The 57671-nt window shown below is 58.4% G+C and carries 41 protein-coding genes and 1 pseudogene (1 of these 42 running past the window's edge); 10 read left to right on the top strand and 32 right to left on the bottom strand.

The genetic code is table 11. The features are described 5' to 3' along the window. Positions 1-589, bottom strand: partial view of an RsmB/NOP family class I SAM-dependent RNA methyltransferase gene (locus GTO91_RS13300; RefSeq protein WP_161259220.1) — the 5' end (the start) only. 869 nt of this gene lie to the left of the window's left edge; only the first 589 of its 1458 coding nucleotides appear in the window; the start codon lies at positions 587-589; its stop codon lies beyond the left edge, outside the window. A gap of 305 nt (positions 590-894) precedes the next feature. On the opposite strand from GTO91_RS13300, the gene GTO91_RS13295 reads away from it, so the two are divergent. After that, positions 895-2289, top strand: a complete 1395-nt coding sequence (locus GTO91_RS13295) for a hypothetical protein (RefSeq protein ID WP_161259219.1) — start codon at positions 895-897, stop codon at positions 2287-2289. Between the two features lie 60 nt (positions 2290-2349). Here the strand turns inward: GTO91_RS13295 and GTO91_RS13290 are convergent, their stop codons facing one another. From GTO91_RS13290 to GTO91_RS13260, 8 genes and pseudogenes are all read right to left on the bottom strand, one after another. After that, positions 2350-3468 carry a polysaccharide deacetylase family protein gene (locus GTO91_RS13290; RefSeq protein ID WP_161259218.1) on the bottom strand — a complete coding sequence of 373 codons (1119 nt, stop codon included), beginning with the start codon at positions 3466-3468 and terminating at the stop codon, positions 2350-2352. A 246-nt stretch (positions 3469-3714) separates the two neighbouring features. Further along, the gene (locus GTO91_RS13285; protein ID WP_161259217.1) at positions 3715-4722 is read right to left on the bottom strand and encodes a methyl-accepting chemotaxis protein; all 1008 of its coding nucleotides are present in this window, start codon (positions 4720-4722) and stop codon (positions 3715-3717) included. A 209-nt stretch (positions 4723-4931) separates the two neighbouring features. Continuing rightward, a complete protein-coding gene (locus tag GTO91_RS13280; RefSeq protein WP_161259216.1) occupies positions 4932-6866 on the bottom strand; it encodes an NADH-dependent [FeFe] hydrogenase, group A6 in 1935 nt (644 codons plus the stop codon). Next, on the bottom strand, positions 6863-8698 hold the full coding sequence (nuoF, locus tag GTO91_RS13275; protein WP_235919596.1) for an NADH-quinone oxidoreductase subunit NuoF: 1836 nt from the start codon (positions 8696-8698) through the stop codon (positions 6863-6865). The genes GTO91_RS13280 and nuoF overlap by 4 nt, the downstream gene beginning before the upstream one ends. 363 nt (positions 8699-9061) lie before the next feature. Continuing rightward, positions 9062-9484 (bottom strand): annotated as a pseudogene (locus tag GTO91_RS18190) (NADH-quinone oxidoreductase subunit NuoE family protein); the annotation flags it as partial. Between the two features lie 246 nt (positions 9485-9730). Continuing rightward, on the bottom strand, positions 9731-11128 hold the full coding sequence (locus GTO91_RS13270; RefSeq protein ID WP_161259214.1) for a DUF2087 domain-containing protein: 1398 nt from the start codon (positions 11126-11128) through the stop codon (positions 9731-9733). Positions 11129-11285: 157 nt separating this feature from the next. Further along, entirely contained in the window at positions 11286-12149 is an 864-nt protein-coding gene (locus tag GTO91_RS13265) for an ion transporter (RefSeq protein WP_161259213.1), read from the bottom strand. 135 nt (positions 12150-12284) lie between these two features. Beyond that, positions 12285-13418: an iron-containing alcohol dehydrogenase gene (locus tag GTO91_RS13260; protein ID WP_161259212.1), complete on the bottom strand. Its 1134-nt coding sequence runs from the start codon at positions 13416-13418 to the stop codon at positions 12285-12287. Between the two features lie 54 nt (positions 13419-13472). Here GTO91_RS13260 and GTO91_RS13255 point away from each other — a divergent pair, with 54 nt between their 5' ends. After that, on the top strand, positions 13473-13844 hold the full coding sequence (locus GTO91_RS13255; RefSeq protein ID WP_161259211.1) for a nitrous oxide-stimulated promoter family protein: 372 nt from the start codon (positions 13473-13475) through the stop codon (positions 13842-13844). Positions 13845-13880: 36 nt separating this feature from the next. Here GTO91_RS13255 and GTO91_RS13250 read toward each other — a convergent pair whose 3' ends face one another. The 6 genes from GTO91_RS13250 to GTO91_RS13225 all read right to left on the bottom strand — a co-directional run bounded on the left by GTO91_RS13250 (position 13881) and on the right by GTO91_RS13225 (position 21085). Then, a complete protein-coding gene (locus GTO91_RS13250) occupies positions 13881-15041 on the bottom strand; it encodes an acyltransferase family protein (protein WP_161259210.1) in 1161 nt (386 codons plus the stop codon). Positions 15042-15319: 278 nt separating this feature from the next. Then, positions 15320-16651: an FAD-dependent thymidylate synthase gene (locus tag GTO91_RS13245; RefSeq protein ID WP_161259209.1), complete on the bottom strand. Its 1332-nt coding sequence runs from the start codon at positions 16649-16651 to the stop codon at positions 15320-15322. A 199-nt stretch (positions 16652-16850) separates the two neighbouring features. Continuing rightward, positions 16851-17693 carry a hypothetical protein gene (locus tag GTO91_RS13240; protein ID WP_161259208.1) on the bottom strand — a complete coding sequence of 281 codons (843 nt, stop codon included), beginning with the start codon at positions 17691-17693 and terminating at the stop codon, positions 16851-16853. A 3-nt stretch (positions 17694-17696) separates the two neighbouring features. Continuing rightward, positions 17697-18791, bottom strand: a complete 1095-nt coding sequence (gene msrB / locus GTO91_RS13235; RefSeq protein WP_161259207.1) for a peptide-methionine (R)-S-oxide reductase MsrB — start codon at positions 18789-18791, stop codon at positions 17697-17699. Between the two features lie 20 nt (positions 18792-18811). Then, positions 18812-19312 (bottom strand): GNAT family N-acetyltransferase, encoded by a 501-nt coding sequence (locus GTO91_RS13230; RefSeq protein WP_161259206.1) that lies wholly within the window; start codon positions 19310-19312, stop codon positions 18812-18814. A gap of 114 nt (positions 19313-19426) precedes the next feature. Beyond that, on the bottom strand, positions 19427-21085 hold the full coding sequence (locus GTO91_RS13225) for a glutamine--tRNA ligase/YqeY domain fusion protein (protein ID WP_161259231.1): 1659 nt from the start codon (positions 21083-21085) through the stop codon (positions 19427-19429). 423 nt (positions 21086-21508) lie between these two features. On the opposite strand from GTO91_RS13225, the gene pdxK reads away from it, so the two are divergent. Continuing rightward, positions 21509-22321: a pyridoxine/pyridoxal/pyridoxamine kinase gene (gene pdxK, locus GTO91_RS13220; protein ID WP_161259205.1), complete on the top strand. Its 813-nt coding sequence runs from the start codon at positions 21509-21511 to the stop codon at positions 22319-22321. Between the two features lie 78 nt (positions 22322-22399). Here the strand turns inward: pdxK and GTO91_RS13215 are convergent, their stop codons facing one another. Then, positions 22400-23581: a MalY/PatB family protein gene (locus GTO91_RS13215; RefSeq protein ID WP_161259204.1), complete on the bottom strand. Its 1182-nt coding sequence runs from the start codon at positions 23579-23581 to the stop codon at positions 22400-22402. Between the two features lie 58 nt (positions 23582-23639). Beyond that, entirely contained in the window at positions 23640-26195 is a 2556-nt protein-coding gene (locus tag GTO91_RS13210; protein ID WP_161259203.1) for a glycoside hydrolase, read from the bottom strand. 239 nt (positions 26196-26434) lie between these two features. On the opposite strand from GTO91_RS13210, the gene GTO91_RS13205 reads away from it, so the two are divergent. Genes GTO91_RS13205 through GTO91_RS13195 form a run of 3 tightly spaced genes read left to right on the top strand, consistent with a single transcriptional unit; the run spans position 26435 to position 29785 of the window. After that, positions 26435-27235 (top strand): response regulator transcription factor, encoded by an 801-nt coding sequence (locus tag GTO91_RS13205; protein ID WP_161259202.1) that lies wholly within the window; start codon positions 26435-26437, stop codon positions 27233-27235. Next, the gene (locus tag GTO91_RS13200) at positions 27232-28908 is read left to right on the top strand and encodes a sensor histidine kinase (RefSeq protein ID WP_161259201.1); all 1677 of its coding nucleotides are present in this window, start codon (positions 27232-27234) and stop codon (positions 28906-28908) included. Before GTO91_RS13205 ends, GTO91_RS13200 begins: the two co-directional genes overlap by 4 nt. Positions 28909-28942: 34 nt before the next feature. Then, positions 28943-29785, top strand: coding sequence for a hypothetical protein (locus tag GTO91_RS13195; protein ID WP_161259200.1), 843 nt, complete (start codon positions 28943-28945; stop codon positions 29783-29785). Positions 29786-29982: 197 nt separating this feature from the next. Here GTO91_RS13195 and GTO91_RS13190 read toward each other — a convergent pair whose 3' ends face one another. Then, positions 29983-30162 (bottom strand): H-type small acid-soluble spore protein, encoded by a 180-nt coding sequence (locus GTO91_RS13190; protein ID WP_161259199.1) that lies wholly within the window; start codon positions 30160-30162, stop codon positions 29983-29985. A 211-nt stretch (positions 30163-30373) separates the two neighbouring features. Here GTO91_RS13190 and GTO91_RS13185 point away from each other — a divergent pair, with 211 nt between their 5' ends. Next, positions 30374-32782 carry a hybrid sensor histidine kinase/response regulator gene (locus GTO91_RS13185; protein WP_161259198.1) on the top strand — a complete coding sequence of 803 codons (2409 nt, stop codon included), beginning with the start codon at positions 30374-30376 and terminating at the stop codon, positions 32780-32782. 31 nt (positions 32783-32813) lie between these two features. Here the strand turns inward: GTO91_RS13185 and GTO91_RS13180 are convergent, their stop codons facing one another. Both GTO91_RS13180 and GTO91_RS13175 read right to left on the bottom strand, forming a co-directional pair. Beyond that, a complete protein-coding gene (locus GTO91_RS13180; RefSeq protein WP_161259197.1) occupies positions 32814-34961 on the bottom strand; it encodes an HD domain-containing phosphohydrolase in 2148 nt (715 codons plus the stop codon). Between the two features lie 161 nt (positions 34962-35122). Then, on the bottom strand, positions 35123-36703 hold the full coding sequence (locus tag GTO91_RS13175) for a glycosyltransferase family protein (protein WP_161259196.1): 1581 nt from the start codon (positions 36701-36703) through the stop codon (positions 35123-35125). Positions 36704-37246: 543 nt separating this feature from the next. Between GTO91_RS13175 and GTO91_RS13170 the strand changes: the two genes are divergently transcribed. After that, positions 37247-37615 carry a DsrE family protein gene (locus tag GTO91_RS13170; protein ID WP_161259195.1) on the top strand — a complete coding sequence of 123 codons (369 nt, stop codon included), beginning with the start codon at positions 37247-37249 and terminating at the stop codon, positions 37613-37615. Positions 37616-37825: 210 nt separating this feature from the next. On the opposite strand, the gene GTO91_RS13165 is transcribed toward GTO91_RS13170, so the two are convergent. Then, positions 37826-38770, bottom strand: coding sequence for a DMT family transporter (locus tag GTO91_RS13165; RefSeq protein ID WP_161259194.1), 945 nt, complete (start codon positions 38768-38770; stop codon positions 37826-37828). A gap of 147 nt (positions 38771-38917) precedes the next feature. On the opposite strand from GTO91_RS13165, the gene GTO91_RS13160 reads away from it, so the two are divergent. Then, positions 38918-39319, top strand: coding sequence for a VOC family protein (locus tag GTO91_RS13160; protein ID WP_161259193.1), 402 nt, complete (start codon positions 38918-38920; stop codon positions 39317-39319). An 82-nt stretch (positions 39320-39401) separates the two neighbouring features. Here the strand turns inward: GTO91_RS13160 and GTO91_RS13155 are convergent, their stop codons facing one another. From GTO91_RS13155 to GTO91_RS13110, 10 genes are all read right to left on the bottom strand, one after another. Beyond that, positions 39402-40307, bottom strand: a complete 906-nt coding sequence (locus GTO91_RS13155; protein ID WP_161259192.1) for a damage-control phosphatase ARMT1 family protein — start codon at positions 40305-40307, stop codon at positions 39402-39404. A 196-nt stretch (positions 40308-40503) separates the two neighbouring features. Then, on the bottom strand, positions 40504-41157 hold the full coding sequence (locus tag GTO91_RS13150; RefSeq protein ID WP_161259191.1) for a GyrI-like domain-containing protein: 654 nt from the start codon (positions 41155-41157) through the stop codon (positions 40504-40506). Positions 41158-41241: 84 nt separating this feature from the next. Beyond that, positions 41242-43221, bottom strand: coding sequence for a methyl-accepting chemotaxis protein (locus GTO91_RS13145; protein WP_161259190.1), 1980 nt, complete (start codon positions 43219-43221; stop codon positions 41242-41244). 251 nt (positions 43222-43472) lie between these two features. Continuing rightward, the gene (locus GTO91_RS13140) at positions 43473-44735 is read right to left on the bottom strand and encodes an McrC family protein (RefSeq protein ID WP_161259189.1); all 1263 of its coding nucleotides are present in this window, start codon (positions 44733-44735) and stop codon (positions 43473-43475) included. Between the two features lie 30 nt (positions 44736-44765). Continuing rightward, a complete protein-coding gene (locus GTO91_RS13135; RefSeq protein WP_161259188.1) occupies positions 44766-47384 on the bottom strand; it encodes an AAA family ATPase in 2619 nt (872 codons plus the stop codon). A gap of 85 nt (positions 47385-47469) precedes the next feature. Next, positions 47470-48711: a Wadjet anti-phage system protein JetD domain-containing protein gene (locus tag GTO91_RS13130; RefSeq protein WP_207709029.1), complete on the bottom strand. Its 1242-nt coding sequence runs from the start codon at positions 48709-48711 to the stop codon at positions 47470-47472. Next, positions 48698-52174: an ATP-binding protein gene (locus GTO91_RS13125; RefSeq protein WP_161259186.1), complete on the bottom strand. Its 3477-nt coding sequence runs from the start codon at positions 52172-52174 to the stop codon at positions 48698-48700. The genes GTO91_RS13130 and GTO91_RS13125 overlap by 14 nt, the downstream gene beginning before the upstream one ends. Continuing rightward, complete coding sequence (locus GTO91_RS13120; protein WP_170294242.1) at positions 52143-52754, bottom strand: DUF4194 domain-containing protein; 612 nt, start codon at positions 52752-52754, stop codon at positions 52143-52145. The genes GTO91_RS13125 and GTO91_RS13120 overlap by 32 nt, the downstream gene beginning before the upstream one ends. Positions 52755-52759: 5 nt before the next feature. Continuing rightward, entirely contained in the window at positions 52760-54172 is a 1413-nt protein-coding gene (locus GTO91_RS13115; RefSeq protein WP_161259184.1) for a Wadjet anti-phage system protein JetA family protein, read from the bottom strand. Positions 54173-54393: 221 nt separating this feature from the next. Then, entirely contained in the window at positions 54394-55161 is a 768-nt protein-coding gene (locus tag GTO91_RS13110) for an ADP-ribosylglycohydrolase family protein (RefSeq protein WP_161259183.1), read from the bottom strand. A 243-nt stretch (positions 55162-55404) separates the two neighbouring features. Between GTO91_RS13110 and GTO91_RS13105 the strand changes: the two genes are divergently transcribed. Beyond that, positions 55405-55866, top strand: a complete 462-nt coding sequence (locus tag GTO91_RS13105) for a GyrI-like domain-containing protein (RefSeq protein WP_161259182.1) — start codon at positions 55405-55407, stop codon at positions 55864-55866. Positions 55867-56045: 179 nt separating this feature from the next. Here the strand turns inward: GTO91_RS13105 and GTO91_RS13100 are convergent, their stop codons facing one another. Next, positions 56046-57314, bottom strand: coding sequence for an NAD(P)/FAD-dependent oxidoreductase (locus GTO91_RS13100; protein ID WP_161259181.1), 1269 nt, complete (start codon positions 57312-57314; stop codon positions 56046-56048). Positions 57315-57671 lie beyond the last annotated feature (357 nt).

The raw sequence follows: 57671 nt of genomic DNA, 5'->3' as shown, positions 1-57671 counted from the left end.
CGATCGCCTCCGGCAATTTGCGGAACATCCCCTCGCCGGAGCAAGGGGCGTCCACCACGATCCGGTCAAAATAAGAGGGGAATCGTCCGGCTAGTCGGTCCGGGCTCTCCTGGGTGACAAGGATGTTCCGGGCGCCCCAGCGTTCCAGATTCTCTGACAGGACTTTCACCCGTTTCGGATGGATCTCATTTGCCACCAACAGCCCGCGCCCCTTCAGACGCCCGGCGATCTGGGTCGCCTTGCCGCCCGGCGCGGCGCAGAGATCAAGCACCCGTTCGCCCGGTTGCGGGTCGAGGGCCTCCACGACCGCCATGGCGCTCGGCTCCTGGATGTAGTAGAGCCCAGCCGCATGAAAGGGATGTTTGCCCGGCCGGTCTTCCCCGTCTATATAAAACCCTTCGGGACACCAGCCCACAGGGTCGAGGCGAAAGGGCATGCTCGCCAAAAAGTCTTCCCGGCAGAGCTTCAGTGGGTTGAAGCGAAGGCCCTGGGCAGGTCCCTGCCCATAGCTTTTTAAAAAGGCCTCACGTTCCGGCGGCGGAAGCAGCGCGGTCATACGCTCGATAAAGGGTGGAGGCAGCGGGGTCACGGTAAATGTTCCTCCTTCTGTTGGCGTTGTCTTTCTATTTTCCATTTCTTCACAAAAAAGCAGTACTTCGTTACCCTATTTTCGAACAGGAATGTTCCATTGACAGGAACGATATAATGACCTTTACATAGGCTTGTCCTTGACAGCGGGCGATGGGTCCTGTAGCCTTTTTACGTGGCCTTTTCACGGGGCCTTTGATGTATCCTTCATTTTGTATTCGAAATATGTACGCTCGATGCCCGGGCCTCAGAAGGCCCCAAGATACAGTATGAAACGGACTGGATAACTTCATCAAGGGGACAACAATGTTTGATTGGCAAGAAAATCTGAATCGCCGGGCCTTCCTGGCCGCAGGCGCCACCGGGGCGGCGGGATTGGCTGCCTTGGCGCTCTGGAAAAGCCAGGGGGACGATGGCCTCTTCTCTTCCGGCAGGCCTGCTTTGCCGTGGACGATGCGTTCGGTGGAAGGCGCAGAAGAGATCGTCCTCCGCCGCCATCCCTATCCGTACCGGGCCAGCCTCTCGATTACGTCAGACATTGACGGCACATCGCCGAAGGAGTTCAACCGGATCCATCAGTTTTTGAACTCCGATCTGGAGACGGAGACGGGACAAGCCCTGTCTCTCGACATCGCCGACTCCTGCTGGATGGTCGTCGACTCCGACTGGGAAGGAACCATCGACCGTTTCGGCAGTCCCGTCCGCGACCAGATGAGCTTTTGGCGCGACATGCACTTGCGGGAAGAGTATGCCGCCGATTGGATCACCAAGTATGTCCGCTGCGGTTGGATCGACAGCGTGCACACCTACGGCGATTTTAACCGGCAGAACACCGGCGAGACCACCTTTCACCGCCGGGTGGCCGCAGAGAGCGTCTCCAAGTGGTACAACCTGGGCTTCAAGTTTACCGTCTGGATCAATCACGGCAACAGTTCCAACGTGCAGAACCTCTCCGACGGCCGCAAGCGGACCTATGAACGGGGCGACGACCCCGCTTCCCCCTACTACCACACAGACCTGCTGATCCCCTATGGCATCCGCTTCGTCTGGCATTCGGCCTCTTCCTCCCGGGAGTATGTCTTCAGCCGTCCCGACCTGCTCTACCCGATCACCTTGGGCGACGGGCAGCGTGTCTGGGGTTTTCACCGGTTCTCCTGCGCCCGCCGCCTCTTTCGCGCCACGCCGGAGTACCTCTGGAGCCCCTACGGCCTCCCACGCCAGTTGACGGAAGATCATCTGAAAACGCTGATCGACGAGGGGGGCTTCAGTTCCGTCTCCCAGCATCTCGGCGGTCCGACAGACCTCTATAACGCCTTCCCCGATGAGTCGCTGGCGCCGCTCCGCCGCATCGCCAATCTTCACCATGACGGCGTGGTCCTGGTGGCGCGCACCTCCCGGCTGCTGCGCTACAACCAGGTCAACAATTTTCTCCGCTTCCGTGTCCATAAAGACAGCGAAAGCACATCCATCATCATCGATCACGTCAATGATCCCCATATGGGCGCTTTCAAACCGGAACTGGACGATCTGCGAGGCATCACCTTCTACTGCGCCGATCCGTTCAAAACGAAGCTCTTCCTGGGGGAACGGCAGTTTCCCGACGACCTGCTCACCCGCAACCCGGCCGACCATACGGGAAAACCGAGCCTGTCCATCGCCTGGTTCAAGGCGGACACGCTGGACTACAGTCAATGGGGCTGACCGCTGCAAGCGGCCAGCCCCATTTTCATGCCATCGTTTCCATGCTTCCTCTTCCGGCCTTCATTTCCCCTTCGGCGTCCATGACCACCGCTTCAGGTTCCGCGCAAAACCCTCCACGCCGTCGCCTTGAATGACGCCCAGGCGGATGACGGCTTTCATGCTGTCTCTGTGCTGCGAGCGGCCCATGCAGAGGCCCAAGCCGTGACCCAGTTCGTCCATGATCTCCATGACCTGGGCGTCATACACGCCATAAGGGTAAGCCAGCGCGTAAACAGGGCGGCCATAGCGGTTTTCGATGGTCTCCTTTGCCATCCGCAGATCGCTGGCGATGCGCGCCCGCATCTCCTCCGGCGTCTCTTGCAGGCCCGTATCAGGGTTGATCCGCGGCGCCACCAGCAAAGAGCGGCCGTCCACCTTGTCGTGGAGGTCGAAGGTATGGGATTGGACGTCACAGAGCCCGCTGGCCACCATCTCGTCGATCTGGCGCCAGTCAAGCAGGTCTCCCTTGGCAGGGTCATAGGCGTGGGGGGGATTTTGCTCCAGCAGCCAACCGGCGACGGGGAACAAGGTAAAGGGGTAGCCGTATTTTTTCAAGATGGGATAGGCGAGGGTGTAGTTCGATTCATAACCGTCATCAAAGGTGATCGCCACCGGCCGGTAGGGCAGGGGCGCACCCTTCTGGGCATAGTCCCAGACGCGCTGCAGGGGGACGACATTGTAACCTTCCCGGTGCAGATACGCCATCTGCGCCGCAAAGTCATCGATGTAAACGACGGCGTCATTGTTGCGCCAGAGTCCCCGCTCGGTGAAGTGATGATACATGAGGATGACGATGGGCTCCCCGGCCTGGTGAACGCGCCCTGAAGGTTGCGCGCCTTGGGAAGCGCCCGATAAGGAATCCGGCGATGCCCCAGGCGCCGTGGCGGCGCTGTCGACGCCGGCGCCGTTTGCGGCTGCGCCGGGGAGGTTCGCGCCGGAAACAGTGGAATCCGGTTGGGGTCGAGCCGAGGCTTCCGCCTGTGCGGACGAGGTGCCGGCGCCGGCCGTCGATGCTTGTACAGAAGCGGTTGACGTTGAGCCCGAAGGGCTGCAACCGGCGACAAAGACCGCCAGGAGAATGAGGGAGATGAAAATAAGAAGCGCCCCGATCGGTTTTTTGCTGTGAAATGGATCCCCCATCAGATGTACACCGCTTTCATCAATAAAAATGTATCCATAATGGCGCAGTTGCGACCCTGCTTACAAAGCGACGAGAACTGCGTCAGCACAAGGATAGCATAGAAGCGATTTCTGGTTCAATCTTTCCGCCTTTGGAGCGCATTTTTAGGATTGACGCGAAGAAGGCCCGAATTCGCTCTACGGGAGCCCTTCGGACCTTCTATTATCGTTAGGATGTTTTTTCTATTTCACTATTCATGATCTCGTTTAGCCCTGGGCCGCCTCGGTGACGATAACCGACCAGCCTTTCCCGGCATAGGCGTTGTACCCCTGGGTGCGGGCGTAGCCGGAGATCCGCGACTTCCCCTGCGCACCATCGATCACATACCCGTACGTTTCCCCAGCCAGCGCCTTTCTCGCGGCCGGCATGTCGCTGAGGTCCCTTTCCAGGATCCCGTTGCGATCAAGGGAAGCAATGACAAGGCCCTCCTTGTTGATCACATAGAGGCTGCCCCCCTGGCTGACTTTGGCCTTGTCGATGATGTCATAGATGAAACGCCAGTTGAACCGCGTTGACAAGACGCCGACGATGGCGCCCTGATCGTCCCGAACCGGGCAGGAGTACGCCACCGTATATCCGCCTGCCGATTGGCAGAAATACATGTCCGTCACATAGACGTTTTTCCTGCCCATCGTCTCCCGGAACCATTCTTTACCGGACATGTCTGCGCCGACCAAGTCCTGGCGAAGGCCTGTCGCGATAATCCGTCCCTGCTGATCAGTGAGGTACAGGTCATAATAGACCTCGTAGATGTCGACGATCTTTTTCATCAGGGCGGTCGCCTCTGCCCGGTATCTCTCCGGATCGCCCAGGCAGTCACGGATCGCCTGAAAGGTTGCCCATGCCTGAACATCACAGTTGCGCTCAAAGAGGTTTCGGTCGATCTTGTCAATGGTGTCATAGGCCAGGTCGGCTGTCCGGACGGCGATCACCTCGTTGGCCGTCAGATGGATGTCCTGGATAATGACCACACTGTCCCGGGTCGCCTGAAAGCTGTTATCGGCCAGTTTTTTGATCTCGTCGGCTACGACGCGAAAACCCCGCCCCGCCTCTCCCGCTCTAGACGCTTCGATGGCAGAGTTTAACGCCAACAGATTGGTCTGCTTGCTGATCCGGTCAATGGTTTGGATGGTCTTGACCATCCGGCTCGTTCTCTCTGTCAATCTCTTTAACAACGCAGACATGCTGGTTTCCTGCGGTGTGTCAACCGCCATGGAAAAATCTCCTCCTTAGTATGCCTTCCGAACTGCGGGAGCCATTGACGCTTTTTATGAACATAAAGACAAAAAAGCCCCCTGCGGCCCCTAGAAAGGAGCCGCAAAGGACTTCATTGTCACAGAAGCGCGGTCATAGATGCACGGTCACAGATGCGCTATACCAGTATAGCAAAAATCGCCAAGCATCTATAGCCATTTTCGTGATTTTAATCAATCTTCATCTTCTTGCCGGCAATACACCCGGATGATTCCAAAGGCGAATATCCAGGGTACTTTCCTTTCGATTGATACCCATGCGTGTGCAGCAACTTCTTGGCCAGTTCGCTCCCCGGCTGGCCCAGGATCTCCCGGTAGAGGCGGCGCACCGTCGGGTTTTCGTGGCTATAGCGCAGACTCTTGTGGCTGTCGATGTCATAGAGGGCGTCGGCCCGGTTATGGCGGTAATCGAGGGAGGTCTTTTTATGGTCCCTACCGCCCAGGATGGGCTGGCCGCCGCCGCCGACACAGCCGCCAGGGCAGGCCATGACCTCGATGAAGTCGATCTTCTCGCCCGCCTCCAGGGCCTCGATGACACGGCGGGCGTTGCCGGTCCCGTGGGCGACGGCCACGTGGATGTCATGGTCGCCGAGCTTGACATGGTGCAGCTTCAATCCCGTCTCGCCGCGGATCTCGCGGAACTCGACGGGCGGCGGCGGCGCGTCGACGAAGCTGAGTGGGTTGGCGGCCCGGGACAGGACCCAACTGGTCGTCCGCAGCGTCGCCTCCATCACGCCGCCGGTGGCGCCGAAGATGGCGCCGGCGCCGGTCGCCTCGCCGAAGGCGGAATCAAAGGACTCATCGGGCAGGCGGCTGAAGTCGATGCCGGCCTCGCGGATCATGCGGACCAGTTCGCGCGTCGTCAGCACGTAGTCTACATCGGGCCGTGTTCCGTCGCCATGCTCGGGCCGGGCGGCCTCGTACTTCTTGGCCGTGCAGGGCATGACAGCCACAGAAACGACTTTTTCTGGCGGCAGGCCGCGCTCCTTGTGGTAGTGGGCCCGGGTCAACGCGCCGAACATGGCCATGGGCGACTTGCAGGTGGACAGGTTGGGGATGTATTTGGGGTAGTAGTGTTCGACGAGCTTGATCCAGGCGGGGCAGCAGGAGGTGAAAAAGGGCGTCCTTCCCTCCTCGTAGCGCCCCAGGAACTCGTAGGCCTCCTCGACGATGGTCAGGTCGGCGGCGAAATCGGTCGCCAGGACCTGGTCAAAACCGAGGCGGCGCAACGCGGCCACCAACTTCCCTGTCACCTTGGCCCCGACGGGCATGCCAAAGGCCTCGCCCAGGGTGACTTGAATCGACGGCGCCGTCTGAACGACCACATGGGTCGTCGGGTCGGCCAAGGCCTTCCACACATCGTCGATGGTCTCTTTTTCCGTCAGCGCCCCCACTGGGCAAGAGAGGACGCACTGGCCGCACATGATGCAGGCCGTGTCGCCCATGTCGGCGTTGAAGGCAGGGGCGATGATGGTGTCGAAGCCGCGCTCCTGGGCGGCGATGACATGATTCTCCTGCACCTTCGCGCAGATGCTCTCGCAGCGGCGGCAGTGGACGCATTTGTTCGGGTCGTGCCGGATGGAGGGGTTGTTGTCCTGCACCGGCTGGCGGCGGACCTCCCCCTGGGACTCGATGCGGCGGATGCCGAGATCCTCGGCGATGTTCTGCAGTTCGCAGTTCAAGTTGCGGATGCAGGTGGTGCACTCGCGCTGGTGGTCAGATAGAATCAGTTCCACCACCCGGCGGCGGGCCTTGCGGACCCGAGGGCTGTGGGTGCGCACCTTGAGCCCTTCGGCGACGGGGTAGACGCAGGAGGCTTGCAATGCCCGCTGGCCCTCCACCTCGACGAGGCAGACGCGGCAGGCGCCGATCTCGTTGATCTCGCGCAGGTAGCAGAGGCTGGGGATGTGAATGCCGGCCTCGCGGGCGGCGTCCAGGACAGTCGTGCCCACATCGGCCTCGACAGGCTGGCCATCGATCTCCAGCCTCACCTTTTTGGGGCCGAAAAAGGCCGACGGTTTGGTATGCTCCTCCGGGTGCTCCTCGCCAGGGTCCCAGCCCAGCATGTGGGGGAGCAGGGCTTCTTCCAGATGGCGTTTCATCATTCTCCCTCCCGCGCGATGCATTTGGCCGGGCATTTCTGGGCGCAGGCGCCGCAGGCGATGCAGCGTCCGGCGTCAATCACAAAGGGCGTCTTGCGGAGCTCGCCGCTAATCGCCTCGACGGGACAGAAGCGGACGCAGAGGCCGCAGCGGCGGCATTTTTCTCCGTCGACGCGGAATTTGCCCTTCGGCTTCAAGGCGGCGCAGACGCCGGCGGGACAGCGTTTGTCGTTGATATGGGCCTCGTACTCATGGCGGAAGTAGCGCAGGGTGCTGAGGACGGGGTTGGGGGCCGTCTGGCCAAGGCCGCAGAGGGAGGCCTCGCGGATGTCGCGGCCCAGGTCTTCGAGCCTCTCCAGGTCTTCCGGCTCGCCCTTGCCCTCGGTGATGCGGGTGATGATCTCCAGGAGGCGGCGTGTGCCGATGCGGCAAGGGGTGCACTTGCCGCAGGATTCGTCCTGGGTGAATTCGAGGTAAAAGCGGGCGATATCGACCATGCAGTCCGACTCGTCCATGACGATCAGGCCGCCCGAGCCCATCATGGAGCCGACGGCGATCAGGCTGTCGTAGTCGATGGGGGTGTCCAGGTACTGCGCCGGCAGGCAGCCGCCGGACGGGCCGCCGGTCTGGACGGCCTTGAAAGCCTTGCCGCCGGGGATGCCGCCGCCGATGTCATAGATGATCGTCCGCAGCGTCGTGCCCATGGGCACCTCGATGAGGCCCGTGTTGTTGATCTTGCCGGCCAGGGAGAAGATCTTCGTCCCCTTGCTCCGCTCGGTGCCCAGGTTGGCGTACCAGGCGGCGCCGTTGACGATGATCTGGGGGATGTTGGCATAGGTCTCCACATTGTTAAGCAGCGTCGGTTTGCCCCAGAGGCCGCTCAAGGCTGGGTAGGGCGGCCGGGAGCGCGGCTCGCCCCGTTTGCCGCTGACTGAGTTTAAGAGGGCCGTCTCCTCGCCACAGACAAAGGCGCCGGCGCCGAGGCGCAGTTCGATGTCAAAGGCGAAACCTGTGCCCAGGATGTCTTCGCCGAGCAGCCCTGCCTGCCGGGCTTGCTCGATGGCCACCTCCAGCCGGTGGACGGCGATGGGGTACTCGGCCCGGACGTAGACATAGCCCTGGCGGGCGCCGATGGCGTAGCCGGCGATGGCCATCGCTTCGAGCACGGCATGGGGATCACCCTCTAAGATGGAGCGGTCCATGAAGGCGCCGGGGTCGCCTTCGTCAGCGTTGCAGACAACGTACTTGGGCGTATCAGGCGCTGCGGCGGTAAAGGCCCACTTGCGGCCCGCTAAAAAGCCGGCGCCGCCCCGGCCGCGCAACCCTGACCGGGTCACCTCGTCAACGACCTGGGCCGGCGTCATCACCGTCAAGGCCTTGGCCAGGCCGGCATAGCCGCCGCTGGCCAGGTAGTCGTCGATGTCCTCGGGGTTGATGACGCCGCAGTTGCGCAGGGCGACGCGGTGCTGGGGATGGAAAAACTCGTTCTCGTCGATGGTGTTGCGGGTCGCGCCTTCCGGCGGGTGCTTGTAGAGCAGGCGCTCGATGATTTCACCCTTGGCGATGTGGCGTTCCACGATCTCCTTGGCGTCATCGGGAGCCACCTGGCAGTAAAAGACCCGTTCCGGGTGGATGACGACGACGGGACCGAGTTCGCAAAAGCCGAAGCAGCCGGTGGGTACGACGTCTGCCTCCTTGTCGAGGCCGCAGCGGGTCAGTTCGTTATGTAGGGATTGGCGGAGTTCGGCGCTGCGCGAGGAGGTGCAGCCGGTGCCGGCGCAGACGAGGATCTGGTGATGTATGTATGGCTTATCCGCAGAAGCTCCGGGAATCAGCGCTTCAGGGGTTTGCGCTTTAGGTGCTTGTACTTCGGGAGTTTGCGCTTCGGGAGACTGTGCCTCGGGAGACAGCGCTTCAGGAATATGCGCTTCATGGATCCGCTGGCGGTAACGGGCGGCATGGCGCTGGCGGGCAGCCGTTAAGTCTTCGACGGAGCGGATGCGCGTGGCAATGACGGGTGCTTCGAGGGAACTTTCAGCAGATGTATCGGTAAGCTCCCCACACGCCTCACGGTCTCCGCACTCCCCCACGTTGTTGCACTCCGTTCGCTGACCGCATGCACAACTCGATTCTTTACTTGCGTTCTCTGCCGCCGGATGTACGTTCTGTTCGTCCTTTCGATTCCGGTAGCCGGCGAGCAGGGCAGGCACGTCGGCGGCCTTCATGCGGCCGTGAACCTCCCCGTCGATGACGATGGCCGGCGCGAGACCGCAGGCGCCGACGCATCGCGTATCGGTCAGGGTAAACATCCCGTCAGCTGTTGTCTGATCCAGGTCGATGCCCAGTTCCTTCTTGATTGCGGCCAGCACCTCCGGCGCGCCCTTGACGTAGCAGGCCGTGCCCATACAGACGCTGATCGTGTGCTTCCCTTTCGGCTGCCGGCTAAAGAGGCTGTAAAAGCTGACAACGCCCGCCACCTCACTGACAGGCAGGTTCATTCGTTCGGCTACATGGCACTGCACCGCCTCCGGGAGATACCCGAAGATCTCCTGTGCTTGCTGCAAAAGGCGGATCAACTGGCCGGGACTGTCTTTATACCGGTCGATGACCTCATCCAGCATTTGCATCTTTTCGTGGAATGAGTCATCCCCCTGATCCATTGGTGATCGGATCATCGGCGCGCGCTCCTTTCTGTTCCGAGTTGAACACAAAAAGGGAAAAGAATATTCCGCACACGTGAATTATATCACTTTTCACAAGATTTTTTCATTGTCTTTTCTAGCGAATTGGGACGCGCGCTGTGGCAAAAAAGCAAAACCGCCGCCCCCGAGACTGGGGAACAGCGGTTTTTCGCCTATCGGATCTTGTCATTCATGATAACCCTTTTCACCATAAGGCTGCAGCTTTTCCTTCCAGTGCTCCTCCAATCCTTGGAGCACCTCATTGACGGCCCGCATGTTCTGGCGTTCCTCCGCTTCTAACTCCAAGGTTTCCAGCACTTCAAAAGCGAAGTTCTCCGCGCCATGCTCGTTCCAATCCTTCTGCAGTTCCGGGCTCTCGTGGGCGCCATGGGAGAGCGAAAAGCGGTGGCGGTTGAAGGCAGCCTCGATGTTTCTTGAACTGCCGATGAGGCCTTTGCCGTTGATCTTGTTGCGTATCTGAAACACGCCGACGGACGGCGCCGTTTCCTTGTAGGCGAGCTTTTTCTGTCTCCTGCTTTCCTTATCCACCGGAGCAACACCTTCCTTCCTGCCTTCTACAGCGTTTTCCCCATCCCCTTCTTGGAGAGAATCACTTTGTACATCGGCCTTTGTCTTCCTTGCTTTTGCAGGTGTCGTTGTCTTTGCCTCTGTCCCTGCCTCTGCCTCTTTCTTCGCCGCCGTCTTTGCTTCTAGGCTCCCGGCCATTTTGGAAGAAGCGGTCTCCGGCTTGCCGCCGTCACCTGCGTCGCCAGTGACACCGGGTTCACCGAATTCACGGGATTCACCGGCTTGGCTCAGAGAAATCCCCGGCTTCAACCAATAAGCGCGGCCGTCCGCCGTCCGCTCGAGGAAACCGTATTCCACCAGGTACCGGCGCAGCGTGGCATAGTCGAGGCCGGCAGATTCGAGAATCCCGTTGACCTCTTTTTCCGAATAGGTCCGTCCGGACGCAAAGCGGCCGCTGATGTGTTTCACGATGATCAGCCGCTTTTTCTCCTGTTCGGGAAAATGGGTGATAGGGCCGTCAAGTCCGTCGGCGAGGCACTTGCGCAGCACCTCGGCGTATTCCGCTTCGGTGACGGCGTAGCGATCATCGAGCGGATGGCCCCCCTGCGGGAATTGGACGAGCCGCGTCGGCTCCGGCGCGCCCTCCCGGAGCAGTTCCAGGATGGCCAGGGTAATCTTGGCCTGTTTCTCCTTTTCCCGGAACTGGAAGCGGTGGTTGCGGACGGTCGAAGCGCTTCCGCCCAGTCGGGCGACGATGTCCTTGTCATCATGCCCGTGGTAGAAGAGCGTGATCAGCATCTGCTGGTGCTCCGTCAGGCCCGTGTACTTTTTGTCCATGCGGATAAGATGCTCGAACATCGACCCGTGTTCCTGCCGGATGTGCAGTTCCGCCGCCTTGCGGGCATCATAAAGCAGGCCGTCGACCGGGTAGATCTGACCCCGCTGAAAGGCTCGCCCGCAAACCAGGCAGATGTGGCTGTCCTGGCCTTCGTCGAGAACGTATCCTCGCTTCAGTTCTTCAAGGGACGCATCCCAAAAGCGCTTGATCAAGTCCACGGCGTCCACTCCAGTCGTTTATTGATTACATAAACATAATATCATTACGTCTATGCATTGTCAACGCGGGGATTTTTCTTTTCCGTAGGAGACGCGTAAAAAAACCCTGAACGCGACCATCTCATCACGTTCAGGGTTTTTTTGGTTCTAGCCCCGCTCATCGCTCCAGCGTTCGTTCCGGTGAATCGAGCGGAGCTTCTGCGGGTGTAACGGCTTTGACTTCATAATACAGGCCCAACGCCTCATCCCGTTTTTTCCTCCAGGCCCGGTGTAGCATCGATTGCAGGTTTTCGAAGTCCTGTTCATCGAGGGTTTCCAATTGATTCAACTGTTCGCTGATCATTTGAATCGTTTCGTCGCTGAAGGATCCCTCCCGCTCTTTCGGTCTGCGGATGAACAGCGCTGACAATGACGCCGTGACGGTGCCAATGACACCGATGCCCGTAATCATCAGCAAGCCCGCCAGCATGCGCCCCTCTGTCGTCACCGGCGAGATATCGCCGTATCCGACAGTGGTAATGGTGACGAGAGACCACCAGAGGGCGTCGCCAAATTCACGGATGTTGGGGTTATGTCCCTTTTCAAACATCAATACCCCGCCGGCGCCGGAACAGACGAGGGCGATGAAAATCAGCAAGCCGTAGGTGACGCCGTTCTCCACCCGGTGCCGGTCAAAACGGCGGGCCACATACTGAAAGAGCACGAAAAGCCGGACCAGGCGAAGGATCCGCAGCGACTGGAAGACGGTCGAAAAGGGAATGATGGCGATCAGTTCGATGATGTTCGACTTGAAAAAGGACCACTTGTTCTCGGCCACAAAGAAGCGGGCAAAATAGTCGAAGGTGAAGATGACAAGGACGGTGTCATCCACCCATTGCAGCGCGACAGCGTGGTCCTTCCCCAATTCGGAGTGCTGGAGAATGAGGGCGGCTGAGGCGATCAGGGCCAACAAGCCCATCAGGTACTCCCAGGCTGGCGTACTCGTGACTTGCTCGACTCTCCGCACAATCCCTTTTCGCATGCCCCGTCCACCGCCCTTCCCCATTTGCCGGATTTGGCAATGATGCCGGCGTCGTTGCTACACGGTCAGGGCTCTCTGGCAACCCGTTCCTCTTCGCCATTCCTCCGGCCGCCACCGCCGGTCTGCGTTGCTGGCCTAACCGGCGAAGAGTTCCCGCAATAAGGCAGTCATTTCCCCCTTGCTCACCGGAACGGGATTGACCCGTGTCGAGCCCTTCAAGGCGTTATCGACAAGTTCGCTAAAGGCCGCCTCAAAATCCTGCTGCGCCAGCCCCGCTTCCCGCAAAGAGGCGGGAATTTGGAGCAACCGCTTCAGCCGCTCGACGGCATCGACGAAGTCAGACTCGCCGACGCTCCGGGCAAGCCGCTGCAGCCGCAGATCCACCTCACCGTCACGGCGGTTGAAGCGGAGCACATGGGGCAGTACAATGGCGTTAATCAACCCGTGGCCGAGGCCGAACTGCCCACCCACAGCATGGGCGATGCCGTGGGCCATGCCGAGCCCCACATGGCTGAAGGCTAGGCCAGCCATGCACTGGTAGATGTGCATGTTTTCGCGGCTTTCCGGTGAACGCTCCAGGTAGGAAGCGGGCAGGTTGGCAAAGATCCCTTCGACGGCGCCGCGGGCCAGGGGCTCCATAAAGGCGTCCATACGCTTGTTGATGTAGCACTCGACGGCATGGGTCAGGGCGTCCATGCCCGTCTCAGCGACGATGTTCGGCGGCATGGTCAAGGTCAGGTCGGTATCCAATATGGCCACATCGGGGATCATGGCTGTCGTTTTGAGTCCGATCTTCAGGTTCTGTTCCCGGAAGGTGATGACAGCCGCCTTGGTCACCTCGCTGCCCGTCCCCGATGTGGACGGCGCGGCCACAAAGGTGAGCTTCTGCCGCCGCTCCGGCAGTTCCCGGGTCAGGACGTTGGCGAAGTCGAGTTCCGGGTATTCGTAGAACAGGGCCATCGCCTTGGCTGCGTCGAGGGGGGAGCCGCCGCCGACCGCCACGAGCAGGTCGGGGCCGAAGGCGCGCATCTGCGCCACCCCCGCCTCCACCGCCGCTGTGTCCGGATTGGCGCCGATGCCGCCATGGACAAGGGTGTCACATCCCTTTTCATGGAGCATGGCTTCGATTTTGGCGATGGTTCCGTTAGCGAACATGGAACGCCCGCCGGTGACGATGAAGGCCCTCTTCGCTGGCAATGTCGCGATATACCCGATGGAACCCCGGCCGGTGATGATCGCCTGGCCGCCGAGGACGATCTTGTTAAACATAAGATTTTCTTATCCTCCTGTGTCTTCACGTCGGTTCAATCGAAAGGAGCGCCTATGGGCAGTGTACGCCGTATCGAACGAGAAAAAAAGACTGTTGACGCTATGATTCGTCTCTACTGCGACAAGCGCCACAACGACTCTGCCGGTCTTTGCGACGACTGCCGGGAATTGATGGATTACGCGCTGGCCCGGCTCGACCGCTGTGTTTTCGGCGAGAGCAAACCCACCTGCGGGAAATGCCCCATCCACTGCTACAAAAAAGACCGGCGCGAACAGATCATCGAGGTGATGCGCTTTGCCGGACCGCGCATGCTCTGGACGAATCCGTTTCTCGCCATCGGCCACCTCGTCGACGGGCGGCGAAAAATCCCACCGCTGCCGGCCAAAGGAAAGCCGGGGGAACCGGGGCAACGGCAACCCGAGTAAGATATATGGAAATCGTTCGCGCCCTATTGCTTTGTTTTACCGGATTAATGCCCGTTCTGTCTCTTCCCGCCATTGCACAGCGTCTCGCCGGTTTCTCCGGCCTCCAGCCATTTTCGTGATTTCAAGGACGAAAAAACAGATCGCCATCGTGGAAACCGAGACGATGCTGAACTTCAGCCAGGGCGAGATGTCGATGCCCTTTAACAGGTAGGCCAAGGGCAGCAGCACGAGTTGGTGGAGATAGTAGATACCGTAGGAGTGGTGGGAAAGTCGGCGCCAGAGCCAGGCGCCGTTGTCGACGAAGCGCTGGAAGAGGGCGATCAAGGCGAAGAGCGCCGCCATGCTGAAGATGGCGTGGACAGCGCCGTGACCGGCTTTTTCGGCCAGGTTCGCCGGCGCGAGAAAGTTCAGCCGGTAGAGGATGAACAGGATGCAGGCGGCAACGCCGAAGAGGCTCCAACCGGCGAGACTCGGCTGATATCCCCCTGCGGTGAACCATCCCTGCTTCCAGCCGTAGACGCCGAAGAGGAAATAAAGGGCGTACATGACAAATCGCACCGGCTGCAGCATGAACAGATAGCCGGCGTTCACCCAGGCGTCGGCGGGATAAAAGATGTTGCCGACGATAAAGGCGGCCGTGGTCGCTGCAGCGAAGAGCGCGAAGGTCCAAATCGCCGGTTTTCTCGCCATAATCTCCGGCTCGAAGGCCTCCGGCTTCCACTGGTGAGCCAGCGTGAGGAGCAGGAAAAAGAGCGCCAGCACGCCGAGAAACCAGTAGTGGGCATGCTGGTAGTAGGGTCCGAAGAACTTGTTGAACCAGAAGTCGATATAGTCCGGCGCCTGGGGGCTCCGGCTAAAGAGGATCATGTAACTGATCGGCGGCGCCAAAAAGAGCACCCCGACGATCCAGGGCAGCACGATCCGGCGCAGCTTGTCCCCCATAAAACCAACCGCCCCGCTCCGGAGCAGCGAAGGCATGGCAAAGTAGCCGGCAAAGAAGAACATGGCCGGCATGATGAAGACATCGACGATCAGCACGAAGATGTCAAAGGCGAGGCTGCGTTGATGATCGACCACATACCACCATTCGGGGGCGTAGGTCATGTAGCCCATGGCCGTATGCAGGGCGATCACCAGGTAGATGATGAACACGCGCAGGTTGTCGATGAAGTAGAGTCGTTCGTTTCTTAGTCCCATTTGTGTCTCCTCCTTGTGTGTTTCCGGCTCGTCTGTTTCCGACACGTGTGTTTCCGACTCGTCTTCCACTCTTCTGTTGCCGACTCGAATTTGTTTTCCCTGAGTGTCTGCTGGGCTGCCGCTTTTCCCTTTGTTTGTTTTCTGACGCGGCGACGTATGTTTCCATAATAGATGAAAAATTTCGCAATCACAAGAATTGCCCTTTGGATTTCCAGATGGATAAAAAAAAGAGAGACCCTCCGACTGGGGTTACTCCCTCCTCACACAACCGATTCCCTTTAGTCGGCCGGCAGAAACCGCGCCTTCACTTCCGCTTGCCGCCCACAACTCAGCTTCCCCTCCCGGCACTTGCCGAGCACACAGGATGGCAGCGCTCTCTCATAGAGCACCTCCGACAGAGAGCGAAGCGCCTTCAGCTTTTTGATCGCCAGTTCTCTGATCTCCCACTGGGCGTTCATGCATGTGCGGTCCGCTAACATTCCGATATCGATTCTCGCGTTGGTGGCGATGATCAACTTGATCTGATCGCAGTTGAGCAGCAACGAAAGGGCTTTTTCATCGCCGTATTTTTGAGCGATCACCCGGCGCCAGTTCCTGCACTCCTCGACCAGTTCCATAAATTCCGAGTAAAACGGCGACTGCCGGATGCTGTCGGGCACTTTGACGGGCCTGGCGGCGTCCCGAATCAACTCGGTCAGATTCTCCCGGTAATTCTGACTGAGCCGGTGCCGCAGTTGTTGATGATAGGTGACGAGACTGCACATCATGCCGAAGGTGGTTCTGGCCTGCTCGGCAATGCTCTCGTGACCATACCCGAGAACGCGCTGCGTCACAGCCCTAGCCTGGTTTGCCGCCTCCGACCCGAAACGGGCGATCTCCTGGGAGGGCGTGTTTTTTGAGGTGCTGGTCAAGGCGCCGAAACCGACTTTCATGTCCAGGTCCTCGAAACGGCTCAGCAACACAAGGTTGTTCTCGTTGTCGATTTTTTTGAGATCTTCCAGGTGAAAATCTCGGATGGCTTCATGCTCAGCGTCACTGTCATATTCGTCCGGCAGCAGCGCCGTCAGCTTCTCAGGCAGGAACGCTGTCAGTTCGTTGCGGATCTCATCGAACATGGCGCCGTACTTTTTGTCGTTGAGCAACCGGAAGAGGTCGACCAACTTATCGCCCGACATGGCCACACTGACGTTGGTTTTCGTCGAAAGGGGCAGGATGTAGCGGGCATCTTCGATCGGTATGCCGTAGAGGTAGTTCTCCGCTTTCGGCCTTCCCTTGGCGTTCGGGTCCTTCAGTTGGGACATCTTCGCATATAACCGGAAGGCCTTTTGGGTGATCTCCTCCGTCTTTCGCCGGTCTTCCCCGTCCAGTTGAGGCAGACGGTAGGCGTCGGCAGCCAGGGTGACGTACCGCTGGCTCTGCTGCACATAGGAGTCTTTCAGTTCACAGATCAAGGTGCTCTGCACCCGATCGATCCCCTCCAGCGTGAAGGAGATATGGATGGTGTTCAACACCTGCTTTAGACCCAACGCATCAATGGTTTTGATCCGGTTTCTCTCTATCCATCTGGCTATCCGATCCAACCCGGTGGCTTCGAAGTTTGCGACAGTCATCATTAAACCCCGTTCTCTAAAATAATCGACCCTTGATGTGCACAATGCAAAAAATGTCCTGGTTTTCTAAAGACAAAAGCCAGGACATTTTGTTTTAAGTTGGTGTGTAGCTACATGGCTAAATAGTATAACGCCTCTTAGAAGATTTATCTGTACATAAAATAGTATAGGATGTTCCCGGTTGTCAAGCGGACAGTTTTCAATTCAAATGTACCGTAAAATGTTTGTCCTTCTTTATCGACCCGTTTTCGGCTGTAAATTCGCCAATGACTACTTGATTTGCGCCTTCCGCAAAACGCGCCTTTCTCATCACATGCTGAGGCGCGGGTCCTGCCAGATCCTTGATTTTCGAAAATGTATGTCTGTCGTATAAGGAAATCCGGTTGCTGATCCTTTCTCTCGCGAGTACATGTTTGTCACTGGCGTCTTCAAACAAGGGAGCGTCTTTTTTAACGCTAAAGAGGGCCAGCGTTTTCCTCGAACCATCCAGACCGTATTTCACGATCTTGATGGTTTGCTCCGGCGAACTGAGCGGGCTCTCGTAGGCGATGATGGCGTCATCACCTTCCCACAGGAGGAACACGGTATGGTGATTTACATCTTCCGCCTGCGTAGACACTTTGATGCGCTCCCCTGTTTTCAGATCATACACAAAGATGCCGGCAGCAACCTCGCCGTCCATTTTGGTATAGGCGATTTTCTCACCGGAATCAGACCAGAACTTGGGCATGGTCCCGTGAGCGTCCACTTCCGTGTCTATCGGTTGGCTTTGTATGCTTGCTGCATCTGTTACCGTAAATTGTTGACCGTCGACGGTGACGAATCGTTTTTTGTCTTTTGAATAGGAAACTCTTTTGTTTGCGTATTCCGGTGTGGCGGCCCGACTCTCCTGTGATGCCTGGGTTACCTGTGTTGCCTGTGCTTCGACCTTTCCCTCATTCGTCGGCTTTGCCTGAGGCCCGATAGGCTGGCAGGCGCTGAGAAAGAGCGCCGTTGCGACGAGTAAGGCTAAAAAGCCATAGCGAATCTCCTTTATCTTCATGTGTTATTTTCCTTCCCCAAACAGTCGCCGGTACTCGCCGTAACCCTCTTTCTCCAGGTCCTCCTTCGGGATGAAGCGCAGCGCCGCCGAGTTGATGCAGTAGCGAAGCCTCCCCGGCGCCGGGCCGTCGTCGAAGACATGGCCGAGGTGGGAGTCGGCGTTGCGGCTGCGCACCTCCGTGCGGATCATGCCGTGGCTGGTGTCATCTTTCTCATCGATGTTTTCTTCATGGAGCGGCCGGGTGAAACTGGGCCAGCCGCAACCGGAGTCGAACTTGTCCAGGGAACTGAACAAGGGCTCGCCGGACACGACATCGACGTAAATGCCCTTGCCCTTGTGGTCCCAGAACTCGTTGCGAAAGGGCGGCTCGGTGGCGTTGTTCTGGGTCACCTCATACTGCATCGGGGTGAGCCGTTCGCGCAGGTCTGAACGGTCTTTTTTCCAGCGCTGCTCTTTCGACGGGTGCCTCTCCGATTGGCCCTTCAATGACTGGCCGTTCTCAGAGCGGTCATTTTTCGAGGGGGCCTTCTCCTGTTTGACCGTTTCCGGGTTGTGCTTCTTCCAATGGCGGGCGATAAAGGCGTCCCGCCCCGACCCGAGCCGGTACAGGCCGTAACGGACAGGGTTTTTCTTGTGGTAGTCCTGGTGGTACGCCTCTGCCGGGTAAAAGGGACCCGCCGGGAGGATGGGCGTCACGACGGGCTTGTCGAAGATGCCCTTCGCTTCGAGCGCTCGCTTGGAGGCCTCCGCTTTTTCCCGCTGCGCCTCGCTGTGAACGAAGATGGCCGTCCGGTAGGAAGACCCCCGATCATGAAACTGTCCGCCGGGGTCGGTCGGGTCGATCTGCTGCCAGTAGATGTCCAGCAGTTTTTCGTAGGAAAAAACGGCCGGGTCAAAGGTGATCTGGACAGCTTCATAGTGGCCGGTCCGCTCGGAACAGACCTCTTCATAGGTGGGGTTCTCCGTCTTCCCGCCCGTGTAGCCGGAGACGACGCGGATGATCCCGTCCATCTCCTCGAAGGGCGTCACCATGCACCAGAAACAGCCGCCGGCGAAGGTGGCAAGTTCGTATCTTCCCTCTGTAGCCGCTTTTTCCATGGGAATCACCTCGATTGATATTATCGGGTTTGTCTTTTTTCCTCGGCCTTCAGCTTTCTCCCCCCGGTGATACTGAAACCGTTCTTCGTATAAAAGCGCAGGCTGTTTTCAAACTCCGGCAAGGGTGGCGTGGTCACCTCGAACCGTTTCCACTCCTGCATTTGTGCAAACTGCAGAGCCTCTTGAAGCAGGCGGTTGCCAACGCCTTTGTCCCTGTAAGCGTTCCGTACATAAAACTCGGTGATGATCCCGTATTTCCCATGGGTATAGAGGGCATGGGCCTCGGTCAACCCGATGAAGCCGACGCACTGCCTGCCGTTCCCGGCATCATCAACGGCGATAAAAAACCACATCTTCTGCGTCTCAATGAACTGTTCAATGTTTCGTTGGATTTCCGCCTGATCAATTTGGAAGTGGGCGATATGGGTTCTCTGAATGATTTCCTCTAACAGCAATGCTTCCAATTCAACCAGACCGGCGACGTCAGACTTGTCCGCCATTCGGTAAAGATATTTTCCCACAGCTCTTCACCCCGATACATGGATTTCAATGTGCGCCAGGCCTCACTCACCTAGAAAAAAACCACCACCCTTTGTAGAAAATATCCCTCAGGTGGTGGCGTACACTTTATGCAACTACTTCGGAAGCTGGAAGGAACTCTTCAGCGAGACGATGTGGTTGAAGACCTTTTTGTCGCTCGTCGACTGCTTCGTATCGACGTTGAAGTATCCATGGCGGAAGAACTGGAACTTGTCCTGCCCCTTCGCTTCGGCCATGTTCGGCTCCACGCAGCCTTGCAAGACCTCGATGGAGTTGGGGTTGATCCGCTCCAGGAAGGGCTTGTCTTCCCCCGCCGTATCGTCCAGGATCAGCGGTTCATAGAGGCGGAACTCGGCGGGAAGCGCCTGAGTGGCCTCAACCCAGTGGATCGTCCCTTTCACCTTGCGTCCCTCGAAGCCGGAGCCGCTCTTGGTGGCCGGGTCGTAGGTGCAGTGCAGTTCCACGATCTTGCCCTCGGCGTCTTTGACCACATCGTGGCACTTGATGAAGTAGGCGTGTTTCAGCCGCACCTCGTTGCCGGGGAAGAGGCGGAAGTACTTGCTCGGCGGGTTCTCCATGAAGTCGTCCTGCTCAATGTAGATTTCCCGGGAGAAGGGGATTTGGCGGTGGCCCATCTCCGGGTTTTCGGCGTTGTTTTCCGCTTCCAGCATCTCGACCTGGCCTTCGGGGTAGTTGGTGATGACCACCTTCAAAGGCCGCAGGACGGCCATCGTCCGCGGCGCTTTCAGCTTCAGATCCTCACGGATGAAGTGCTCCAGCATCTTCGAATCGACGGTGCTGTTGGCCTTGGCGACGCCGATCTCGCGGGCGAAGGCGCGAATCGCCTCGGGCGTGTAACCGCGCCGGCGCAGGCCCGAGATGGTGGGCATGCGGGGGTCGTCCCAGCCGTCGACGATGGCCTCATCGACGAGCTTTTTCAGCCAGCGCTTGCTCATGACCGTGTTCGTCAGGTTCAAACGGGCGAACTCGTACTGGCGGGGGCGGCATTCCATCTCGCACTCCTCGATGACCCAGTCATAGAGGGGGCGGTGGTCTTCAAACTCGAGGGTACAGATGGAGTGAGTGACGCCCTCGACAGCGTCCTCCAGGGGATGGGCGAAGTCGTACATGGGGTAGATGCACCACTCGTCGCCCGTGTTGTGGTGGCTGGCGTGGGCGATGCGGTAGAGGACAGGGTCACGCATGTTGATGTTCGGCGAGGCCATGTCGATCTTGGCCCGCAGCACCTTCTCTCCGTCCTTGAACTCGCCCTTGCGCATCCGCGCGAAGAGGTCCAGGTTCTCCTTGACGCTGCGGTTGCGGTGGGGGCTCTCCTTGCCCGGCTCGGTCAGAGTGCCGCGCATCTGGCGGATCTCCTCAGCCGACAGTTCGTCCACATAAGCCTTGCCCTTTTGGATCAGGATGACGGCCCGGTTGTACATCTCATCAAAATAGTCAGAGGCGAAGAACAGCTTCTCCCACTCGAAGCCGAGCCAGCGCACGTCTTCTTTGATCGACTCGACATACTCCGTGTCTTCCTTCAGCGGGTTCGTGTCATCGAAGCGCAGGTGGGTGCGACCCTTGAATTCGTCGGCCAGTTCAAAGTTCAGGCAGATCGATTTGGCGTGTCCGATGTGCAGATAGCCGTTCGGTTCGGGCGGAAAGCGGGTGACGACCTCTTTGACCCGGCCCGATTCTATATCCTCAAGGATGATGCTTTTGATAAAATTCGGCGGGAGTGATTTGCCTTCCACAGCGCTCACCTTTCTTAAAAAAATCCCCCAATGGATTTTCTTGTTAATTGTTATTCTTCTACAAATTGTAGTTTATCATAACCGGAGACGCGCCCAAAGAGTGAAAACAGAGGGAGTGCGATTTTCGTTTCGATAATAAAGAGCGCACTGGGGGAAAGTCGGGCAAAAGCCTGAGCCAGTGGCCGCTGTAAGCATGGCCTTCGTGGAAGGGTTGGGCTTGTTGGAAGGGTTGCCATTGTTACAAGGGTTGTTATAATTGAGGAAGACTTTCCGCCTGTCGCAGAAAGGCCTGCCTTTTCCATAGAAGCATGCCGCCAAATGCCTGCGGCTGCCGGAGACGCGCATACTTTACGGCGACACTCGGGATACAAACCATAGCAATGATTTCGTCGACTGACGGCAAGCAATGAGGAGGAGCATCCCATGACCATTCCCAAGGCGTTAACCATCGCCGGTTCCGACAGCAGCGGCGGAGCCGGCATCCAGGCCGATCTGAAGACCTTTCAAGAACTGGGCGTCTACGGCATGACGGCCATCACCACCATCGTTTCCATGGACCCGAAGGACTGGTCCCACAAGGTCTTCCCCATCGCCATCGAGACCTTGGAAGCCCAGTTGGACACGATCCTCTCCATCGGCGTCGAGGCCATGAAGACAGGGATGCTCGGCACCCCTGAGATCGTCGAAGTGGCCGCCCGCACCATCGACCGCCACAACCTGAAGAACGTCGTCGTCGACCCGGTCATGGTCTGCAAGGGCACCGACGAGGTCATGCAGCCGGACAACCTGGTCAGCCTGCGCGATGTGCTCGTCCCCCGGGCCACCGTCGTCACGCCGAACCTCTTTGAGGCGGCCCAGTTGAGCGGCCATGCCCCGATCAAAACACTCGACGATATGAAGGAAGCCGCAGAAGCCATCCACAAGCTCGGCGTCGCCTATGTCCTGATCAAGGGCGGCGGCAAGCTGGCCGGCGAGACGGCCATCGACCTGCTCTTCGATGGCAAGACCTTCGAGGTCCTGGAGTCGGAGCGGTTCAACACCACCTACACCCATGGCGCCGGCTGCACCACCTCGGCAGCCATCGCCGCCGGACTGGCCAAAGGCGAGTCCGTCCGCGACGCCATCGGAACGGCGAAGAAATTCATCACTGAAGCGATCCGTCTCGGCTTCCCCCTCAACGGCTACGTCGGCCCGACCCACCATGGCGCTTATCGCCGGAGCGGCTGCTGCTGTTAATTTGTAAAAGGTAATAAAAACTGCCAAAGAGGTTGCAGGATCGCCTGTCTCCTCTTTGGCAGTTCTTTTTTCATAATATCACCTGCTGCGCAGCGCCGCCTCGATCCGCTGCATCCCCTCGGCCAAGACCGCTTGCGGACAGCCGAAGTTGATGCGGGCGAACCCGGCGCCGGGCCGGCCGAAGGTGAGACCGTCATTCAACCCCACCTTCGCCTTCTCGACGAAAAATCGTTTTAGTTCCGCCGGGGCCAGTCCCAAACTGCGGCAGTCCAGCCAGCCCAGGTAGGTCCCTTCCGGTTTCACCACCTGCAGTTCAGGCAGCCGCTCGCGCACATAGCGCACGAAATAGTCGGCATTGTCCTCCAGGTATGGAAGCAGCGCATCGAGCCAGGCGTCGCCGTGCCGGTACGCCGCTTCCGACGCCGCGACGCCGAAGAGATTCCCTTCCCCCAGGCTGAGGGCGGCCATATGCTTCCGGAAGCGCCGCCGCAGCCCGCCGTCAGAGATGATCACAAAAGACGTGTTCAACCCGGCGATATTGAAGGTCTTGCTCGGCGCCACACAGGTGACCGTGCGGGCCGCCGCATCGGCGCCCAAAGCGGCGAAGGGGATGTGGCGATGTCCCCGGAAGACGAGGTCGCAGTGGATCTCATCGGAGAGGACGATGATGTCCCGCTCCCGGCAGAGCTCGTTGATCCGGCGCAATTCCGCCTCGGTCCAGACGCGCCCGACAGGGTTGTGGGGGCTGCAGAGGACCAGCATCCTGACACCGTCATCCAGTTTGGCTGCCAAGTCGTCGAAGTCGATCTCATAGCAGCCGTCCACCTGGCGGAGCGGGTTCTCCACCAGCCGGCGGCCGTTTTCGTTGACACAGCGGAAAAAGGGCGGGTAGACAGGCGACTGGATGACGACGCCGTCGCCAGGGGCTGTGAAAGCCTGGATGGCCAGGCAGATCGACGGCACCACCCCAGGCGTCAGGGCGATCCACTCCCGCTCGATAGCCCAGCCATGGCGGCGTCCAAACCATTCGACGACGGATTCAAAAAAGGATTCGCTGCGGACGTGGTAGCCGTAGACCCGGTGGGCGGCCTTCTCCTGCAGGACCTCGATCACCGCCGGCGGCGATGGGAAGTCCATATCGGCCACCCAAAGGGGCAGCAGGTCTTCCTGCCCGAAAGCGTCACGGAGGGCATCCCATTTTAAGCAGTTGGTGCGGCGCCGTTCGATTCGTTCGTCAAAAGAACAGGTCAGGTTTGTCATGTTGTCATCCACCTCATCTAGCATACCGCCGGCAGCGCTTGAGAGCGTCTTGCCGGCTTTATTTTTTCGTATCCGTCACCAGATATCCCATCGGCTTCAGTTCCGACCAGGCATTGATGGTGTATGCATGGCTGCCGAAATTGACCGTCACTGTCACGCCGTTGGCAAAGACCGACTGCTGCACCGACCGGTCCGGTGTCAGAAAGCGAAAATCGGTCATCTCAGCCGTTCCCACCTTCCGGGCGACGGAACTGACCTTCTGATAGCTTTCAGCAAGGCGCTGCTTGTCTTTTTTCCACCCGTCCCGGTCGAGGGTGTACAGCGGCGGCGTCCCGTAAAGGATGTTGAAAAGATCCCGCTTTTCCCACTGCTCCGGCAGGCTGTTGTTGCCTTCGTCGCGCCGCCAGTAGGACAAGACACTGTCATGATGCACCAGTTCCCACAAGGGAATCCCGTACCGGTGATCCGCCGAAAGGGCGGCAGCCGGTTGTGACCCGGCCTTTCCCCCGGCGGTGGAATCAACACCGCCGCCCGGACCAGCCTGCGGCGTCACACCCATCATCCCTTCGAAATAGTGGACAAAGGGTGTTGCCGCGTCATGGCCGCCGACACTCCCGGTCACCCGTTTCAGTTCGCTGGAGGCGACTTTGAGCAGGTTCATTCTCGACTGCCGGCTCTGGCTGCGTGTCATCGGATGGCGCTGATGGTAGTCTTCCTGCCAGGGCAGAGAAGTCACCCCGTCGATCAGCCAAGCGCCATAAGGGGAGTCCTTCAACACCGTGGGAATCCGCCAGCGGGCGACGCTCAGCGCCGCTTCGTCACTGACAATGGCGCCGTCGATCCACCCGCCGTCCTTGGCTTTGGCCTTCCAGCCGCGCACCCACTCGCCATCGGGACCAGTGACGAGTCCGTCGGGCCAGATCGACTGGGGCCAGCGCGGATCCAGCCCCGCCGCCAGATGTTCCGCCTTCTCCGGGTTCACGACCTGATGAAACAGGTCAGACCGCCCACAGAGATATCCCAAGGCATTGATCTGCTGAATGGCTTCCGGCCCTAGGGCAGCCTGAGTGTCGCCCTCGACATGGTTCCACAGCACCTTGTCGAATTGCAAGGCCTTCATTTCCCCCGCAACCTCCGGATCGCCCTTTCCCTCATACCAGATATTGGCGGCGCCGATCAGTTTGTTCAGTTCACGATTATCGCGGGCTTTTTTCTCCAAGGAGACGAACCGGTCGCCTGACCGGACATATTCCCGGTAACGCTTGGCCATGGCCACAAAACCGCCCCGGTCAAAGAGGATATAGCGGAGGCGTCGGTCATAGGCGAATCGTCCTTTTTGCGGTTCCCACTGGGGCGACAAAGCCAGTTTCCCCTCGATCCGCTCCAAATGAACAGCACTGTCGTCCGGCGTCTCCAGAAGGGTCATTAACCCCCGCTCGCCGTCGGTGATGCCCCAAAAAGGCATCGCAAGTCCTTCCCCGCTGTAGGCGGGAAGACGCATGAAGGGAAGGGAGGGGGCATCGGCAGGCCAGAGGATGCCCTGTCCGCGCGGGATCACCGCTTGTGTTCCCGGCCCGCTGACAAAGGGATGGGGAAAGCGCAGCGCCGACCCCAGCATCCCTTCCCCCGACAGGGTGACGGTAAATTCGGGGCTGTCGCCGATTGGCTTGATAGTGGCCAGCACATCGTTCCCGCTGGCGATATGCCGCAATGCCATCACAATCTGCTTGCCAGACTGGATATCGATCAGGATAAAGTCGGAACGCAGCGCCTGCTGCCGCCATGCCTGGCCTGTCCGCTTGTCGGTGACAGCCAGCGTCAGATCGTCCGTATGTACGGCGATGGAGAAAACCGCATTTTCTGTACGCGCTTGCGCAGGCATAGCCGGATTCCGCCTGGGCGCCATCACCGGGGTAAGCGACAGGTCATCGGCCCAGGTGACGCCGCCGCCCTGCCCCGCCAGTTGGGGCTGGATATAGGCGATGCCGGGCGGAATCACCAGGCGGGTGGCGACGACACCCCATGCCGCATCCCCCTCGATCACCGGCGCGTCGATCTGCCATTCCACCGCATTCCCTCGCGCATCGCAGCCCCTTGCGCTTAGCGTCGCGGCCCCGCTTCCCAGGCGCTTGATCCATCCTTTCAGTTCAAGGAGATCACCGGTGGCGACAGGGATTTTTTTGGGGGTCGAAAAGCGCCACTCACCATCGCCTGCCGGGGCGATTCGAACAGAATGGACGCCTGCGGGAGAATCGCCGCCCCCAGCGCCATAGCCGCCCGCGCTAGCATAACCGCCCCAGGCGGCATTGCTGCCGCCGGCAGAATCGCCGCGCCCTGTATAAGATCCGCTTTCCAGGCTGACGGTCCCTTCGCCCCCGTTGCCCTTCGATTGAAGTGTCCAATCGACAAGCCCTGCCTCAAAGCCATCGTAGATAAAGGGAACGCCGGATGTCTCCGTGCTCGTTGCAGCGTTCTCCAGGGGAACTGCCGCCACCTCACCTGCAACGGCTCGCCGGTCGGCAGCGAACATCGGCTGCAACGGACCAGTAAGAAAAAGCCCGCACGCCAACAGGCAAAGAAGGACCTTCCCGGTCGTGACCACCTTGAACCTCAAGCGCATACACCTCCGCCATCGCCACAAAGGGACACCCGCCCGGCATCCATTACCGTTCACAGAAAACTTGTCCCCTGATTTAAGGCTGAATTAAGATTCGTCTTATTTTCACGAAAGGCGCATCCCTTATACTGTTCTTAGCGAGACCGCTGATTCCCTCCCCCTGGTGAAAAAACCGCCGCTTGAAAAGCGCCTTTCAACAGGCGATAGACAAGCGTGCCGAAAGGAGACATGGCCGATTGGAACCTGCACCGCCCAGCAGTCGCGACGCCAACGGGCCGCCCCTGCGCATCCTCCTGGCCGACGATGACCCGGAACTGCGCGAACTCGTCGCCGGCTACCTGGAACATGACGGCTACGCCGTGCTGCTCGCCGCTGACGGGGAAGAAGCGTTGCGGCTGGCCCGCACTGAACGACCGGACCTGGTCATCCTCGATGTGATGATGCCCAAGGTAAACGGCCTGGACGTCTGCCGGATGCTGCGGGACGAGTTGGAATGCCCCCTCTTCATCCTCTCAGCCCGCGGCGACGAACCCGACCGCATCCTGGGCCTCAACCTGGGGGCCATCGACTATGTGGCCAAGCCCTTCAGCCCCCGCGAGTTGGTGGCCCGCGTCAATGCCCACCTGCGCCGCCGCAACCGCCAGATAACCGTCGAAGCGCCCATCGCCGTCGGCCCGCTCTATCTCGATCCTATCCGCGCCGAGGCGCAACTGAACGGCGCCGCCCTCGACCTGCGCGCCAAGGAGTGGGAACTGCTGCGCCTCTTCGCCGCCACACCGGGCCGCGTCTACACAAAGCAGCAGGTCTACGAACAGGTCTGGCACGAGCCCTACTACGGCAACGACAACACGATCATGGTCCATGTCCGCAGCCTTCGCCGCAAACTCGACGACGCCCTGCCCGGCGCCGGCGACTGGTTGGAAAACATCCGCGGCCTCGGCTACCGGCTGAAGGCGCCGGCGTCGGCTCCGGTGCCGGTGCCGGTGCGGGAGTCAATGCCGATGCCGGCGCCGCGACCTCAGGAGGAGCGGCCATGAAGATCCGCACCCAGGCCTTCTTTTTCTTCCTCCTGATCTCCGTCGTCACCGCCGCATCGACCCTGCTGGGCATGCTGATCCTCTACCAGGAACTGCTGCGTCCCGGAGACCGCAGCGTTCAGCACCGCCAGGCCATCGCCCAGATCGAGCGCTGGCAGGAGCGCTTCCAGACCGAACCGGCAGCGTCCGTCGACCCGGGGCTTACTGCAGGCAGGAATCCCAAGTACCCGCCGAACCCCGGTCCTATCAGCATGGCGTCTCCCCAGCAGGGTAACCAGCAGCGTCATCAACAAGGCGACCAAAAGAACAACCGCGCCGGTCAGGGCGCAGCCCGCCAACGCCTGATTGAGGAACTCTCCTTTGATTCCGATCTGCACTTCTGGCCGGCTTCGGTGCAACTCCTGGACGAGACCGGTCAGGTGCTGGCCACGAAGACGACCTGGAACCCGCGCAATGACCCCGCCATCGCCGCCAACGATCACTACCCCGACCATTACACCCCGGCCCAGTTGATTGAAGCGATCCGCGTGCCGCCGCAGGATTTCGTCGACGGTGTGAACGTCCTCTTCGAAAGCGATCCGGTATCGCGGAATCAGGAGAGCGGCAACGGAAAGACCCGTTACGCGGCGGCTTCGCTGGTTGTAGACAGTGAAACCTACTACCTGCTCCTCCGCTACGAACCGCCGCCCCATGAGCCTCCCCGTCGTCCTGACGCCCAAGAACGGACCGTCCTGCTCGCCGGCGTCCCCCTGACAGCCGGCGCCGGCATCCTGGCCGTCAATCTGGTGGCCGCCCTCGCCTTTTCCTGGCTGTTGCGGGCGCCCCTGAAAAAACTGGCCGGCGGCCTGGAGAACATGCGACGCGGCGATACGAGCTACCGCATCCAATCCTGGCGCAAAGACGAATTCGGCGACCTCTTCGCCGTCTTCAACCAGTTGAACAGCGCCCTCGGCGCCCTGAAACAGCGAGAACAGGAGATCGCCGGCAAACAGCGGGACCTTTTCGCCGGCCTCTCCCATGACCTGCGCACCCCGCTCGCCTCCATCGAGGGGTACGCCGAAGCCCTCAGCGACATCGCCTACCAGGAGCCGGAGCAGGCACGCAAATACGGCCGGATCATCCACGCCAAAGCCCTCGTCATGGGGCGCATCGTCGATGACCTCTTCCTGACGGCCAAACTGGTCCATCCCGACTTCACCCTGCAACGACGTCCCACCGACCTGGCCGAGCTCGTCCGTCGCTGGACCGCCGACATCCTCCCCGACATCGAACTGGCGGGGCAACACCTGAACGCAGACATCCCGGAAACGACCCTGTGGGCCAGCGTCGACGCACCTCACCTGGAGCGGGCCGTCAAAAACGTGCTGAAAAACGCCATCGAACATAACGCGCCCGGCATCCACGTCCACGTCACCCTGATCGCCCAGGGCGAAACGGCGCTGTTGCGCATCGCTGACACAGGCATGGGCGTGCCGGTCCACCTGCGCGAGCGCCTCTTCGAGCGCTTCGCTCGCGCCGATACGGCCCGCAACAGCAAAAAGGGCAGCACCGGCCTCGGCCTGGCCATCAGCCGCGAGATCATCGCCGCCCATGGCGGCAGCATCCTCCTGGAGCCCACGCCGCCCGAAGGGGGCGCCGCCTTCCTCATCCAACTGCCGCTCGCAGCCCCATGAGCAGCCACGGAAAAACGATTATGAGGTGACCGCCATGTTTTCCCCCGACAATGACCACGCCGACCATCCCAAACGCCCTGCCTGCGCCCTCTGCGGCTTTCACAACGGGCCGCTCTTGCCGGTGCAACAAGGCTGGATCTGCCCCCAATGCGCCGCCGAAGCCGGTCAGCCGAGGACATCGTCCACCTATGCCGGCGCAGGCTTCCGGCCGAACGGGGCGGGAACCGCCGTTCCTACCGTTGGCGGAATCCCTACCGGCAGCGCGACGCCGGCAAACGACGCGGCGCCGCCACCTCGGAAGCGCACCGCCTTGCAGCGCTTATGCTTTATGGCGATCTCCCTCATGCCGGGAGTAGGCCAGATGTATCTCGGTCTGATGCGCCGCGGCGTCCAACTGCTCGCCCTCTTCTGGGGCACCGTGGCACTGACGCAGTGGAACGTGTTTCCCGACTCCTTCGGCCTCGTGCTGCCGGTGATTATCGGCTACGGCTTTTTTGACGCCCACCATGCCATGCGAAAACGCCAGGCAGGCATCCCCATGCCGGACGACAACATCGAGGTCTTTGATTGGTTTGTCGACACATGGCATCGCCGCCCCGGTCGGCTGGGCGTCATCCTGCTCACCCTGTCCGCATTGATCATCTTGGACACGCCCCTGCCCAACAACGGCTTTCTCCGTTACTACAACGAGTACTACTTCTACCTGAAAAGCATCGTCTTTGGGGGAATCTTCGGCATCGGCGGCCTGGCCCTCATCGTCCGGCACAAGTCTCGCGAGGAAGTGTCCACACCGTCAGCGCCGGTCATTTCACCGCTGGCGCAGGAAGGCGCGCGCGCCCCGGAAGCCTGCTCGGAAGAGCCTGCAACCCGCCTGTAACCGTAAGTGTCCCTGTCGAGCCAACAACAACGTCTCCAATATAAATAAAAATCGCCCTCCCCATCCATCGCATCATGGACGAGGAGGGCGATTCCTTTTCAGCACCCTTCGCGGCGCGCCTGTGCCAGTGGGGCTTTTGTACCCTACCGGCGCTTCTGTACTGTGGTGCTTCTCTACCCAGTTGGCGCTCCTGTACCCTAGTGACGCTCCTGCAAATCGGCGATCGGCACCTCGATCTGGTTTCCCGGCCCCAGAAGCTTTACCTGGGCGATCCCGTTGTGCTGATCGATCTTCTCAATCCAGACGGGACTGTGCTGGTAGAGCACCTCGATCGTCGACGGCGAGTTGAGTATCTCTTCGGCCCGTTTCGGTTGCATGCGACCACTCCTCTTGCTTCCTATCAGACATAGCATGGCAGAGCGGCGCAAAAACATACACGCCAAAAAGTGGACGGCATTTGGAAAGGGTTTGATGGTTGTTCTCCTGAAGTCAATCCTATGGTATGATGATTATGGAAAACTGTAGATATATTAAATAAATACTTACATGCAACCGCCGCCTTTGTTTTCCGGGCATGGAGGTATTATCATGGAAAATCGCGACAATCAGGCCGAACTGGCGCGCCGCCTGCGCGAATCGGAAGAAGCCCGGGAACAGTTGTGGAATACCTTCATCCAGTTGGACCATGTCTTCTGGTCCTTCGATCTCCTCGAAAACCGCCTGTTGCAAATCACGCCGAACAGCGAACAGATCCTCGGCCGCCCGCCGCAGGCCTTTTTTGAAACCCCCGATCTCTGGATGGAGATGATCCACCCAGATGATCGCCCTCTTTTTGCGTCCATTTTCCCTGACTTTCGCAGAGGTCTCCCGCTCGATAAGACCTGCCGGATCCTTCTGCCCAACGGGGAACTCCGCTGGATACATAAACGAGCCGCTCCCGTGCAGCGGGACGGTCGTTTCATCCGCGTCGACGGCCTGACAACAGACATCACCCGCGAAAAAGCTATGGAGAAGAAGCTTCGCGAAAGTGAAGAGAATCTACGGCAACTGGCCGAGAACCTCCGGCAGGTGGTCTGGTTGCGAACGCCCCAGCAGATGCTCTACATCAACCCGGCTTACGAAGCGGTCTGGGGACGCAGCCGCGACGTCATCTATGCCAACCCGAACGAGTTCGTCCAGTCCATCCACCCGGATGATCGGCCGCGTATCCTGCAGGTGCTTTCCGGTTCCTTTCGACAAACGGGCGTCTTTGACGAGGAGTACCGGATCCTCCGTCCCGACGGTTCCTTTCGCTGGATCTGGGCGCGCAGTTTCCCCGTCTTTGATGATCAGGGCCGCATCGCCCGGACCGCCGGGATCGCCGAGGACACGACAGAACGCAGGCAAGCCATAGAAGCCCTGCAGGAAGCCAAGGAGTTGGCCGTCCAGGCCGACCGGGCCAAGAGTGAGTTTCTGGCCGTCATGAGCCATGAAATCCGGACGCCGATGAACAGTATCCTGGGACTGACAGAATTGCTGCTCGACACGCCGCTGGACGAGACGCAGCGCGATTATGCCGTTACGCTGCGCAGTTCGGCCGAGATTCTGCTGTCCATCCTGAACGATATCCTGGACATCTCCAAAATCGAGGCCGGCCGGATGAACCTGGAGATCCTTGACTTCAACCTGGCCCAGTCGATAGAGGAACTCGTCAAGATGCTCGCGCCTCGGGCCAAGGAGAAAGGGCTCTGCTTCTCCGTCGCCCTGGATGCGCGGTTGCGTCGCCTTGTCCGGGGCGATCCGCTGCGCCTGCAGCAGGTGCTCTTCAACCTCATCGGAAACGCCATCAAATTCACCGATCAGGGATCGGTGCGCTTCGAGGTCACTGTGGAACAGGAGACGGCATCCGCCCTGTCCGTTCGTTTCTGTGTCTTCGACAGCGGTATCGGTATCGATGCCGCCACCCTATCCACCCTCTTTACCCCTTTTTCCCAAGCCGACCTGTCGACGACCCGCCGTTTTGGCGGAACCGGCCTCGGGTTGAGCATCTCCAAACGCCTCGTCGAACTGATGGGCGGTCACATCGGCGTGAAAAGCCAGTTGGGAAAGGGCTCCACCTTCTGGTTCGTCCTTTCCTTGGAACCGTCTCCCCCGGCCCTGTCGGAAACCGCTGCTTGCGCCTCCGTCGACCGGATTGCCCCGATGGACACGGAAACCGCCGTCCCCACGGCTGAGCCCGAACCCCCTAAGCCGCCATCTCTACCCAATCTGCCGATCCTCCTGGCCGAGGACAACGAAACCAACCAGAAATTGATGCGGTTGCTGTTGCACAAGTTGGGGCTCACCGATATCGATATCGTCAATGACGGACATCAGGCGGTGGCGGCCGCCTTGTCCCGCCATTACCGCCTCATCCTGATGGATTTCCGGATGCCTGGGATGGACGGGTTGGAAGCGACCCGCCGGATCCGCAATTGGGAAAGCGCGCACGCCAAACAGGCCGTTCCGATCATCGCCCTCACCGCCAATGCCCTCGGCGGCGACCGGGAGAGGTGCCTGGCTGCCGGGATGAACGATTACCTGTCCAAACCGGTCCATTTCCGCCAACTGCGCCGGCTTTTGGAGCGCTACCTGACGGAAAGACAGACCGATGTTTCCTGTCATGAGATCCTCGATAATGTCCGGCAACTCTGCGGATGTCTCGATCAGGAAGAACTGCTCCTTCTTTTTCGCACCTTCCTACAGGATATTCCGCCACGACTGGCCGCACTGAAGGCCGCCCGTGAACAGGGGGACTGGGAGGCGCTTCGGTTTCATGCCCACTACATCAAGTCCGGGAGCGGCAATCTGGGCGCCCGCCGGCTCATGCAAGTATGCGCCGAACTGGAGCAACTGGCAAAAAAAGAGCGCCTCGATGGCGCTCTTCTGGAAAAAACCGGGGAGTGGATTCACCTGGCCGAAAGAGAGTTCGCCTCCCTTCGGAAGTCCCTACAAAAAGCCTTCTCTATCGACACGTAAAAAGGCCCGAATGCTCAACAGGCGGCACACCTTAAGCAATAACCGTTTCCTTCCCGCTCTCGCCAGCGATGGCGATAAACCTATCGACCAGGCGGGGATCAAACTGAACGCCGCTGCAGCGTCTCAACTCGCACAGCGCCGCTTCCTCACTCATGGCCTTCCGGTAGGTCCGGTCATTCGTCATGGCGTCATAGGCGTCGGTGATCGCGAGGATGCGCGCCTCGATGGGGATATCCTCTTCTTTCAGTCCCAGCGGGTACCCCTTGCCGTTCCACCACTCATGGTGTTTCAGAATCAGATCGGCCACCGGCAGCAGTCCTGGAACAACCTGGGCGATGCGGTGGCCGATTTCCGCATGGCGCTCCATCTGCTTGCGCTCTTCTATCGTCAGCGGCCCCGGCTTGAACAGGATCTGATCGGGGATGCCCACTTTGCCGATATCATGAAACTGGGCCAACAAGCATAGATCGGTGATCCTGCCGTCGGAAAGCCCTACGTCTTTGCCTAACTTGACCACCAGTTCCTGCAGGCGCTGAGAGTGCCCCTCCGTGATGAAATCGCGCACCTCAAGCATCTTCATCAACGCCTGCACGAGGGCGTTGCGGTTGCTCTGGTTGCTCGACAACTTCTGCCGGTACATGGTGTCGTCCGCTTCCCGCATCAGCGCTCGGACCGCTTCCTCATCGGCCGGCGGTTGGCTGCTGTACTTCCAGCCAACGGACAAACTCATCCGGAGTCCCATGATCTCCGGTTTCATCAATTCCAGGGACTCGCGGATCTGCTGGCAGGCGCGCTGAACCTGCCCCTCTTCCACGTTCCGGAGCAACACGGCAAATTCATCGCCACCCATGCGGGCCACGATCCCTTTTTCCCTGAACACCCCTTCCAGAATCCGAGCGGTCTGAATCAAGAGGTCGTCTCCGACCGAATGGCCCAGCGTATCGTTGACCAGTTTCAACCCGTCCACGTCACAGCAGATGATGCCGATGCCGCCGACCTTATCCTCCGCCAGCCGGGCAAGTTCCCTTTCGAAAAAGGCCCTGTTGTAGGTCCCCGTCAGGGCGTCATGGAGGCTTAAGAACCGGAGGGCCTCCTCGGCCTTCTTCCGCTCCTCCAGTTCCATCTGCACGGTCTGGTAGAGGCGCAGGATCCGCCCTTTCGACTCCTCGATCCGCTCCAACATGGCGTTCATGGTCGTGGCCATTTTCGACAGTTCGTCGTTGCCTGGCAGGTCGAGCCGGATGGAGAGATCCTCTCCCGCCCGCACGGCGTTCATGAAGTCATCGATCCGCTGCAGCCGGGGGAGCAGGAACCAACGCAGGATCAGGATCGTCACGGCGGCAAAAAAGAGGCCGAAGGCGATCACAGCCACCACGAAGGCGCCCATCTGTTCTTGCCCCTGCTGGTAGATCAGGCGCGGCACCGTGCTGACCAGGTAGTAACCGCCGGTTCCGTACAAGTCGGTTAAAGGCGCATAGCCGAGAACGATATCCTTATCGACGGGTTCCTGAAAGAAGTGTCCCTTGGGGACAGGCTCTTTTGTAGGATCGCTCAGAAAAGCCACATCCGTTTGCGTCCGCTTGGCCATCGCCCGCAGGAAGGCGTTGTCTGCCTTGCGCGCAAAGACGAGCAGCCCCGGGCTGGGACCCCCTTTTTCACTCGTCAAAATGGAATGGGCGGCCACTAAGACCGGCGTCTGACCGACCATGACAAAGTTTTCAATGCGCTGATCCTTGCCCAGAGCCAGCGTTTCCATTCGACTCATATGCCGGATATGTGCGTCCCAACCTAGCGGAACTGGTACCTCGCTCTTTTTTTCCAGATCGAGGGCTTTGGCAAAGAGAATCCGGCCATCCCAATCGGCGATGATGACCAGATCGACGCCCAGGTTGGCCATGGCCGCATCGTTCAGGTTCTTCTCGACATAGGTCCGGTCGGTTGGCCTCCGGGCAAAGTCGAAGGTGTCATCCCAAGGCGCCCAGTCTTCCGCCAAAGAACCGATCCGTTCCAGTTCACCCTCCCAGGCTGCGAGGCTGCGCGCTGAGTTATCGGCTACCTCATCCCGTTCCAATTTGAGGTAATTGGCGCCCCATACCTGCTGCCCCATCAAGAAGATCACCAGCGCAAACAACATGATCAAAGAAATGTGCAACAATGCGATCTTGCGACCGATCCCCACAGCGCCGCCTCCAATGTCCCCCGCTATTTCCCTGGTTTCCGCTTTATTTATCGGTTAATTCCACACCAGCATGCGATTCCCTTCCACCAGGCGCTTTCGCACTAAGCATTCCCATCCGTCTCCAGGCGCCTTTCACAGGTGCGTCCAGGCTGAGACGTCTGTCAAGAATAGTAAAACGAACGTTCCATCGCGTCGATCGCCCCGCCCAGCGCCCGCGCCGTATCGGTCAATTCCCCGGCGCGCCTGCGCGCGGACGCGCGCTCCTCTTCACGAAAAGCCGGATCGTTGCGCCAGCGCGCCATGAAGGTTTCAATATCGGCAAATCCGGCGATATGATAGCGCGGTCCGGCCACATAGGCCACATCCCCGGCAGGCAGGGTAAAGACCGGATTTCCCTTAAACAACGCCTCTAGCGCCGAGGTGCCTCCGCCTGTCCGGGGCGGGTTCAAGTAGGCGTCACAGACCTCGTTGAAAGCCAAGATGTCGTCCTGAAAACCGGCGAAACAGGTCTGCCGGGCAAAGGCCGGGTAGGCCGCCCGGTGCTTTTCATAGCGCTCAAAATGACCGGCGAAGGCGATAAACGCTTCCGGGTTGCGGTCTAAGAAAAAGGCCAATTGCTCCGCGTAAGCCGGCGTCACTTCCTCATCGAGCCGCCCGCCGACAATAGCCAGCACAAAGGCCTTTTCGCCGATGCCCAGGTCTGCCCGCGTCATCTTTTTGCGTTGGGGGCGGATGTAGAAGGTGAAGTCGCAGGGGATGATCCGTTCGGCGGCAATCCCCAGTTGAACCGTTTCTGCCTGTTCCTTCTCCGGCAAAGGGCTCCAGGGCAGGAAGAACCGCCCCTCTGAAACAGCGAGCCCGTTTACACAGCCCAATGTCGCCACCGGCACGATCCGGCCACAGAGATCGGCCGTGATGTTGTTGCCGCCGATGGAGAGAATGAAGGCTGGCCGGATCTCTCGGATCCAGGCGATGATTTTCGTCATCTCCTCTAGGTTGGGCATCTCATCCTTGCACTGGTAAAAGGGAAAGGCCTGTCCCTGAAAGCGGGAGAGGTCGATGCGGGAGAGGTTGCTCTTGAACGTCGCCAGCAGCGGATTGAAAAAAGGCAAGGGCAACGACCGGGGCATTTCCGCCGTATTGATGAGAACCACCTTTTTCCCCAATTCGGCCTGCAAGGCATGGGCGCGATCGAGCGCCGTCATCGTCGGTCCATGCTGCAAGCCCAGGTACTGATTGGTGATCACGACGACCCGGTTGTTGTCGCGCTGCTCCGCCGGTATCCACTCGAGGCGTTCCGGCAACAACTGGCCGTAGGCGGACACCAGTGAACGATGGAGCGCCCAAAAGCGCAGATCGTTTTCCATCGTGAGATACCGGCGGTCCAAAAAACCCCGGCGCACAATCTGCCAGTATAAAAACAGCCGTTCCTTCAGCGGTCGCCCCGCCTCCTCGGCCGCCCGGTAAATCTCATGGAGGAAGCGCTCCTCACCGGTCACCTCGAGCAAGAATGACGTGATAAAGAGGTGCAGGACCAGACCTGCGCCCCCTTTCCCCACTTCGCTGAGTTTCAGGCCTTTTTCCAGGATCTCGCCCCAACGCTGCCGTTCTACAGCGTTTAGGGGCGCCATTTTCTCCTGAATCGCCGAAAAGAGCTTATAGAGCCCGGCGACCTTGTCCCCGAGAAGAACCCAGCCGTCACCGAGGAGCCGCCTCGCTTCATTAAGTTCGTAAAAGTTCATTCCGATTGTCCTCCGCTTGTTATATTGGCGACATCTGCCACATTCGCCGTGGCCTGGCTGTGCCCTGTCATATTGGCCGTGGCCCGCCAATCATCCGAAACCTGCGAAAAACCCATATACCTACATAGTAGCGCATTTCTAGCATTCCCGCGCCGCCAAAGTATGGAATGGCGCCTTTTTTTATTAACAGGTCCTCCCCGTGAAACCCAACCCCGAGTATGCCGATGTGAAGTCGTGGACGCCATGATATTCTAGCTCAGTGGTGTTAAACACGGCTAACATTTCAATCGCCGCTTCTTCACTTGGCAAGAAAAAAATGTGTTTCATGAGCATCCTCCAATGCGTTTTTTTCCGTTTCCATACACTGAAAGGCTGTCCTCCAAAGAGCGGGTCAATTTCTTTTCAAGAGGGAAACCTTTTTTCTATTTGTTTCCCAACGCCCTTGCCTGCGTGCGCAGACCGCAGTATAATGAAATCACGCTAAAATACCCCAACCAGGTATGGGTAACATCACATCGAAATGCTGATTGGAGGCATCCGTTTATGCGTGACTTTCCCGCCTTTTTGGTCACCCTGTCTTTTGACAAGTCCGATGAGAACCGCGTCACCGTCGCCTTTACCTTCGCCGTGGAGGCGCTGAAAAAAGGGCATACGGCCGGTCTCGTGCTGCTGATCGAGGGCGTTCGTGTCGCCGAACAAGGACATGTCGACACCATCGACATCGGCGCGCCCTTCCGACCCGTCAAGGAATTGCTGGATGAGTTTCTCGCCCTGGGCGGCAAACTGTACATATGCGCCGCCTGCCTGCACCACAACCACGTAGAAAACCTGATGCCCGAAGCGATCGTCATCACAGGCCCCGATATCGTTGACTTTTATATGAACGCCAAGAGCGTGGCTCAGTTCAACTAACGCCCTGTTCTGCCTTTCACTTTTCCGCCCCGGAGATTTTTCATGCGATACTGGGTCATCTCACCGCCTTCCACCTGCCTGGTGGGACATCTGGTAGGGGCACTGAGACGGACGAGTCTTGGCAGATGATGTGATGCGATATGAAGCCGCTGAGTCTAGCGGGAGAGCCCCGGCCTTCCTATTGGAAGGAACGGGGCTCTTTTCATATCATCACGCTTTTTGTTGTTCTCCCAACCCATTTTGAATTTCTGCCACTGCTGATTCTGTTTCAATAGGGCCGCGCCCTTTCTCCCAGTTCACCAACAAGATCGATAAAATCACCATGGCGCCGCCGGCGATCTGGACAGGGAGGACGCTTTCATTCAAGAACATATACCCGCATACAACGCCCACGACCGGCACCACGTTCAAGTAGAGCGTGGTGATCGTCACATCGAGCCGTTGCAACGCGTACATGTACAAGAAATAACAGAGCGCCGAGCAACAGAGGGCAAGAAAGAGGATATGGCCGAAGGCAGTCAGGGAAAAGAGGCCCCATTGCTCCCGCTCCAGAAGGGAGAGTGGAGCGAGCAGCAACGTTCCCAACAAAGCCTGGTAGGTGGTCAGGGCCAGACCGGAGTAGTGGGCGAGAGACTTGCTCATGAGGGTGTAGACGGTCCAGCACAACATCGCCCCCAGGACAAGCAGGTTTCCCACAAAGGTGTCGGAGGTCAGGTCCATCTGACCGTTGGCGGTAACCGAGAGATATGTGCCGACCAGAGAGGCGGCGATGGCCACCCACTGGATGACGGACACCTTCGTCTTATAGATGGCGATATCGAGCATGATCGAGAGGACCGGAACAATCGACGTGATCAGTGACGCGTTGGCAGCCGTTGTCAACTTGACGCCGCTGTTTTCAAAATAGAAGTAAAAGGTGACGCCGAGCGCCCCGGCCAATAGCATCCGCAGGCGGTCGGCTTTTTCCAGTTTCGCGCCCGGTTCGGTAAGGCGCAATGCCCCCCAGAGGATCACGGAGGCGATAATAAAGCGGATTAGCGCCAACGTCACCGGTGGCACCTCGGTGACGGCGATCTTGATGCTGATAAAGGAAATCCCCCAGAAAAGCACGGTGACGAGCATCGCCAGGTTGGCCCAGAGATTGACCCGGAACATGATGCAATACTTCCTTCCGTTGATGTCTTCCTACCTGTCGAATGTAGGAGCGAGTATTTGCTAGAAAAGATGCAGAACGGCAACGAAAACGGGATAACCTACATTGGATACGATGAGAACTTCACGAAAGGAATTGGGAGGAACGTTATGATCACTCGGTTGGGCCACGTATGCATCCCCGTAAAGAACTACGACGAGGCGATCAAATGGTATACGGACAAACTCGGCCTCGCGCTGCACAGCGATCAGTCCTTCGGCGGCGAATACCGTTGGGTGACCGTCGGCGCCAATGGCAGCCCGGAGACGCAAATCGTCCTCTACGAGATCAAAGCAGGGGAAAAGGATCCCCGTTTGAGCAAAACCGGCCAAATCGTCGGCTGGGTCTTCAACAGCGACGATTGCCGCAAAGATATCGAGCAATTTCGGGCAAATGGGGTCAAGATCACCCTGGAGCCCGATGAAGCCCCCTGGGGAATTCAGGCGGGTTTCGAGGACCTCTACGGCAACTCCTTTTTGCTTGTCCAGCCGAAAGCGTTTTCACCGAAATGAACCATTCATGACCCGTCGGTCACTACACAGGTGTCCCGAGCGAGGCGTTCCGATGAGAGGGCGTGCCACTAAAAGGGCACGCCTATTCGTTTCCCCGCAGTCGATTTTTCTTGGCGAGGTAATTGCCCTTGACAACGAAAATATCGTGCAAATGGGTCTCCATCAGCCTGGTCATGAGGTCGCATTTGACCATGAAGATAAAGTAGGCCTTTTGTTCGTCTTCGCCCGCTGTCTCCAGGTTGCCCATGCCCTTGAGGATGATCACGTCACTTTCCCGGTACAGGCGCTGAAACTCTTCGGTGCACTGGGACAGCACCACACCCGGCAGGCGGGAGCCGCTGCTGATGACGCGGGCATAGGCCGGAATGCCGATCTCTTCCGCCTCTTTTAACGTCACGTCATTCAGAATGGGAACGTCCCGGACGGCGAAGGTGATGGCGATTTGGGGATAATGCCGCCGCAGGGTTTCTAAGACCAGTTTGTCGAGGACCACTTCCCCGCAGTTGTCGCCTACATAAAGCAACGTCTTGGCCGCCGCCAACTCCTGCTTTAAGGTTTCCACATCGGGGAGATCGCGCTCCGTCTCTGCAGCCTTGAGGATCAGGTTCCGGGCATAGGTTTTATCGACGGAGGCGGCAGTGCCGAAATCGATGATGTTTGCCAAAGCGCTGAAGCAGAGGGCGGTTTTCACCGGATCGTCGCTCTTGGCGATCAACTCGCGAAACTCGTCTTCGAGACCCATCATCTCCCGGTTGAAAAGCTCTTTCTCCGCCTTATAAAGGTCCTCCGTGCCGGATGCGGCTTTGATTTTATTATGAAAGGATGCGGTAAGGATGGGCGCGCAACTGTCCACGCGCAGGTTCTCCTGAAAGCCGCGCATCGACTCGGCGATGATCTGGTAGCGCTCTTGTTCATCGGGAATAAAGCGCCGGGTCGCTTCCATCAATTGTTTCACCGTGCAGGCGATGCATTCCAGGTAGAGCTTCATGGACCACGTTCCTTTCCGCCGGTGCTGTCCGCACTCTTGGGTACTATCGAACCTTAATACAATTCCCCGTGAAAGCCCATACCCCTGCATGGACAACAAAAAGAGGAGCCATTCGCCCCCTCTCCCATACATCCAACCCTTTGTTCAGTGTCTTATCCTATTTTTAGCGCTCTATGCGATTGCATATCGTCCTATCCTAATCCGCAGAAACTACGGCAATGGGCTGGCGAATGATTGTTTTCCACTTGGCCGGATCGGCCCGCCGGGTGTCGCTTAGGTAGATTTCATGATGCTTGCCGGTGAATTGGCACCCTTTTTCAGCGATAAAGCGATGCAATTTTTCCACCGTCGGACCTTCCTCGGAAAAGGGACCGATGTGCAGGATCTGCGCGACCAGACCTTCGACGTAGCGTTCGAAGCGCATCCTATCCAGCGTGGGCAGACCTTTCTCCTTCTTCACCTTTTCCACCGCTACGCGGACATGGGCCTCTGTAACGATTTCAGGCTGCATGATCATGACCGTCCACTGCCATTTGGTCTTATCATCGATGTCGAAGCAGGCCATATCATCGCACCACCAGAGTCCTTCCAGCGGCAGCACGCCATAGTCGATCCCCTCGGGTCCCTTTTTGATCAGAAACTTCAGCGTATAGGATACGCTGAAAAGCGCCTCCACGGCGGCTTGAAAGTCGGCGGAGGTATTTGGATCGCCGACGCCGTCGATCATCAGGTAATGCATCGGTGGGACGGTGACAAGGGCGCATTCCTTCGCCGAGGCGGAATAGCGCTGCTTGAACTCTTTTTTGTAGTCCACTTTGTCGACCTTATCAGCCTTGTCCGCTTTGACCATCGGCATCTCCCTTCCAGCACTCTCGATAGGCGTTGTCAAAGACAGAAGTCCGGCGCTGGGGCACCCGGTGAAGACCATTGGCCTTTATTCAATACGGAAATGCGCGATCGACTCCTTCAATTCCTCCGCCGTCGTGCTGTTCTCGGCAGCCCCTGCGGCGATCGTCTCCATGGCCGCCGTTGTCTCCTCTGTCGATGCGGCGATCTGCTGGGCGTTGCGGGCGGTATTTTCCACGACCGACGCCAGACCGTGAATCAGGGAGACGATTTTCTCGGAACTGGCCACTTCCTCATTGGTCACCTCGGCGATCTCCAATACCTTCCGCACCGTTTCGTCGACATGGGTCAAGATGTTTTCCAGTGAACGGCGCGCCTGATCGGCCACCTGGACGCCCTTGTCCACCTCATCGCGGCTCTGGCTCGTCGCCGCCATCGCCTCTCGGGTGCTCTCGGCCACCTTTTTCACGAGCATGGCCACTTCTTCGGCGCCCCGGTTCGATTCTTCCGCCAACTTGCGCACCTCATCGGCGACGACGGCGAAACCCCGACCGGCCTCGCCTGCCCGGGCCGCCTCAATAGCCGCATTCAAGGCGAGCAGGTTCGTCTGGTTGGCGATGCTGGTGATGGTGTCGGCGATCATCTCGATCTGCTGAGAGTAGCGACTCAATGTCTCCATCGACTGTTCCGCTTCGACGGTGCGCTGGCGGATGTTGGTCATACGCTGCACCGCCTGGCCGACCGTCTCCTTCCCCTCCTGGGCGGCCTGCTGGCTCACATGGGAGAAGCGGGCCGCCTCTTCCCCGTTGCACTTGGCGATCTGGATCAGCGACGAGAGTTCCACCAGCACCTGGGAAACCTCTACCACCGCTTTGTTTCCCTGCTCCGCGTCCATAGCGAGCTTGTCCACGTTGTGCGCCACATCGCCAGCCGTCGCGGTCACCTCTTCACTGGAGGCGGCCATTTCCTCTGAAGAAATGGCCAGCCGTTCCGCCGTTCCTTTGACCTGACCGATCAAGGCCCGTAACTGCGCCGTCATCCGCGTAAAGGCCTGGGCCAACTCACCCAGTTCGTCTTCCGACTCGACCTCAATCACTGCCGTCAAGTCGCCGTCGGCAACGACTCCGGCGCCTTCCATGATCTTCGTGATCGGCCGGACCAACGTGGCCGCCAAGAGGAAGGCGAAACCTAAAGCGACGGCAATTGCGGCTACGGCAATGATGCTGCCGATAGTCAACTGTTGTTTGGCCGCCGCCAAAGCCTCCCCTTCTGGCACCTGCGTGACGACCGCCCACTTCGTCTGAGAAACGACGGCATATCCCGCCAGTTTGCGAACGCCCTCCCAGTCGTAGCTTTCCGAGCCGGTCTCCCCTTGGAGCGCTTTTTGCACCGGCGGCAAGACGCTCACATCGGATTGCTGGCGGATCATGTCGGCGTTGGGATGGGCGAGCATCTTGCCGCTGTTGTCGGTGACAAAGGCGTACCCGCTCTGGCCGATCTTGACCGCGTTGGTGATGGTCGCCAGTTTCTCCAGATTCATAACGCCTAAAAGCCCTCCGGCGAAACGGCCCTGGCTGTCTTTCAAGGGAACACCGACAATGACGGACGGTTTTCCCGTGCCTTTCGAGATCAAGACTTCACTGATCACCAAGGGGACCCCTTTTTGCAGGTCCTGAAAGTACCTGCGATCAGCGACGTTCTGCAGTTGCCCCTCCGTCCTGACCGTCTGCTGCCCATCGGGCCGGACGACGATGAGGCCGCTCATATCGTCGAACTGGCTGCCTGCCGCTTTCATGGCCGGCAGTTGGCGAGCCGGATCCATCGATGTCATCTCCGGCATCTGGCTCAGGATGTGTAAGATGCTGATGCGGGCTGAGAGCACGTTTTCGATGTTGACGGCCAGGTTGCCGGCGATGGCCCTATTGCTGTCATAGGCGTTTTTCTTCAGTTCCTGCTGGCTCATGTACGTGGTGATGCCGGTGACCGTGAGCAGCGGCACGATCCCGATGAGGGCAAAGGAGAGGACCAGCTTGCTCCGCAGGCGCAGTTTGGCAAACCAGGATGCCATGGGCGATCATCCTTTCGTGATGAAATGCTCTTTTTTCTGCAGCATTCGATTTTTCTCGACAATGTATTTGTTATCATTTAGACAATCGCGCTGTAAAATCCTTCTTGGTTCCGAAAGGACGTCCTTTTCCTCTCCATATGAGGCTGTCTCTTCACCTTCATCGAGATATCCCCAACGCGAGGGTAAAAAAATAACCGGGCGAATACACCCGGTTTTTCAATCAATAAGGCGATGAATCTGTCTTGCTCGATTCAACGGATGCGGACCATCCGCAGCGCCTGTCCGGTCAGTTCATCCTGCTCCCCTTCACGCACCAGGCGAAGCAGTTCCTCAATAAAAACGTCTCTCACCCACAGCCGGCCAAAGTATCCCGTTCCTGGGAGCAGGTCGACTTCCACATCAGGGCGCGCCGGCTGGTCGACGTAACGAGGGTAGAGGATGACGGAGCAATGGCCTTTTCCGGGGATAGACTGAAAGCGCTGGGCGTAGAAGGCCAACTGAAAGATATCGGCTGTGTCGACATGTTTTTCCCCGTAGTTTTTATATTTCGTATCCAGAACAAGCACCGTCCCTGATTCCTGTTCTGTCACCAGCAGATCGGGAATCACCTGCCGGTACGTTTTTCCGCCAGCCAAAATCGCATCTCGCACCGTCTTTTGGGCGCTGACCCGGTATGGGCCAGGCAGATAACGACGCAATAATTCCCGGACAAAGGCCTCGAAGAGTTCGTTCATGTTCACCAGCATGGAGTAAAAGGATTGCTCGTGAAAATGAAAAAGATTCTCAGCAGCCACCTGCCGGAACAGATACCAGGCTAAGCGATGCGCTTTCTGGTAATGGCTGTTCAACCGGTGGTAGCGGAACTCGGGCCATTGCTCCTCTTGGTAGGGCTGGCAATGGACCTCCCATTCTGCCCGAAACCGGTTGAGCCGCCGCCGCGTTTCCGGGGCCAATCGGTAACGGCTAGCCACCGCCAAGGCCGTCAGAAGGACCTGGTTTTCGGGGATGTCGGTCACCAGTTCGTCATAGCGGCAGTAGATCCGATCCGGCGACGCAGGGTTTTTTTGCAGGTTGATGATGTAGTCGGGACGCCCCCGCAGCAGGCGGAGGTTATCCTCTTCCGTCACATACTCCTTGACGATGCCTTTTTTCAACAGACCGTCCAACTCGTCCAGATAGAGCCGCACAAAGAGTTCCATCAGGTCGCTTCTTCCATGCGCGCTTTCTGTCTCCCGTTTCCGGTGGAAAGGAATCCCCTCTATGAAGGCGACCATCTCCAGCAGGGAGGTAAAGCCCCGGTGGAACTTGGGTTCGATGACGATGCGGATCCGCTCCAGTTCGATGACGCCAACCCAAGAGGTTGCCTCCAGGTGCAGGCCCGTCCGCAGTTCCCGCACAAAGAACCGCTGTTCCCGACCTTTTCCGCCGTCGACAACGGACAGGCCCTGCAGGTACTCTCGCTCGGCGTCGCTCAAGTGGTAGTCATCGATGTGCAGACGACCGTACTCCGGCATGCAGTGAACTTCTTTCATCATTCGAGGGTCCTACCGGTCCCGGAAGTGCTTGACGAGCGCTGAAATGAATATATCGTCACTTTCCTGAAAGATATCACTGTTGATGGTCATGGCCTCGACATCGACAAAGTCAGCGCCGACGATATCGGCCAGTTTTTCGTAATCGTCGAAACAGTACTCCTGGACCAGCGGGATGATCTCCAACTCGTAAATCCCTTTCAGTTCCTCGACGGTCCGGATGGGTTCTCCCTTTTGCATCAAATAAGCGTGGCCGATCTGTTTGTCCCGGCCGCCGAATTCGACGAGGCGTCGATTGATCTTGTCCAGGATCGTCTTCAGGCTGATCCCCAGGCCGTCGATCTCGTAGTCAAGCAAGGCGAGATCGGGCATGCACTCGATAAAGGCAAAACGGCGTTTGAGGGCCGCGTCCATCATTTTGATGCTCCGGTCAGAGGTGTTCATCGTGCCGATGATGTAGAGGTTCGCCGGTATGGAGAAGCGCTCCTTGCTCTGGGGCAAGGTGACCTCCACGCCGCGCTTGTCTTTCTCGATCAGCGTGATCAGTTCGCCGAAAATCTTCGGCACATTGCCCCGGTTGATCTCATCGATGATCAGGTAGTGGGGCAACTTCTGGTTTTCCTCCGCTTGAGCGCAAAAATTGACGAAGATCCCTTTCTCCAAGCGGAAGGCCACCTGACCGTTTTCCGCGGGCGCCGGTTTATAGCCCTCAATGAAGTCCTCATAGTGAAAGGACGGGTGGAATGTGCAGAGGACGGAGTGGACGCGCTTTGATGTGACCGAGTCGAGCAGGCGCGCCGTTTCGGTGTCGTCATTTTCAACAAGGTAGTCTTTTACCCATGCGGCAAACTCGGGCGTCGCTTCGAACATGGTCCCCCGATTGCCCATCTTCCCGGCTTGCGTATTCTGATACTCAGGCGTGTTCTTGACAACATCGTAAGGGATCGGAGCGGCAAAAGGCCGGACGCCTTTGATGGGCAACATCTCTCTCGCCTCATCGAGAAAACCGGCAACCTCAGCAATGCCCACAAATCCGGTGTTCTCCATAGAGGCCTTGCCGCTCTGATAACAGAGCACCTTGTCACCCGGTCGAGCCCGTCTATAATTGCGTTGGACAGAGCGGACTTTGAACTCCTGCGCTTCGCCATTCGTCAGGATATCCTTCCAACGGAAATCAAAACGCGGCGATGTCACCATGATCCAAACGTTCGCTGTCATCTCGTCAGCCCGGGTAAGCAACTTGTCTTTTATATACTTCCAGCGGATGAACTTGCGCGCCAGGAAGGTCTTGCCGGTGCCCGGCGGGCCATAGAGAATGCACTGGCCTTTTCGTTCCAGCGATTTCTCCAGGCGGGCGAAAATGCGTTCCTCTTCAGCGGTGAAGGTTTCCGCAACGATAGGGGGTTGCGGTTGCGCTCCTTGCGTTCTTCGCGGCGCCCGCGACGTCTCGGCGGGTGAGCCCTGTGCAACCTGACTGGCTTCACCGGATGTCCATTCCACATAATTTTTTCGGCTGACTTCCTTAACCGTCGTCATGGCCCAGTAGGTCTGCTTCGGAATGTTTCGCGGCGGCTCAAAGGACTTCTCCCAGTCCACATACACGACATGCCGGAAGGTGGGCAGGTCTCCGCGATACGCATAGCCTTTTTCGTTGACCCTTCCGACGCCCACGATCTGACTCATGCCTTTGTTGGCGATGACCCAGTCGCCGGGCTTTAGGTTGTAGAAGTTCCAGAGTTCGTTCGCCTTGCGGGTGTTGGCGGATAGCGTATCGTGAAAGTTGTGTTTCAAAAAGGCGCTCTTGAATTCGTCATAGTCAGGGTATTGACGCAAATCGCCCATCTCGTTCCAACCGATCGAGATGTACCCGCCGGCGAGACACTCAGGCCACAATGCGGCGCCTTCACCGGGGGCGACCTTGAAGTATTTCTCTTCGCGCGTGAAGTGGGTATATAAAAAATCTTTGATCGCTGCGGCGATGGCCGTTGCGCTTGCGGACTGCCAGATCCGGCGGACCCCTGGATCGGCCCACCCTTCCCAGGCCATTTCATCGAAAGCCTGCTTCAGACGAAGGTTGCAGATAGCGCTATCCTTCCCCTGCCACTCCGAAGCCGGCACATCTAATTCCTCAAGGAACTGTTGAAGGTGTTCCAGTTTGTAAATGGGGAGGAACTTGACAGGATGGTACAGGTAGAGGACTTTTCCCTTCAACATATCCCGGCCGTTGAGGAGGGAGTCATCTGCTATTTCCCCGGCGGTATCTCCGTCGTACCCTTCGAGCAGGCGGACGATGTCGGCGCGCAGGCGGAGCCACGCTTCTTCGGGCGACCGAAACGTTTCGGGGTATTTCCATGCCGCTTCCTTGGCGCTGTAATAAATGATCAACTTGACGGCTGTTCCGCCTCGGATGCTGCCAAGGGGAAGCGTATTGTATTCCAGCCACCAGCAGAAGGATCCTGTTTTGGACTTGCCCAGAGCGTACCGCTCCAGGGACATGTCCGGCAGAGATGAACGGGGAAATTCGCGGAGAAAGTCTTGATGAAGTTGGTCGGACAGGCGGAGCGTTTCCTCAGGGTACTGCGAAAGGAAGGATTCGAAAAGGGACTTTACCGGTTTATCTTGATTGCTCATCGGCGGAAAACACCTCCGCTAAACCGTTTTTTTCACTCTTTTATAGCAAATCAGCGTCTATCGCTGGAATCAGTTCGCCAACCGCCTACATGTATTCCCCGGCTTCCACAACCGGAATCGCCTCTTGCTCCAGCCACTTTCCGCAAGCGAGCATTTCTTCAATCAAAGGACTCCATCGCTTATAACGCGGTTCCCGTTGCAACCGCCGCAGCTTCTCGCCATATTCCCCCGAAAAAGCGATGCCCTTACCGACATGGCGCAAATAGGCGCGTACATCCATCAGCATGGGCTGAAGCGCCGGAAAGAAGCGGGACTGTAAGAACTCAAAAATCGCAATCCCCCCGGCGTCCATGTCCCCCCAATGATAGCACTCGATTTTTCCAGGCGCGTCGATTTGATCTGTGATCCTCTCGCCGATGCGACGCAGCAACCGCTGGATCTCCCGGTTCGGAAAACCGCCCGTATAGATGATCACGGCGCGCTTCCCCGCTTTTTGCGCCTGCTGCACCAACTCATGGTAGCTCGTCAGGTTCTCGACGGTGACGAGGAGCGGCGCATCGATGACCAGACCGCAGATATCCTTCACCGTTTGCCCGCTCACGCCCAGCCCCCCGGGCACATCGGCCGAAACCTGGCCACCCTGGGCCAACTGCAGCGCTATCGGCCCCGCCAGCAGAACCATCTGGGGATGCTTGAGCAGCCCCACCGCCTGCAGGTATTCGTCGTCTGAATCATACTCCTCTGCCAAAGACCGCTTCAGCAACGGCAACAGCCGCTTTTCGACCCGCTGTTCTAAGGCCTTCGAATCGCCCAGCACGGATTGGCTGAACAAGCGTTTCGGCACGCTGTCCTCCACCGCAGGCAGCGCTTCGAGCACCTGCACCAGTTCTTGATAGCCGGGCCGGTCGTCGATATCCAGGCGCGCCGTCTTCCGAGCAGCCAGCGCTTCATCCGTCTCCGCCCACCAGCAGCGCACCCACTCCCATGGGTGGGCCTGCAACGGCTGCAACGTGTCGCGGAGCGCCGCCAGTTGATCCCCCTTTGGCGTCACACCGGCCAACCGGTATGCCTTGTCCACAGCCTCGTAATTCAAGTAGACCTTCCTAACCTCGATGCCTTGTTTGAACCGGGGCCAAGCGATAGAGACGATCCCTTCCGACGCCAGTTCCTCCAGGGCGAGATGAATCTCCTCCCGCTTGCGGTGATTCATCTCGTCAAAGTAGTCGCGGGCAAGCGCCTCATCGTCACAGTCGGCCATGGCGAACTGGGGCCGTTGCTTGCTCGGAACACCTGTCCGGAAGGCCTGGCTGTTTTCATACTTTTTCAAGAGCAAAGAGAGTATCTTGCGCTGGTACCTGCTGCTTTCCGGACTGCGCTTCTCGCCGGACCTTCTGGGGTTTTGAGTCAAAGACAGGGGCTTCTCCTTCGCCATTTCCTTCTACTCGCTCCTCGCTCGGTCGATTCCTTTCGCTGCCACCTCCAAGCCCCTCCACGACACCGCTCGCCTCCGCCTTGTCAATCAAATCGACAAAACAGGTATAACCGTCGCGGTGCACGATCAGCGTCGTCGTCACTTCGGGCGCCATGTGCTGCATTTTCTCATCGGGCACAGCGGCGATCAGTTGCAGGTTGAGCCGCTTGATCAGCCGCAGGCTCGTCTGGATCCGCTCCTCGTCCATCTTGTTAAAGGCCTCGTCGAAGACGACCAGCCGCATCGTCTTGTTCGAGCCGTACAGTTGGTAAAAGGACGCCAGGATGGTGATATAAAAGGGCGTCTGCGTCTCGCCGCCCGATTTTTCCCGCAATACCTGAGAGAACATGTAGCGGTTGCCCCGGCTTTCCACGGCGATGTCAAAGTCCAGGTAGCGCCGGTAATCGGTGAACTCCTCCTGATCGCCGATATCGCCCCGGATCAGGCGCTCAAAGAGTTCATGCAGCGCCGCCGCCTTGTCCTCCTGGTCCAGGTCAAAGAGGGAGCCCCGTTCCCCCACATTGGGATCCATGATCACATCGTAGAAGCGCTTGTATCGTTCACTCGCCTTGATCTCAAAGCGGTAGTGGTCCTCCGAAAAGGGAAAATGCCGCAAAGCATGGTTTAACTCACCGAACTCCCGCTTGGCCGAATGGATGGCCTCGCGCATTTTGAAGATAAAGTGGGATTTGAACTCTTCCTCCGACTGGGCCAGCGCCTCCTGCAACTTCGTCTGGTACGCGGGAATGTCCACCGATGCAATCTCTGTCAACAGCGGCTGGTACTCTCGGTTGTCCCGGCCTTCTACATCGGCGTTGTAGTTGTACTCCTTGTTGTAATCCTTGCGGAAATCCCGCAGCGTCTGAAACTCCTGATCCCGTTTGTTGGCGTTCCCCTTCTGATTGGTGATCAGATTCGATAACTTCGTCGCCGTGGCCTGTCCGGACCGTTCCGCTTCCCGCCAGCGCTCCTCCGCCCTGGGCAGCAATTCGGCCGGATAGGCCAGGTTCCATGCCCGCCAGTGTTCCTCAGCCTCGCGCACCCGGTTTTGCAGGACATATTGTTCACCAAGGCACTCCTTCAGCCGGTTGTCCTTCACCGTCTTATGGCTATCCAACTTCCGGCCCTCATCGGTCAACTCGTCCTGCCGCTTCCGCCAGAAATCATACTCATCCTTCAAGCGCTCCACTTCGCTCTTGTCCAGCCGCGCCAGTTCGCCCTGCTTGTCCTCGCGGTGCTGTTCCAGCGCAGCGATCACAGCGGGCAGCGTCAGATCGGGCGCCATCTGCGCATAGCGTGAGGCCCGTTCGGCCAGGTTCCTCGTCCAGCCTTCCACGGCGGCCTTGCGCTTTGCCAGGGCCGTTCGCCTTTCCTCCAACTGGGCCAGTTCCTGCCGCTTGATCTCCAACTGCCGCAGGATGGCCCGGGCGCCGATATAGGGGACGGCATAGCGTTTCTCCGGGATCTGGCGCGCCACCAGGTTGTGGTAGGACATGCAACTCCGGGTCACCGCCACCGCATGGCGGCGCAGATCCTGCTCGTTCTCGGCTTGCATGACGCGCCCCAAGAGGTGATCGATGCGCGCCTGGATGATCGGGTTGTCCGTCTTCAACACCATGGCCAGCGACCCCGCCTGGGCGCTGCCGCGAAAGCGGGCCTCCTTCCCCGTGTCGACGAGGCCGACCCCCTCCACGGCATGACGGCGCTTCTCCCGCTCATAGATGGAGAGCGCCTCGGCAAAGACCTCCGGCCGCACCAGCAGGTCGAAGCGCTGCGTGTTCAGATATCCCTCCACGGCGTTGCGCCATTCCTCGTCCCTTTCGTCGATCTCCATCTCCTCGCAGAAGATCCAGACAGGGGAACGGCCCCGCAGTCGCTCCTCCAGCAAGGCCTTTAAGTTCAGCACCTCTTTTTCGTAGACCCGTTGCTTCTTTTTCTCGAGGTCGTTGATCTGCCGCTTCAATTCATCCCGCTCGCCGTCCAGCGCCTTGAGCCGGTCCTCGATGCGGCCCAGGGCTTTCGTGAAGCGGCTGTGCAGATCAGACAAAAACAGGCCCACGTCCCGGAAGGCCTCCTCCTGCGCCTCAGCCTCGCGCGACGACTGGGGCGGCAGGGAAGCCAGGAGGTCGATCGCCTCCCGCAGGCGCTCCCGCTCATCCCCTTCCGGCGCCCATTGCCAGTGCTCGTCGCCTTCCCACTGCGCGAGATCCTCCAGGAGCGCCCTTTCCCGCCGGAGAAAACCCTTCATCGCCTCCAGCAGTTGGCTCTTCTCGCGAATCTCCTGGTTCGTTTTTCTGATCTCCTCTTTGAGTTCCTGCTCCTTTTTGTGAACGCCGTGCTCCTGCCAGTTCCGGTAGGCCACAGGCACCCGGTCCTGGGCTTCCGCCAGTTGTGCCCCATTCAGGCGCAGGTCTGCCTCCAGGCGGTCGATGTCCTCCCGCAATTGGGCGATCTCGCAGTCCACGTTCTCCAGGCTCTCCGCCTGCTGGGCATGCTGAAGCCGCCGGATCACATACTCCTGCGTATCGACGGTATCGCGCAGTTTGGCGTAGTTCTCAAACTGGGCGACAATCTTTTCGAGTTGGTTCTTCCGTTTCAGGAGGTCATCCAATTCCCGCCGGTACCGTTCGTGAATCTCGAAGTTTTCCCGCATCACGTCCAACTGTAGCGCTTTTTTATCGAGCACATAGTCGTAGACGAATTCCCGGACGTCCTGAATCGGCCGAAAGGAGAGGGCTTTGGTAAAAATCGAGACGAAGCGCTTGCTCACATGACCGACGCGGGTCAGAAAGGCTTCCTGGTAGGCGCCCTTGTTGCGCTCAAAGTTGACGCGGCCCTTCAATCCCCCGCACCAGCGGCGAAACTGCTCCCGGTTTCGCAGTTGGCCTTTCTGACCGCTGGGATGGATCAGATCCAAGTCGTCGATCCCCACCCCAGCCAGGATAAAGTACTCCTCATCCACGTTGTTGTCGCGAAAAACATCCATGACGACGCCGACGACGAAGCGCTCCTTTTTCGGCTCGTCATAAAACTCACTGAGGATGTAGGTCGTAAAATCACCGTCACGGACAAACTTCTGATCGTCGCTGCCGATCTTGCCGCGCAGGTAGCTTACCAGGCTCCGCTTGGCATCGTCATGGGCGGCGGAATTGAACCGGATCTGCCTCTGATTGGCCACAAAGAGGACCTGCATCGCATCGATGATCGTCGACTTGCCGGCGCTGTTCCGCCCGGAAATCAGCGTCTGGGGGCCGAATTCCAGCGTCTCGTCCTGAAAGTAGTGCCAGTTAATCAAGCGCAGGCGTTTCAGCCACTTCATCGAACATCCCCTCCTCCCCGCTGATCTCGTAGCGCATGATCTTGCCGTGCAACGTCTCCAGGACCTCGCCGTCAATGGCGTGTTGCAGGCTGTGGAACAGGCGGAAACGGCAGTTGTCGGCCCGGACATCCTCGTCGAGCGCGTCCATCAACTTATAATGGACGCCCAGGCGGACCAGGTCGACCAGGCGCGACTTGGTGAACAGGGGCAACCGGAACGTCTCATACTTGGCGCGGATCTCGTTCAGGTTGGTCATCGGGTAATCGCTCAATGTCAGGCTCTGCCGCTTTTCCTGGTAGATCAGCCGCAGCACGAGCAGCCAGATGCTTTCCTCCCGGCTCAAGGGACGGCGGTGAAACCCCTCGGGCGACGCCACAGCGATGCATTCATGGCGCTCATCAAAGGTAATCTCCCAGCCGAGAAACTTGAAGAATTCCTCCAGTTGGGGCCGGAGCCGCCGGGCCAAAGCATAGCGCTCCCGTTCCAACTCTTTTAACAAAAAATTCACGGCCATCAGCCGGTTGATCACGTCTCTTAATCGCTCCCGGTCTTGTTCGCCCAGGTTCTCAAACACAGCCATCCCTCCTATCGCCGGACTACCCGCCGCTCATAAAAACGGTAGTCGCCCATCTCCAGCACCCGGTTTTCCCTCCCCCGGATGAGCCGGTATCCGGCCTTCCCATCATAGCCGTACAGGTACGTGTAGACGAGAAACAGAAACTCTTCGACCGTCGTCGGCGCCAGTTCCTCGATGCCGATCTCCTTGCGCGCGCCCATCCGCCCCAGGACGAAGGCCTTCACCTTGTCACGTGTGATCGCCCGGCGCATGCGCTCCAGGTCCTTCTCCCGCAACTCCCGTTTCAGTTCTTCCGGGATTTCGACGATGACCCGCGCCTCCGGTTGATGAGGCGCGCGCTTTCTCCGCGGCGTGAACAGGGAATCCTCTGTCAAGTGGCGTAGGCGCAACAGGCGAAAGAGCCGGGAAAGGGCCGCCTCCGCGGCCGCGGTATCCGCCTCTTTGCCGAGCCGCTCCAGCAGACCGGCCAACTGCTGATCCATCCCATGGCTGTGCTGACTCAAGTACCGCGCCCTGTCGTAAGAGGCGCGCAGGTACTGGTTGTGACGGAGGTCGATCTGGTAGAAGACATCGTCCAGTCCCCGGTACGCTTCCTCAATGAAAAGCAGCGCCCCCCGCAGGCGCTGTTCTCCCTCTTCCCGGTCAGAGAAAAACTCGCTGCGCAGCCCGTCTTCAATAGCCCGCTCGAACCAATCCTTATCCCAGAGAGACTTCTGCACCGTCTCCAAAATGCGTTGCCGGTAGCGGGACACATGATCGGACGTCTTCAGCCGGTGATAGCTGCGGTCGACGATCTTCGCCTTGTACTCATCAAAGTGGTGATTGAGCACATCGCTGATGGAGGACTTCTGGGCAACCTGCTCCATGTGGTGCTTCATATTGTTAACGAGGATGTTCAACTCGTCTTGAAACTGTTGGGTAATCTTCTCCGCTTCCAGAACGGCCAGCCCTGGGCGGTGCTTGATCTCCTCCCCAGTCAGCAGTTGATAGGTGAGAAAAGCGAACCGCTGATACTCGACGACACGCTCCTCGCAGAGATCTTTCAGCACCGCCAGGATGCGGCTCGTGTAAAAGGGCAGGACCACGTACTGACGAAAATTCTCCCGCGTCTCTATCTGGATCCATCCCAACCGGTCCAACCGCCGGAGGATGGCGTTGGCCTTCATCCGGAACATATCGTCGTCAAAGGGAGCCTGCCCACCCGGCGCTTCCTGCTCCTCTTCCACGTCGAAGACAAACCCTTCCTCCTCCTGGCTCTCGACCAACTCCTGCATCAGGTCGCGGAGCACATCCATGGCGATGCCGAAGCGGGTAATCTGATACTGCTGGTAGACGAGAAACACCGCTTCGGCAAAGATCTGCCTGTTCTTGCCCGAAAAGAGTAGAAAGAACTTGTCCGGGAGGATGTCGAAGAGTTTCATGGAGGACCTCCGTTAGGGTTTGTTGCGTTTCACTGGACCTTATCTTGCAGCAAGAAGTCTTAAAAAAAGAATCTTATTATGACATTATAGACTATTTCGTGTTCTTTTCGTGCCTGCCTTCATAAAATGTCTTTTTTTACATTAAACGAGAGATAAAATAAACAAGAGATGAAATAACAAAGCCGGACTCATTTGTGATCGAGTCCGGCCTGAAATGCCCCTTAGCAAAATCGCTCCCGAAACGCCTTCACCACCGTCTGCAACGGCGCGTCGAGTCGAGTCATCGCCTGGACTTCGATATCCTCAGGAACTCCTCCATAATAGGCCTCAGCGATGCCACCTGTGATGCACGCGATCGTATCGGAGTCTCCGCCAATCGAAACAGCGTTTCGGATCGCATCTTCAAAATCAGTCGACTCTAAAAAGGCGCGAATCGCCTGGGGGACCGAACCCTGGCAGGATACATCGAAGGAATAAGCGGGGCGAATCTTCTCCAAGGTCATCTCCAGGTCATATTCGAACCGGCCCTCGATAAACGCTTTGATGCCCTCTTTCGATTCGCCTGTTCGGGCCAAAAAGATCGCCGCCGCCACCGCCTGGGCGCCTTTGACGCCCTCCGGGTGGTTGTGCGTCACTTCTGCGCTGGCCTTCGCTTCTTGCAGCACCTCTTCCAGTGTGGAAAAGGCGAAACCCACCGGAGAAACGCGCATGGCTGAGCCGTTTCCCCAACTGTGATAGGGCATCATCTGGTCGGACATTGCCCATGCGCGAAAAGATCCACCATAGCCTGCATGAGGATAATCGCCGAAATATCGCTTAAAGTTCTCGCCGTACCCCGTTCCGGACATGATGCTGTCCGCAACGGCCATAGTCAGGACCGTGTCGTCGGTAAACCGGCAACGTGGTGAGAATAGGGGAAACTCCTTCGTCTTGATGTTCTCCCATTCGTAGACGGAGCCGATGATGTCACCGGCGATGGCGCCAAGCATCGTTCAACCTCCTTCTCGATCATGTTGTGTCCTCAGTCTTGTAGTTGATCATTACTTCCACGAGTCGCCGGAGTAATCCTTTTTAGACTCCTTTCCGAAAATGTTCAGTCACTCATCAGCATCTGCGCATTAGCATTAGCATCTGTGTCTGCATCGGCATAAGGCATTGCATTTCGCCAAAAACAAAAGATCTCTCGCAACACAAGATGGTATAATGAAAAAAAATACAAAGGAGGAAAAGCCATGGACTGCGCCATTGAACTGTCCGAACAGCCTTCCCGTCCCGTGCTCTACATCCGCGCACGGACTGCCGTCGGCAACCTGCCCCAGGTGCTTGGCAAAGCCTACAGCGAGATCATCGCGTACCTGAACGAACTCGGGGAAGCGCCGGCAGATGCCGCCTTTGCAGCCTATTACAACATGGATATGGAAAATCTGGATGTAGAAATCGGCTTCCCCGTCGCGAAGCCGCTCGCCGGAAAGGGTGACATCCAGGCGGGAGAAATCCCCGCAGGCCGGCAGGTTTCCTCTCTGTATAAGGGGCCTTACAGCAAAATGGAGCCCTTCTATGCAGCCATGAGCCGGTGGATGTCCGAGAACAACATCACTCCGACTGGCGTGGTCTATGAGTTTTACTATAATTGTCCGGCCGAGGTGCCTGAGGAAGAACTGTTAACGAAAGTCGCCTTTCTCGTCAAATTGTGACATCCAAAGCCTCCCCCTAAATCGCCTTCAGCAAATGCGCTGGCGTTTGCCGCCGAAATGGCTCTTTGTTGACCGATAGAAGTGACTAAAGAAAAAGACGCCCTCAACTTTTTGTTGATAAAGGCGTCTTTTTTCATGCCAGTTAGATTGCTTGTTTAATTCAGGCATGTGGCTACTCGTCAGTCCCCCCAAGGGGTAGCCGCCGTAGAGCACGTTTCTGTTCCCATGTCGCCGGCGCCCGGTTTGCTTTTTCGCAAAAGAAGCCTAAATCCGCCCAGCGTGAACAGATACCGGCTGTCTACAATCGCTTTGAAGCTGGACGCCAACCTGCCGCGCATCGGTACACCCAAAACTAGGCCAACGCCGTCACGGGAACCCAAGGAGGCGACAGCCCCTTTCAGCTTTGGCGCAAAAGATTCCAATCCCCTGCCACCCCTCACTAGGATTTGCAGGTTACGGGCGCAAGTCAAGGCCTGAAGAACGGCGATCTGCGCCGTTGGCGGAAATGGCCGTTCTGACCCCGGATCGGTGAAGGCCGAACAGTCGCCAATGACAAAGACGCGATCGTGACCGTTTATGCGGAGATCAGGCGACACAGGAATCCGACCCCGTGTCGCCGTAAAGACCGTTCCGCAGGCGAGGCGGTTTCCCTGGACCCCGCCGGTCCACACGACGGTCGCCGGTTCAATCCGCCGCTCTCCAGCAACGCCTTCGAGCAGGACGCCCTTGGCATCGACAGAACGGATGCGCGTGTTGAAACAGAACTCGACGCCTCGCGCTTCGAGGGACTGCCGGGCATAGGCGGATAAGGAAGGGGTAAATCCAGGCAACAAACCGGATCCAGCTTCGACACAGAACAATCGTATGTGCTGGCGAGGCACGCCGTATTTCGCGCACCAGCGGGGAACCTGATCGGCCAACTCGCCGATGAACTCAATACCGGTAAAGCCGGCGCCGCCGACAACAAAGGTAAGCGTTTCGCCTGGCGCCCCTGACGCGGCGTACTCCGCAATCTGCCCCTCAATTCGATTGCGAATCCGCTTGGCCGCATTCAGACTCCGAATGGACATCGCATGTTCTGCGATTCCCGGGATGCCGAAGGTTGCCGGTTCAAAACCGAGGGCAACGACGAGGTAATCGTAGTGAAGCGGTTCACCGTGACAGAGAATCACCTGGCGCTCTTTTTCTCGGATCTCCAGTACGGTATCCTTGATAAAGCGGATGCGCCGGGTATCGATAACGTTTTGTATGGGGAGGCAGACCCGCCCCTCCTCACCTGTGCCGGCGGCGATTTCATGAAGCAAGGTCGTCTGGTAGTGGTAGTTATGCTTATTCACCAGTGTGATATCCGCTTCTCCCTTGCGTAGGGCTTTTTGCAATCGGACCGCCGTCATCAGCCCGGCATATCCTGCGCCCAGAATTAATATCCTCGGGTTTTTCAACAGCATGTTCAAAACACCCCACAAAAAAAATAAAGAGACATCAGAAGTTACTACACCTCTGATGTCTTTCCCTTACTCCAATCACTGCTATGCCACTCAAAGTATTTATTCCCATTAACTTGCAATCGCATTTTATTACTTTTTTTCTCATTCGTCAACGAAATTCCCTGAAAAGCGCTAATCACGGTCTGTATGCTTTTGAAGCATCCATAGATTCGGACGTAATGTTCCTATTGAATGATAAGACGAAATGTGAGATAGGCAAGGCCATGGGCTTTATTCATTCAAGCCCTAGTATCAATGAATTGCATAAAAACTGAGCACTGCAAAAAGCCCACCGCTTCCTTATAAAACAGTGGGCTT

Source organism: Heliomicrobium undosum (assembly GCF_009877425.1).
Lineage (GTDB): Bacteria > Bacillota > Desulfitobacteriia > Heliobacteriales > Heliobacteriaceae > Heliomicrobium > Heliomicrobium undosum.
The sequence above is the reverse complement of the archived record's forward strand: the minus strand, read 5'-3'. Positions and strand labels throughout refer to the sequence as shown.

Coding starts and splice junctions, on each gene's coding strand:
- GTO91_RS13295 (WP_161259219.1), top strand. CDS start 895: ATGTTTGATTGGCAAGAAAATCTGAATCGCCGGGCCTTCCTGGCCGCA.
- GTO91_RS13290 (WP_161259218.1), bottom strand. CDS start 3,468: ATGGGGGATCCATTTCACAGCAAAAAACCGATCGGGGCGCTTCTTATT.
- GTO91_RS13285 (WP_161259217.1), bottom strand. CDS start 4,722: ATGGCGGTTGACACACCGCAGGAAACCAGCATGTCTGCGTTGTTAAAG.
- GTO91_RS13280 (WP_161259216.1), bottom strand. CDS start 6,866: ATGATGAAACGCCATCTGGAAGAAGCCCTGCTCCCCCACATGCTGGGC.
- GTO91_RS13265 (WP_161259213.1), bottom strand. CDS start 12,149: ATGCGAAAAGGGATTGTGCGGAGAGTCGAGCAAGTCACGAGTACGCCA.
- GTO91_RS13260 (WP_161259212.1), bottom strand. CDS start 13,418: ATGTTTAACAAGATCGTCCTCGGCGGCCAGGCGATCATCACCGGCCGG.
- GTO91_RS13255 (WP_161259211.1), top strand. CDS start 13,473: ATGGGCAGTGTACGCCGTATCGAACGAGAAAAAAAGACTGTTGACGCT.
- GTO91_RS13250 (WP_161259210.1), bottom strand. CDS start 15,041: ATGGGACTAAGAAACGAACGACTCTACTTCATCGACAACCTGCGCGTG.
- GTO91_RS13245 (WP_161259209.1), bottom strand. CDS start 16,651: ATGACTGTCGCAAACTTCGAAGCCACCGGGTTGGATCGGATAGCCAGA.
- GTO91_RS13240 (WP_161259208.1), bottom strand. CDS start 17,693: ATGAAGATAAAGGAGATTCGCTATGGCTTTTTAGCCTTACTCGTCGCA.
- msrB (WP_161259207.1), bottom strand. CDS start 18,791: ATGGAAAAAGCGGCTACAGAGGGAAGATACGAACTTGCCACCTTCGCC.
- pdxK (WP_161259205.1), top strand. CDS start 21,509: ATGACCATTCCCAAGGCGTTAACCATCGCCGGTTCCGACAGCAGCGGC.
- GTO91_RS13215 (WP_161259204.1), bottom strand. CDS start 23,581: ATGACAAACCTGACCTGTTCTTTTGACGAACGAATCGAACGGCGCCGC.
- GTO91_RS13200 (WP_161259201.1), top strand. CDS start 27,232: ATGAAGATCCGCACCCAGGCCTTCTTTTTCTTCCTCCTGATCTCCGTC.
- GTO91_RS13195 (WP_161259200.1), top strand. CDS start 28,943: ATGTTTTCCCCCGACAATGACCACGCCGACCATCCCAAACGCCCTGCC.
- GTO91_RS13190 (WP_161259199.1), bottom strand. CDS start 30,162: ATGCAACCGAAACGGGCCGAAGAGATACTCAACTCGCCGTCGACGATC.
- GTO91_RS13185 (WP_161259198.1), top strand. CDS start 30,374: ATGGAAAATCGCGACAATCAGGCCGAACTGGCGCGCCGCCTGCGCGAA.
- GTO91_RS13175 (WP_161259196.1), bottom strand. CDS start 36,703: ATGAACTTTTACGAACTTAATGAAGCGAGGCGGCTCCTCGGTGACGGC.
- GTO91_RS13170 (WP_161259195.1), top strand. CDS start 37,247: ATGCGTGACTTTCCCGCCTTTTTGGTCACCCTGTCTTTTGACAAGTCC.
- GTO91_RS13165 (WP_161259194.1), bottom strand. CDS start 38,770: ATGTTCCGGGTCAATCTCTGGGCCAACCTGGCGATGCTCGTCACCGTG.
- GTO91_RS13160 (WP_161259193.1), top strand. CDS start 38,918: ATGATCACTCGGTTGGGCCACGTATGCATCCCCGTAAAGAACTACGAC.
- GTO91_RS13155 (WP_161259192.1), bottom strand. CDS start 40,307: ATGAAGCTCTACCTGGAATGCATCGCCTGCACGGTGAAACAATTGATG.
- GTO91_RS13150 (WP_161259191.1), bottom strand. CDS start 41,157: ATGGTCAAAGCGGACAAGGCTGATAAGGTCGACAAAGTGGACTACAAA.
- GTO91_RS13145 (WP_161259190.1), bottom strand. CDS start 43,221: ATGGCATCCTGGTTTGCCAAACTGCGCCTGCGGAGCAAGCTGGTCCTC.
- GTO91_RS13140 (WP_161259189.1), bottom strand. CDS start 44,735: ATGCCGGAGTACGGTCGTCTGCACATCGATGACTACCACTTGAGCGAC.
- GTO91_RS13135 (WP_161259188.1), bottom strand. CDS start 47,384: ATGAGCAATCAAGATAAACCGGTAAAGTCCCTTTTCGAATCCTTCCTT.
- GTO91_RS13125 (WP_161259186.1), bottom strand. CDS start 52,174: ATGAAGTGGCTGAAACGCCTGCGCTTGATTAACTGGCACTACTTTCAG.
- GTO91_RS13120 (WP_170294242.1), bottom strand. CDS start 52,754: ATGGCTGTGTTTGAGAACCTGGGCGAACAAGACCGGGAGCGATTAAGA.
- GTO91_RS13115 (WP_161259184.1), bottom strand. CDS start 54,172: ATGAAACTCTTCGACATCCTCCCGGACAAGTTCTTTCTACTCTTTTCG.
- GTO91_RS13110 (WP_161259183.1), bottom strand. CDS start 55,161: ATGCTTGGCGCCATCGCCGGTGACATCATCGGCTCCGTCTACGAATGG.
- GTO91_RS13105 (WP_161259182.1), top strand. CDS start 55,405: ATGGACTGCGCCATTGAACTGTCCGAACAGCCTTCCCGTCCCGTGCTC.
- GTO91_RS13100 (WP_161259181.1), bottom strand. CDS start 57,314: ATGCTGTTGAAAAACCCGAGGATATTAATTCTGGGCGCAGGATATGCC.